50 protein-coding genes, 1 tRNA gene and 1 pseudogene (2 of these 52 cut by a window edge) are annotated in these 56885 nt (G+C 68.8%); 18 read left to right on the top strand and 34 right to left on the bottom strand.

Going from position 1 to position 56885, the window contains the following annotated elements; all coding sequences use genetic code 11:
* The 3 genes from ABIE65_RS07780 to ABIE65_RS07770 form a co-directional block, all read right to left on the bottom strand.
* Positions 1 to 281, bottom strand: partial view of a TRAP transporter small permease subunit gene (locus ABIE65_RS07780; RefSeq protein ID WP_354076864.1) — the 5' portion only. 229 nt of this gene lie to the left of the window's left edge; the window shows 281 of its 510 coding nt (coding positions 1-281); the start codon lies at positions 279 to 281; its stop codon lies off the left edge, out of view.
* Between the two features lie 76 nt (positions 282 to 357).
* Positions 358 to 1398 carry a TRAP transporter substrate-binding protein DctP gene (gene dctP, locus ABIE65_RS07775; protein WP_354076862.1) on the bottom strand — a complete coding sequence of 347 codons (1041 nt, stop codon included), beginning with the start codon at positions 1396 to 1398 and terminating at the stop codon, positions 358 to 360.
* A 183-nt stretch (positions 1399 to 1581) separates the two neighbouring features.
* On the bottom strand, positions 1582 to 2913 hold the full coding sequence (locus tag ABIE65_RS07770) for an aspartate aminotransferase family protein (protein ID WP_354076861.1): 1332 nt from the start codon (positions 2911 to 2913) through the stop codon (positions 1582 to 1584).
* A 113-nt stretch (positions 2914 to 3026) separates the two neighbouring features.
* On the opposite strand from ABIE65_RS07770, the gene ABIE65_RS07765 reads away from it, so the two are divergent.
* The 5 genes from ABIE65_RS07765 (at position 3027) to ABIE65_RS07745 (ending at position 9738) form a co-directional block, all read left to right on the top strand.
* Positions 3027 to 3740: a GntR family transcriptional regulator gene (locus ABIE65_RS07765; protein ID WP_354076860.1), complete on the top strand. Its 714-nt coding sequence runs from the start codon at positions 3027 to 3029 to the stop codon at positions 3738 to 3740.
* Positions 3741 to 3804: 64 nt separating this feature from the next.
* Complete coding sequence (locus ABIE65_RS07760) at positions 3805 to 5880, top strand: hydantoinase/oxoprolinase family protein (RefSeq protein WP_354076859.1); 2076 nt, start codon at positions 3805 to 3807, stop codon at positions 5878 to 5880.
* The gene (locus tag ABIE65_RS07755; RefSeq protein WP_354076857.1) at positions 5877 to 7613 is read left to right on the top strand and encodes a hydantoinase B/oxoprolinase family protein; all 1737 of its coding nucleotides are present in this window, start codon (positions 5877 to 5879) and stop codon (positions 7611 to 7613) included. The genes ABIE65_RS07760 and ABIE65_RS07755 overlap by 4 nt, the downstream gene beginning before the upstream one ends.
* Positions 7610 to 9358 carry a hydantoinase B/oxoprolinase family protein gene (locus ABIE65_RS07750; protein ID WP_354076856.1) on the top strand — a complete coding sequence of 583 codons (1749 nt, stop codon included), beginning with the start codon at positions 7610 to 7612 and terminating at the stop codon, positions 9356 to 9358. Before ABIE65_RS07755 ends, ABIE65_RS07750 begins: the two co-directional genes overlap by 4 nt.
* 140 nt (positions 9359 to 9498) lie before the next feature.
* The gene (locus ABIE65_RS07745; RefSeq protein WP_354076855.1) at positions 9499 to 9738 is read left to right on the top strand and encodes a hypothetical protein; all 240 of its coding nucleotides are present in this window, start codon (positions 9499 to 9501) and stop codon (positions 9736 to 9738) included.
* Between the two features lie 35 nt (positions 9739 to 9773).
* On the opposite strand, the gene ABIE65_RS07740 is transcribed toward ABIE65_RS07745, so the two are convergent.
* From ABIE65_RS07740 to ABIE65_RS07695, 10 genes and pseudogenes are all read right to left on the bottom strand, one after another.
* Positions 9774 to 10490 carry an amino acid ABC transporter ATP-binding protein gene (locus ABIE65_RS07740; protein WP_354077415.1) on the bottom strand — a complete coding sequence of 239 codons (717 nt, stop codon included), beginning with the start codon at positions 10488 to 10490 and terminating at the stop codon, positions 9774 to 9776.
* Positions 10491 to 10522: 32 nt separating this feature from the next.
* On the bottom strand, positions 10523 to 11344 hold the full coding sequence (locus ABIE65_RS07735; RefSeq protein ID WP_354076854.1) for an ABC transporter permease: 822 nt from the start codon (positions 11342 to 11344) through the stop codon (positions 10523 to 10525).
* Complete coding sequence (locus ABIE65_RS07730) at positions 11341 to 12039, bottom strand: ABC transporter permease subunit (protein ID WP_354076852.1); 699 nt, start codon at positions 12037 to 12039, stop codon at positions 11341 to 11343. Before ABIE65_RS07730 ends, ABIE65_RS07735 begins: the two co-directional genes overlap by 4 nt.
* Positions 12040 to 12081: 42 nt before the next feature.
* Positions 12082 to 12933 carry a transporter substrate-binding domain-containing protein gene (locus ABIE65_RS07725; protein ID WP_354076850.1) on the bottom strand — a complete coding sequence of 284 codons (852 nt, stop codon included), beginning with the start codon at positions 12931 to 12933 and terminating at the stop codon, positions 12082 to 12084.
* A gap of 87 nt (positions 12934 to 13020) precedes the next feature.
* Positions 13021 to 13293 carry a hypothetical protein gene (locus ABIE65_RS07720; protein ID WP_354076848.1) on the bottom strand — a complete coding sequence of 91 codons (273 nt, stop codon included), beginning with the start codon at positions 13291 to 13293 and terminating at the stop codon, positions 13021 to 13023.
* A 105-nt stretch (positions 13294 to 13398) separates the two neighbouring features.
* Positions 13399 to 14712, bottom strand: a complete 1314-nt coding sequence (locus tag ABIE65_RS07715) for an NtaA/DmoA family FMN-dependent monooxygenase (RefSeq protein WP_354076847.1) — start codon at positions 14710 to 14712, stop codon at positions 13399 to 13401.
* Positions 14713 to 15002: 290 nt separating this feature from the next.
* Entirely contained in the window at positions 15003 to 15521 is a 519-nt protein-coding gene (locus tag ABIE65_RS07710; RefSeq protein WP_354076845.1) for a flavin reductase family protein, read from the bottom strand.
* A gap of 4 nt (positions 15522 to 15525) precedes the next feature.
* Positions 15526 to 16641 carry an LLM class flavin-dependent oxidoreductase gene (locus ABIE65_RS07705; RefSeq protein WP_354076843.1) on the bottom strand — a complete coding sequence of 372 codons (1116 nt, stop codon included), beginning with the start codon at positions 16639 to 16641 and terminating at the stop codon, positions 15526 to 15528.
* 29 nt (positions 16642 to 16670) lie between these two features.
* Positions 16671 to 17975 (bottom strand): NtaA/DmoA family FMN-dependent monooxygenase, encoded by a 1305-nt coding sequence (locus ABIE65_RS07700; protein WP_354076841.1) that lies wholly within the window; start codon positions 17973 to 17975, stop codon positions 16671 to 16673.
* Between the two features lie 35 nt (positions 17976 to 18010).
* A pseudogene (locus ABIE65_RS07695) lies at positions 18011 to 19164 on the bottom strand (NtaA/DmoA family FMN-dependent monooxygenase).
* Positions 19165 to 19544: 380 nt separating this feature from the next.
* On the opposite strand from ABIE65_RS07695, the gene ABIE65_RS07690 reads away from it, so the two are divergent.
* A complete protein-coding gene (locus ABIE65_RS07690; RefSeq protein ID WP_354076839.1) occupies positions 19545 to 20516 on the top strand; it encodes a LysR family transcriptional regulator in 972 nt (323 codons plus the stop codon).
* Positions 20517 to 20534: 18 nt separating this feature from the next.
* Here ABIE65_RS07690 and glgX read toward each other — a convergent pair whose 3' ends face one another.
* From glgX to ABIE65_RS07665, 5 genes are all read right to left on the bottom strand, one after another.
* Complete coding sequence (gene glgX / locus ABIE65_RS07685) at positions 20535 to 22757, bottom strand: glycogen debranching protein GlgX (RefSeq protein WP_354077414.1); 2223 nt, start codon at positions 22755 to 22757, stop codon at positions 20535 to 20537.
* Positions 22758 to 22952: 195 nt separating this feature from the next.
* The gene (locus ABIE65_RS07680; RefSeq protein WP_354076837.1) at positions 22953 to 23621 is read right to left on the bottom strand and encodes an isochorismatase family protein; all 669 of its coding nucleotides are present in this window, start codon (positions 23619 to 23621) and stop codon (positions 22953 to 22955) included.
* Positions 23622 to 23662: 41 nt separating this feature from the next.
* Positions 23663 to 24361 carry an isochorismatase family protein gene (locus tag ABIE65_RS07675; protein ID WP_354076835.1) on the bottom strand — a complete coding sequence of 233 codons (699 nt, stop codon included), beginning with the start codon at positions 24359 to 24361 and terminating at the stop codon, positions 23663 to 23665.
* 56 nt (positions 24362 to 24417) lie between these two features.
* On the bottom strand, positions 24418 to 25812 hold the full coding sequence (locus tag ABIE65_RS07670; protein ID WP_354076833.1) for an amidase: 1395 nt from the start codon (positions 25810 to 25812) through the stop codon (positions 24418 to 24420).
* Entirely contained in the window at positions 25809 to 26009 is a 201-nt protein-coding gene (locus ABIE65_RS07665; RefSeq protein WP_354076831.1) for a hypothetical protein, read from the bottom strand. The genes ABIE65_RS07670 and ABIE65_RS07665 overlap by 4 nt, the downstream gene beginning before the upstream one ends.
* 303 nt (positions 26010 to 26312) lie before the next feature.
* Between ABIE65_RS07665 and ABIE65_RS07660 the strand changes: the two genes are divergently transcribed.
* The 8 genes from ABIE65_RS07660 to ABIE65_RS07625 all read left to right on the top strand — a co-directional run bounded on the left by ABIE65_RS07660 (position 26313) and on the right by ABIE65_RS07625 (position 35244).
* Entirely contained in the window at positions 26313 to 27923 is a 1611-nt protein-coding gene (locus ABIE65_RS07660; RefSeq protein ID WP_354076829.1) for an ABC transporter substrate-binding protein, read from the top strand.
* Between the two features lie 109 nt (positions 27924 to 28032).
* The gene (locus ABIE65_RS07655) at positions 28033 to 28974 is read left to right on the top strand and encodes an ABC transporter permease (RefSeq protein ID WP_354076827.1); all 942 of its coding nucleotides are present in this window, start codon (positions 28033 to 28035) and stop codon (positions 28972 to 28974) included.
* A 2-nt stretch (positions 28975 to 28976) separates the two neighbouring features.
* Positions 28977 to 29885 (top strand): ABC transporter permease, encoded by a 909-nt coding sequence (locus ABIE65_RS07650; RefSeq protein WP_354076826.1) that lies wholly within the window; start codon positions 28977 to 28979, stop codon positions 29883 to 29885.
* A gap of 17 nt (positions 29886 to 29902) precedes the next feature.
* On the top strand, positions 29903 to 30967 hold the full coding sequence (locus ABIE65_RS07645) for an ABC transporter ATP-binding protein (RefSeq protein ID WP_354076824.1): 1065 nt from the start codon (positions 29903 to 29905) through the stop codon (positions 30965 to 30967).
* A gap of 7 nt (positions 30968 to 30974) precedes the next feature.
* Positions 30975 to 32006: an ABC transporter ATP-binding protein gene (locus tag ABIE65_RS07640; RefSeq protein ID WP_354076823.1), complete on the top strand. Its 1032-nt coding sequence runs from the start codon at positions 30975 to 30977 to the stop codon at positions 32004 to 32006.
* 69 nt (positions 32007 to 32075) lie between these two features.
* Positions 32076 to 33491, top strand: a complete 1416-nt coding sequence (locus ABIE65_RS07635; protein ID WP_354076821.1) for a circularly permuted type 2 ATP-grasp protein — start codon at positions 32076 to 32078, stop codon at positions 33489 to 33491.
* Positions 33491 to 34435, top strand: a complete 945-nt coding sequence (locus tag ABIE65_RS07630) for an alpha-E domain-containing protein (protein ID WP_354076819.1) — start codon at positions 33491 to 33493, stop codon at positions 34433 to 34435. Before ABIE65_RS07635 ends, ABIE65_RS07630 begins: the two co-directional genes overlap by 1 nt.
* A 65-nt stretch (positions 34436 to 34500) precedes the next feature.
* Complete coding sequence (locus ABIE65_RS07625; RefSeq protein ID WP_354076817.1) at positions 34501 to 35244, top strand: proteasome-type protease; 744 nt, start codon at positions 34501 to 34503, stop codon at positions 35242 to 35244.
* Positions 35245 to 35262: 18 nt separating this feature from the next.
* On the opposite strand, the gene ABIE65_RS07620 is transcribed toward ABIE65_RS07625, so the two are convergent.
* From ABIE65_RS07620 to ABIE65_RS07590, 7 genes are all read right to left on the bottom strand, one after another.
* A complete protein-coding gene (locus tag ABIE65_RS07620; protein WP_354076816.1) occupies positions 35263 to 36336 on the bottom strand; it encodes a DUF3618 domain-containing protein in 1074 nt (357 codons plus the stop codon).
* A complete protein-coding gene (locus ABIE65_RS07615; RefSeq protein WP_354076815.1) occupies positions 36333 to 36728 on the bottom strand; it encodes a phage holin family protein in 396 nt (131 codons plus the stop codon). Before ABIE65_RS07615 ends, ABIE65_RS07620 begins: the two co-directional genes overlap by 4 nt.
* Positions 36718 to 37338, bottom strand: a complete 621-nt coding sequence (locus ABIE65_RS07610) for a hypothetical protein (protein ID WP_354076813.1) — start codon at positions 37336 to 37338, stop codon at positions 36718 to 36720. The genes ABIE65_RS07615 and ABIE65_RS07610 overlap by 11 nt, the downstream gene beginning before the upstream one ends.
* A gap of 125 nt (positions 37339 to 37463) precedes the next feature.
* Complete coding sequence (locus tag ABIE65_RS07605) at positions 37464 to 40940, bottom strand: chromosome segregation SMC family protein (protein WP_354076812.1); 3477 nt, start codon at positions 40938 to 40940, stop codon at positions 37464 to 37466.
* Between the two features lie 24 nt (positions 40941 to 40964).
* Complete coding sequence (locus ABIE65_RS07600) at positions 40965 to 41633, bottom strand: DsbA family protein (protein ID WP_354076811.1); 669 nt, start codon at positions 41631 to 41633, stop codon at positions 40965 to 40967.
* Between the two features lie 69 nt (positions 41634 to 41702).
* Positions 41703 to 42380 carry a DsbA family protein gene (locus ABIE65_RS07595; RefSeq protein WP_354076809.1) on the bottom strand — a complete coding sequence of 226 codons (678 nt, stop codon included), beginning with the start codon at positions 42378 to 42380 and terminating at the stop codon, positions 41703 to 41705.
* Positions 42381 to 42390: 10 nt separating this feature from the next.
* The gene (locus ABIE65_RS07590) at positions 42391 to 43056 is read right to left on the bottom strand and encodes a DUF721 domain-containing protein (RefSeq protein WP_354076808.1); all 666 of its coding nucleotides are present in this window, start codon (positions 43054 to 43056) and stop codon (positions 42391 to 42393) included.
* On the opposite strand from ABIE65_RS07590, the gene mutY reads away from it, so the two are divergent.
* Positions 43050 to 44102, top strand: coding sequence for an A/G-specific adenine glycosylase (gene mutY / locus ABIE65_RS07585; RefSeq protein WP_354076806.1), 1053 nt, complete (start codon positions 43050 to 43052; stop codon positions 44100 to 44102). The two genes, ABIE65_RS07590 and mutY, sit on opposite strands and share 7 nt — an antisense overlap.
* Positions 44103 to 44107: 5 nt before the next feature.
* On the opposite strand, the gene ABIE65_RS07580 is transcribed toward mutY, so the two are convergent.
* Positions 44108 to 45724 carry a sensor histidine kinase gene (locus ABIE65_RS07580; RefSeq protein ID WP_354076804.1) on the bottom strand — a complete coding sequence of 539 codons (1617 nt, stop codon included), beginning with the start codon at positions 45722 to 45724 and terminating at the stop codon, positions 44108 to 44110.
* Positions 45725 to 45761: 37 nt separating this feature from the next.
* Positions 45762 to 46460, bottom strand: a complete 699-nt coding sequence (locus ABIE65_RS07575) for a response regulator transcription factor (protein ID WP_354076803.1) — start codon at positions 46458 to 46460, stop codon at positions 45762 to 45764.
* Positions 46461 to 46638: 178 nt separating this feature from the next.
* Between ABIE65_RS07575 and ABIE65_RS07570 the strand changes: the two genes are divergently transcribed.
* Both ABIE65_RS07570 and ABIE65_RS07565 read left to right on the top strand, forming a co-directional pair.
* Positions 46639 to 47376: a HugZ family pyridoxamine 5'-phosphate oxidase gene (locus tag ABIE65_RS07570; protein ID WP_354076802.1), complete on the top strand. Its 738-nt coding sequence runs from the start codon at positions 46639 to 46641 to the stop codon at positions 47374 to 47376.
* 193 nt (positions 47377 to 47569) lie between these two features.
* Positions 47570 to 49159: a phosphoenolpyruvate carboxykinase gene (locus ABIE65_RS07565; RefSeq protein WP_354076800.1), complete on the top strand. Its 1590-nt coding sequence runs from the start codon at positions 47570 to 47572 to the stop codon at positions 49157 to 49159.
* A 102-nt stretch (positions 49160 to 49261) separates the two neighbouring features.
* On the opposite strand, the gene ABIE65_RS07560 is transcribed toward ABIE65_RS07565, so the two are convergent.
* From ABIE65_RS07560 to ABIE65_RS07540, 5 genes are all read right to left on the bottom strand, one after another.
* Positions 49262 to 49450, bottom strand: a complete 189-nt coding sequence (locus ABIE65_RS07560; protein ID WP_354076799.1) for a hypothetical protein — start codon at positions 49448 to 49450, stop codon at positions 49262 to 49264.
* A 34-nt stretch (positions 49451 to 49484) separates the two neighbouring features.
* Positions 49485 to 49769 (bottom strand): hypothetical protein, encoded by a 285-nt coding sequence (locus ABIE65_RS07555; protein WP_354076797.1) that lies wholly within the window; start codon positions 49767 to 49769, stop codon positions 49485 to 49487.
* 92 nt (positions 49770 to 49861) lie between these two features.
* Positions 49862 to 51364, bottom strand: coding sequence for a SpoVR family protein (locus ABIE65_RS07550; protein ID WP_354076795.1), 1503 nt, complete (start codon positions 51362 to 51364; stop codon positions 49862 to 49864).
* A gap of 71 nt (positions 51365 to 51435) precedes the next feature.
* Positions 51436 to 52743, bottom strand: coding sequence for a YeaH/YhbH family protein (locus tag ABIE65_RS07545; protein WP_354076793.1), 1308 nt, complete (start codon positions 52741 to 52743; stop codon positions 51436 to 51438).
* Between the two features lie 28 nt (positions 52744 to 52771).
* Complete coding sequence (locus ABIE65_RS07540; RefSeq protein ID WP_354076791.1) at positions 52772 to 54709, bottom strand: PrkA family serine protein kinase; 1938 nt, start codon at positions 54707 to 54709, stop codon at positions 52772 to 52774.
* A gap of 620 nt (positions 54710 to 55329) precedes the next feature.
* Here ABIE65_RS07540 and ABIE65_RS07535 point away from each other — a divergent pair.
* The gene (locus ABIE65_RS07535; RefSeq protein WP_354076789.1) at positions 55330 to 55800 is read left to right on the top strand and encodes a DUF6294 family protein; all 471 of its coding nucleotides are present in this window, start codon (positions 55330 to 55332) and stop codon (positions 55798 to 55800) included.
* Between the two features lie 99 nt (positions 55801 to 55899).
* Here ABIE65_RS07535 and ABIE65_RS07530 read toward each other — a convergent pair.
* Both ABIE65_RS07530 and ABIE65_RS07525 read right to left on the bottom strand, forming a co-directional pair.
* A tRNA-Pro gene (locus ABIE65_RS07530) sits at positions 55900 to 55976 on the bottom strand.
* A gap of 98 nt (positions 55977 to 56074) precedes the next feature.
* Positions 56075 to 56885 carry the end of a TRAP transporter permease gene (locus ABIE65_RS07525; RefSeq protein ID WP_354076787.1) on the bottom strand. 1187 nt of this gene lie beyond the right edge of the window, so 811 of the gene's 1998 nt are visible here — the last part of the coding sequence; its start codon lies beyond the right edge, outside the window; its stop codon occupies positions 56075 to 56077.

Here is a 56885-nt window from a genome sequence, read left to right as displayed (position 1 = left end):
AGCGTCAGGTCGATCACCGCCTGCGTCTTCGGCGAGAACCGCTCGAAGACCATGTCGACACGGACGAAATAGCCCTTCTGCAGGGCGTAGGCGCCGCCGAGGAAGACGTAGGCCACCTGCAGCCAGCCGCTGACGTCCTGGCCCCAGAAGGTCGGCGCGTTGAAGAAGTAGCGGGCCACGATCTCGTACATGATCACTCCGATCATGCCGAAGACCAGGTAGGACACGGCGCGGCCGAGCCACGCGCCGAGAGCGTCGATCCAGCCGACGAGGGCGAGCATGCAACTGTCTCCGGACGGCGGGAAAAGGGACACCGGGCTCCGCCGCGGGCGGCGGAGCCCGGCCGGTCAGCGACCGTCAGCGACCGAGATCGGCGAGGTAGCCCTTCAGCAGCGCCACCGCCTTGCCGGAGAGCGGGTCCTTGTCGGTGTAGCCGGACCAGATCTCCTGGGCCTTCTTCTCCATCGCCGCCCACTCTTCGGGCGGGATGCGGACGAACTCGACGCCCATCTCGTCCTTCATCTTCGCGCGCGCCGCACCGTCGGCCATGGCGCCGCGTGCCAGATAGTCGAGCGAGGCCATCTTGCAGGCCCAGTCGAGCATCGCCTTCAGGTCGTCGGGCAGGCCGTCCCACGCCCGCTTGTTGATCAGGATGTTGTTGTTGGCGGCCGGCATCGGCGACGGCTCGATGTAGAACTTGCCGACTTCAGGCATGCCGAGGGCGAGATGCACCGACGGGCTGCCCCAGCGCACGGCGTCGACGACGTTGGTCGCGAGCGCGGTATAGATCTCCGCACCGCTGAGATTGACCGGTGCCGCACCCATGGACTGGTACCAGGGCGATTCGATGCCGGTCGCGCGGATCTTCAGGCCTTCGAAATCCTTCATCGACCGGATCGGCTTGCGCGCGATGATGTCCCACTGCGGGGCGAGATTCGGGCCGAGATAGTAGATGCCGTACTTGGCGTAGGCCTCGCGGACGATGTCGATGAAGCCCCTCTCGTAGAAGAAGTTGTAGCGTTCGATCGGCGTCCGCTCGGCGCCGGGCGTGCCCATTTCCAGGGCCGCGATCGGTCCCATCTTGCCGACGAAATATCCGCCCGCGGCCATGCCGATCTCGGTGATGCCGCCGCCGATCGCCTCGAGCGACTGGCCGATCGGGAAGAGCGCGCCCGTCGGGTGCATCTGGATCTTGATGCGGCCGCCGCTGATCACCGAGAGCCGGTCGACGAACATCGCCTTCGCCGCCTCGTAGCCCGGCTCGCCGGCGGACAGGTTGCTCTGCATCCGCCAGTTCAGGGTCTTCTGGGCCAGCGCCGCACCCGAAACCGCCCCGAGGGCGAGATAACCGGCGAGCGCCACGCCCGCCGCGCGACCCAACTTCCGCCACTTGACCATTATCGCTCTCCGCCTGCCCAAGTTTAAACCGATCGCCGCTTCTCAAATTGAAGCAGCGTCCCCGGGCATGTTCAAAGCAATAGCCGTGCCATATGAAGGAATCTGCGAGCAGAGGATTTGCTCACGACAAAAATCGTGCGGCACACTCTTGCCGCACGACTATTATATCCGGATCTACATGCTTCAGAGCGTCGGCAGTATCTGGCCGATGGCCTGAATGAAGGCGTCGATGTCTGCGTCCGTCATCGGCGTGGAGAGCGTGCCGGAGACGTTCGGCGTGACCAGGAAGCCCTGGTCGAGGAGCGTCCGGTGCAGTGTCGCGACGCGGCGCTTGGTCTCGTCCGAGGGGAAGGCGGATCGGTAGCCGGTGATCGGCGCGTCCGTCAGGTGGATGCGGAAGAACGAGCCGAGGCCCGTCACCTGTACCGGTACGCCGCAGGCGGCGGCCTGCGCCGCGATCCCCGCGCGCAGGCGGTCGCCGAGTGCGTTGATCCTGGCGATCGCCGCGCGGTCGAGGAGACGGAGCGCGGTCAGCCCGGCGATCATGGTCAGCGGATTGGCTGTAAACGTTCCGCCCTGCGCCACGTCGGGCTTGCGGCCGCGCGAATCGAAGACCGACATCACGTCGCGCCGGCCGGCGACCGCACCGATCGGCATGCCGCCGCCGATCACCTTGCCCAGGGCGACGAGGTCGGGCTGCAGATCCCAGAGCGGGTGCGCCCCGCCATAGCTGAGGCGGTAGGTCACCACCTCGTCGACGATCAGCAGGATGCCCAGTTCCCGCGTCACGGTGCGCAGCGTGTCGACGAAGGCCTGCGACGCCGGGATCATGCCGACGCGCGACGGCTGCACGTCCAGCAGCACCGCGGCCAGCCGGTCGGCATTCGCCTCGAGGATGCGCCGGCAGGCCTCGGCGTCGTCGAAGGGGACGACCACGGTATCGGCGACAACCGCATCGGGCGTGCCGCGCGCATAGGCGATCCGCGCCGGCGCGCCGGCCGTACCCCAGTTCGCCGGTGCGCCGTCGAGACTGATCTCCACATGGTCGTAGGAGCCGTGATAGGCGCCTTCGATCTTGGCGATGGCCGGCCGGCCGGTGAAGGCACGCGCCGCCTTGATCGCCGCCATGACACCTTCGGTGCCGCTGTTGGCGAAGCGGATCGCCTCCAGGGCCGGCGACCGTCCGCAGATCTCCTCCGCCAGCAGCACCTCGGTCTCGGTCGGCAGCGGAAAGGAGGTGCCGGACTTCACCTGCCCGATAATGGCGGCGACGATTTCAGGGTGGGCATGGCCGTGGATCTGGGAGAAGAAGTTGTTGGAGAAGTCGAGATAGACGTTGCCGTCGACGTCGGTGATCCGTGCCCCCGCGCCGCCCGCGGCGTAGGGAGGATGCGGATCGAAGAAGGACGCGGCGCGGGTGCTGCCGCCCGGCATGACCTTGAGCGCTCGCGCGAAGAGGGCGTCGGAACCTGCGGTCGAATTGCGTCGCAGGGGCTCGGGGGCCGGCATGTCCATCGTCGCTCCGTCTGCTGCGCCGGGCCGCACTACGGCCTGTCGCGATATCTGATATAACACACCGGGCGCGACGGTATCGTCAAGCGGAGCGCCGAAGGGAGGACTACGACATCGTGCTCACCGACACCGCGCCGGCACCCGCAGCGGAAGCCGGGCCGCTCTCGGTCATCGACCGGGCCGACACGCTGGCCGAACAGGTCTACGAACAGCTGCGCCGATCGCTTCTGACGGGTGCCCTGCGCAGCGGCCAGCGGATGACCATACGGGCGCTGGCGGCATCCATGGGCGTCAGTGCCACGCCGGTGCGCGAGGCGCTCGGCCGATTGGTCGCCGAGGGCGCGCTGGCCTTCGGGCCGAACCGCACGGTGCACGTTCCGGTACTGACGCCGGCGCAGGCGAGCGAGATCTACGAGATCCGGATCCTGCTGGAAGGCATGCTGGCCGAGGCGGCATCGCGGCGCATTCCGGCGGAAATGCTGCCCGAACTATCGGTGATCGCCGACCGGCACGATGCGGCCCTGGACGTCGAGGACTATGCCACCAGCACCCGGATGGTGTTCGAGTTCAAGTTCATGATCTATCGGTCGGCCGCCCTGCCGATCGCCCTGAAACTGGTCGAGGGTCTGTGGCTGCGCACGGCGCCGCACATCCATCTCATGTATCCGGTGTCGCGGGAGACCCGCGTCGGCGTGCGCTGTCACCGCGACGCGGTCTCCGCCCTGCGCGCCGGCGACGCGCCCGGCGTGCGCGTCGCGATGCAGCGCGACCTCATCGAGCATCGGCTCGTCCTGCTCGACGCGCTGGCCCGGGTCTCCGGCGGCGAGTGACTTGCACGCTTCTTGCTACGCGGCATGATGGGCAGATATTTGATATAACAGTTCGGAGCGCACGATGCTCACACCGCCTTTCCGGATCGGCGTCGATGTCGGCGGCACCTTCACCGACCTGGTCCTGGTCGACGCCGTCGGAACAGTGCGGGCCTTCAAGGCACCCTCGGTGCCCGGCAACCCGACCGAGGGCGTGCTCGCCGCCGTGGCCCTGGCGGCCCAGGCGGTGGGTCGGGACGCCGCCGGCCTCCTCGCCGACACCAGCCTGTTCGTGCACGGCTCGACCATCGCCACCAACACGCTGCTGGAGAAGAAGGGCGCCTCGGTCGGCCTGCTGACCACCGCGGGCTTCCGCGATTCCCTGGAGATCCGCCGCGGCATCCGCGAGGATGTCTGGGATCATCGCGCGCCCTATCCGGACGTGCTGGTGCCGCGCTATCTGCGCCTGCCGGTCGGCGAGCGGATCGCGGCCGACGGCAGCGTCATGACGCCGCTCGATCCGGCGACGGTCGCCGCGGCCGTCGCCGTCTTCGCCGAGGAAAAGGTCGAGGCGGTGGCGATCGCGCTGCTGCACGCCTATCGCAACCCGGCACACGAACAGGCCGTGAAACGGCTGGTCGAGCAGTCGCTGCCCGGCGTCTGGGTCACCTGTTCGTCCGAGGTGGCGCCGGTCATCGGCGAGTACGAGCGTACCTCGACCGCCGTCGTGAACGCCTATGTGGCGCCGCGCGTCGTGCCGTATCTCAATGCCCTCGACGAGCGCCTGACCGCCCTCGGCCTGCCGAACGGCCTGCTGCTGGTCCAGTCGAACGGCGGCGCGATCTCGGTGAAGGAGATCGGCCATACGCCGGTTCAGCTGATCCTGTCCGGTCCCGCCGCCGGTGTCGGCTCGCTGCGCTTCTTCGGCCGCGACACCGGCTCGGCCAACCTCGTCGCGATCGAGGTGGGCGGCACCAGCTGCGACGTCACCCTGATGCAGGACGATGCGGTCGGCATGGCTGACCAGCTCGTGGTCGACGGCTACCATCTCGCCATTCCGGCGGTGGAGATCCACACCGTCGGCGCCGGCGGCGGCACCATCGCCCGCGTCGACTCCGCCGGGCTGATGCACGCCGGCCCGCAGGGTGCGGGCGCCCGGCCCGGCCCCGCCGCCTACGGCCTCGGCGGCGACAAGCCGACGGTCACCGATGCCCAGCTCGTGCTCGGCCGCCTGAAGCCCGGCCCCTATGCCGGCGGCGCCATCTCGCTCGACCTCGACAAGGCGACGGCAGCGATCCGCACCCACGTCGCTGAACCGCTCGGCATCTCGGTGGCCGACGCCGCGGCCGGCATCATCAAGCTGGTCGAGCAGAACATCCTGCACGCCGTCGAGCGCGTCTCCATCGAGCGCGGCTACAATCCGCGCCTCTTCACCCTGGTCGCCGCGGGCGGCGCCGGACCGCTGCACGGCGCGCCGGCGGCGAAGGCGCTCGGCTGCGCCGGCCTCTACGTGCCGCGGCTGGCCGGTGTCTTCTGCGCCTTCGGCATGTGCAACGCCGACATCAGGCACGACTATCTCCGCTCCTGGCTGCACGACCTCGACGATCCCGAGGCATCCGGCCGCTACGCCATCGACACGGCGTTCGGCGAATTGGAGGCGGGTGCGGCGGCGGTACTCGCCCGCGAGGGCTTCGCCGGTGCGGCCGCCACCTATGTCCGCGGCTACGACCTGCGCTATGTCGGCCAGCAGTGGACGGTCGCCGTCGACTGCGAGTCGAGCGATCCGGCCGCCGTCCGCGCCGCCTTCGAGACGGTCTATCGCCGCCTCTACGGTTACGTGCAGCCGGGCGGCCAGATCGAGATCGTGAACCTGCGCCTCGCCGGCATCGGCCGCCTGCCGGCGCTCACGCTGGAGCCGCCTGCCGGCTCGACCGCGGCGCCGCAGCCAGTCGCCCGTCGCGCCGTGTGGATCGACGAGGCGACCGGCTTCGCCGACGTCGCCATCTACGACGGCACCGTCCTGCGGCCCGGCCAGAGCTTCGTCGGCCCCGCCATCGTCGAGGAAGCGACGACCACCATCCTGGTCGGCACCGGCGATACGCTGACGGTGACCGGCGCCGACAACTATCTGGTCACCCTCGCCCAGGGAGGCGCCGCATGAGCGGGAGCGGCGAACCGGCCTTCGACCCGGTCCTCTTCGCGATCGTCCAGAAGCAGCTCGACCACATCACCCTGCACATGGGCCGGGTGATGACGCGGACGGCGCGCAGCCCGATCTTCAGCCAGAGCCACGACTTCTCCTGTTTCCTCTGTTCGTCGACCGGCCAGCTTCTGGCCCAGGCGGACGGCATCCCGGCGCACACCGGCGGCGGCGCTTTCGCGGCGCGAGCCGTGCTGAAGGATTTCGCCGGCCGGATCTTCGAGGAGGACGTCTTCATCCTCAGCGATCCCTATGTCGCCGGCGGCAACCACCTGCCCGACTGGACGATCATCCGGCCCGTCTTCCTCGACGGCGTGCTGACCGCCTTCGCCTGCAACCGCGCGCACCAGTCCGACATCGGCGGCGGCGCGGCCGGCACCTACAACGCGGCGGCGACGGAAATCTTCCACGAAGGCATACGCCTGCCGGTGATGAAGCTGATCGACCGCGGCCGGATACGCACCGACTATTGGCGCCTGCTACTGCTCAACTCGCGCTGTCCCGACCTGATGGAGGGCGACCTCGGCGCGATGATCGGCTCGACGCGCATCGGTGCCGAGCGGGTCCAGGCGATCCTCGAAGACCTGGGCGGCGCGCGGGCGGCCGCCTATTTCGACGCCGTGCTCGACTATGCCGAGCGGGCGATGCGCGCCGAGATCGCGAAGCTGCCCGACGGCGTCTATTACGGCGAGGACGTCAGCGACACAGACTGTTTCGAGATCGTCGACGTCGTCCACACGGTGAAGCTGACCATCGCCGGCGACACGCTGCACTTCGATTTCACCGGCTCGTCGCCGCAGATCAAGGGGTTCAAGAACTCCTGCATGCCGCAGACGCACTCCGCGGTCTATCTCGCGGTGTCGTCCTTCTTCCGCAGCGACATGCCGCGCAACGAGGGCAGCTATCGTCCCGTGTCGATCGTGGCGCCGCCGGGCACCGTGGTGAACGCCCTGCCGCCGGCGCCGGTGACGATGAACACCGTCTACCCGACCCAGGACATCGCCAACGCCTGCTGGAAGGCGCTCGCCCAGGCGATGCCGGAGCGCGCCTGCGCCGGCTGGGGCAAGGTCTCCTACGGCGTCTCGGCCGGCAACGCGCCCGACGGCCGCGTCTTCGTCATGTATCACTGGCACGCCTCGCCCGGCGGCGGTGCGGTGCTCGGCCGCGACGGTTTCGAATGTTCCGGCCAGTTCACGACGCTGGGCGGCCTGACGCTGCCGAACGTCGAGCTCTACGAGCAGACCTATCCGGTGCGCATCGACAGACAGGAACTGCGCTGCGACGCGGGCGGCCCCGGCCAGTATCGCGGCGGCGCCTCTGTCGACTACGAGGCTGAGATCTTCGTGCCGACCCAGCATTCGATCCGCGCCGAGGGCATCGGCAAACCCACGGGCTTCGGCACCAACGGCGGCATGGAGGGCGCCAAGGGGTCGCTCCGCGTCGCCGAGAACGGCGGCCCGTTCGAAGCGATGCCGCATTACGACGTGCGCTATGTCGGCCCGATGCGCGCCATCGTCGAAGGGACCGCCGGCGGCGGCTATGGCGACCCGAAGCTGCGCGAACCCTCGGCCGTGCTGCGCGACGTGCGCGGCGGCCTCGTCAGTCTCGCCGCCGCGCGGGACATCTACGGTGTGGCGATCGCCGCGGACGGCCGATCCGTCGACATGGCGGCGACCAAGGAGCTGCGCGCATGACCACCGCATCCCCGACAGACCAGACGGCGACCACCTCTTCGCCGGTCGACGATCCGGTCCTGCTGGCCATCGTCCAGCGCCAGCTCGACCATATCAGCCTGCAGATGGGCATGGTCATGACGCGCACCGCGCGCAGCCCGATCTTCAGCCAGAGCCACGACTTCTCCTGCTTCCTCAGCAACGCGCGCGGCGAGACCGTCGCCCAGGCGGACGGCCTGCCGATCCATTCCGGCGGCGGCGGCTTCGCGGTGCGCGCCGTGCTGCGCGACTTCGATCGGGATATCGCGCCCGAGGACGTCTTCATCCTGAGCGATCCCTACGTTGCCGGCGGCAATCACCTCCCCGACTGGACGATCATCCGCCCGGTCTTCGCAGGCGACGTGCTGGCCGGCTTCTGCACGAACCGGGCGCACCAGTCGGACATCGGCGGCGGCGCGGCCGGCACCTACAACGCCGCGGCGACCGAGATCTTCCACGAGGGCATCCGCCTGCCGGTGCTGAAGCTCGTCGACCGCGGCGAACTGCGCGACGACCTCTGGCGCTTCCTGCTGCTGAACTCGCGCTGCCCGGACCTGATGGAGGGCGACCTCGGCGCCATGCTGGGGTCGACCCGCATCGGTGCCGAACGCTTCGCCGCCCTCATCGCGCAGCTCGGCGCCGACCGCGCCGCGGCCTATCTCGACGCCGTGCTGGCCTATGGCGAGCGCAGCATGCGCCAGGCGATCGCCGCCATGCCCGACGGTACCTGGACCGGCAGCGACGTCAGCGACACCGACTGCTTCCGGAGCGTCGACGTCGAGACCCGGGCGACGATCACCATCGCCGGCGACACCCTGACCGTGGATTTCGTGGGCACGTCGCCGCAGATCCGGGGCTTCAAGAACAGCGGCATCGCCAACACCCACTCGGCCGTCTACGTCGCGTTGTCGGCCTTCTTCGACAAGTCGATCCCGCGCAACGAGGGGACCTACCGCGCGGTGAAGGTGCTGGCGCCCGAAGGCACGGTGGTGAACGCCCGGCCCCCGGCGCCGATGACCATGAACACCGTCTATCCGGCCATCGACATCATGAACGCCTGCTGGCGGGCGCTGGCCCAGGTCGATTCCGACCGCGCCTGCGCCGGCTGGGGCAAGATGGCCTACACGATCTCGGCTGGTGCGGCGCGGGCGGGGCGCGTCTTCGTCATGTACCACTGGCACGCCTCGTCCGGCGGCGGTGCCGTCAAGGGCCGCGACGGCTTCCCCAGCACCAGCCACCAGGCCACCCTGGGCGGCATGACCATCCCCAACGTCGAGACCTACGAGCAGTCCTATCCCTGCCGCATCCACCGCCAGGAATTCCGCCGCGACGCCGCCGGCCCCGGCGAATATCGCGGCGGCTGCGGCGTCGACTACGAGGTCGAGGTGGACGCGGTGACCGAGCATTCGGTGCGCGGCGAGGGCGCGCGCAAGCCGACCGGCTACGGCGTGGTCGGCGGCGGCAGCGGCGCGAAGGGCGAACTGCACGTCTACGACCTCGCCTCCGGGGCCGAGATCGAGACGGCGCAGTACTGCATGCAGACGCTCGGCCCGAAGCGCGTCACCGTCCGCGCACCCGGCGGCGGCGGCTGGGGCGACCCGCGGAAACGCAGCCGAGGCGCGGTGCTCCGCGACGTGCGCGACGGCATCGTGTCCCCGGAAGCGGCGCTTGAGGTTTACGGCGTCGAGGTCGCGGGACCGACGGGTTCCGACCTTCGCGGCGGATGAACCCGGAAGCGCTCTCCTTGTTGTCTCGGGGACGACGGCGATCCCGCCCGTCACACCTTCGGCAAGGACGCGTTATGGGACAGACGATCAAAGCCCGGTTCGAGACACGGCGTGCAGCAGATCTCGCGGTCGAGCATCTCGTGCAGGAATACGGCATCGAGCGGACCGATGTCTTTATCGAGGCGGCATCGGACGAGAACACGTCGGGCGCGGCGATCGGCGGCGCGGACGCGGCGGCGGAGCAGCCGGGAACCCCGGCGCGCGGCGACGCGCCTTTGCACGGACAGGTGCAGGTTTCAGCCGATATCGACGAGGCCATCGCCGACAAGGTCCATAGGGCGCTCGGCGAACAGGGCGCCCATAGCGTCGCCCGATCCTGAACCACTCGGACGGCCAGCGCGGGGAGTTGCGCCGCTCAGTGCAGGATCTGGGCGAGGAAGGTCTTGAGGCGGTCGCTGCGGGGGTTCTCGAAGAAGGCCTGGGCGGGCGCCTCCTCGACGATCTCGCCCTTGTCCATGAAGATGCAGCGGTTCGCCACGCGGCGGGCGAAGCCCATTTCGTGGGTGACGACGATCATCGTCCGGCCGTCGCCGGCCAGTTCCTCCATCACCGCGAGCACCTCGTGGATCATCTCCGGGTCGAGCGCCGAGGTCGGTTCGTCGAACAGCATGATCGGCGGCTCCATGCAGAGCGCGCGGGCGATGGCGACGCGCTGCTGCTGGCCGCCGGAGAGCTGACTGGGATATTTGTCGGCCTGCTCGCCAACCTGCACCCGCTCCAGATAGCGCCGCGCCAGGGCCTCGGCCACCGGCTTGGTCACGCCGCGGCTCAACTGCGGCGCCAGCATGCAGTTCTGCAGGATGGTCAGGTGCGGGAACAGGTTGAACTGCTGGAACACCATGCCGCATTCGATGCGGATGTCCTGGGTCGAGCCGGGCGAGCCGTCGGCCTCGATGCCGTTCACGACGATCCGGCCGCGGTCGTGCGGCTCCAGCCGGTTGATGCAGCGGATCAGCGTCGACTTGCCCGACCCCGAGGGTCCGCAGATGACGATCTTCTCGCCGCGCCGCACCTCCAGGTCGATGCCGTTCAGGGCGCGGAAGCTGCCGTAATATTTCTCGATGCCGGTCATCGTGACGGCGATCGCGTGGCCTGCGCTGGCGGTCAAAATGCAGCCTCCTTGCCGCGGCGGCCGATGCCGCGGATCGCCGCGAAGCGCGCCGGGCGCGGGGGAGCGGATGCGGTTGCGGCCTGAGGGCCTGCATCCCGGCTGGCGGCGCGCGTCTCGTGCACGGCGATGTGACGGTTGAGCCTGAGGTCGATCAGGCGGAAGACCTGGCGGATGACGTTGACGAGCAGCCAGTAGAGCAGCGCCGCGGTCAGCATCGGCGTGAACGGGTCGTAGGTGAGTTCGAAGACCTCGTTGGCGACCGCGGTGAGGTCGACGATGGTGACGACGCTGATCACCGCGGTCGCCTTGGTGAACATGATGACCTCGTTCTGATAGGCCTTCATGCCGTAGCGGGCGGCGAGCGGCAGCTGGATCCAGCGGAAGGTGTCACGCCGGGAGATGCCGAGTGCCGCCGACGCCTCGGTCAGACCGGCCGGCACCGCCTGCACCGCGCCGCGGACGATGTCGACCAGGAAGGCGACGTGGTTGAGCGTCAGCGCGATGACCGCGCAGGCGAAGGCGTTGCCGAAGATCACCCAGAGCGGCCCGTCGCGCAGCACCTGGATCTGCCCGAAGCCGTAATAGACGAGATAGAGGAGGATCAGCAGCGGCGTGCCGCGGAAGAAGACGACGAAGACGGCCGCCGGCCAGGCGAGGAGGCGCCGGCGCGACATGCGGGCAAGCGCGATCAGCACCGCGAGGAACAGCCCCGGCACGAGCACCGCGATCGTGATCAGGATCGTCGTCAGCAGGCCGTCCAGCATCGCCGGCAGGTTCTCCCATGCCAGCGCGGGATCGAAGGGGAGCCCGCTCATGCCCGCCCCGGTGCCTGGCCGCGGCCGAAGCGGGTCTCGAGCCGCCGCGACAGCGGCATGGTCAGCGCGCTCACCACGATGAAGAACAGGGCTGCGGCGATGAAGAAGATGAAGGGCTCCTTCGTGGCGCCGGCCGCGATCTTGGCGTTGGCGACGAGGTCGTTGAGCCCCGCCAGCGAGACGAGCGGCGTCTCCTTCAGGACGATCAGCCAGATGTTCACGAGGCCGGGCAGCGCCAGCCGGATCACCTGGGGCAGCAGCACGTACCACCATGCGGCCCATGGCCGGATCGACAGCGCGGCGCAGGCCTCGAACTGGCCGCGCGGCAGGTTGCGCACCGCGCCGTGCACCAGTTCCGCGATATAGGCGGCGTTGACCAGGGTCAGCGCCGCCAGGCCGGCACCGAATGGCGTCACGTCGATCGAGCGCGACATGCCAAAGATGCCGGCGAGGATCGCGCTGCCGCCGTAATAGAGCAGGAAGATCACCAGCAGCGCCGGCACGCCGAACACGAAGGAGGAATAGACGCGCCACACCAGCTGGATCAGCGGATTGCGCGACAGGGTCACGACCCCGACCACAACACCGCACAGCAGCGACAGGGCGAAGGCCGACAGGAACAGCTGGACGGTCACCAGCGTGCCCTGGCCGAGCTGGGCCATGTAGCCCCAGAAGTCTGCGTAGCTGATGCTCATGCGTCGGCGCTCCGGCTTGTCGGCGAGGCGGCGGCGGGCGGCTCAGTTCGTCTTGGCGGCGCAGGCTTCCTCACGCACGAGGATCGCGACGTTGAGGTATTTCTTGCGCAGTTCCGTGAAGGTGCAGTCGTCGATCAGCGCGTTGAGCGCGGTGTCGACGCGGCCGAGCAGTGCCGTCTCGCCCTTGCGCATCACCCAGCTCGACCCGCGCTTCTCGGGCGGAATGGCCGGGTCGCCGATCCAGTGGTCGCCACCGACCAGTTCGTAGTCCTTGCCCTGCGGCGTATCCATCAGCTCGCGCGTCCAGTTGATCTTCGCGCCGAAGACGCCTTCGAGCCGGCCGGCGAGCATGTCGAGCCGCATCTGGTCGGGATTGTCGTAGTAGACGTGCTTGAAGACGCCGTCGAAATGCTTGTTGATGTAGGGGATGCCGGCACCGCCGCGCTGCATGGCGAGCCGGATGCCCTTGCCGGCCAGCGCCTCCTTGCTGAAGGTCGTGACGACGCCCTTGCGCATGACGAAGGCCTGCGGGTTGTAGACGACGGGCATGCTGAACTCGAGCTTGGCGATGCGCTCCGGCGTCGGCGACACCTGCGAGACCAGCACGTCGAACTTGCCCTGGAGCATCGACGGGATCAGCGCCTTGAAGTCCATGACGGTGAACTCGCACTCCACCTTCATGCGCGCGCACATCGCCCGCGCCAGATCGACCTCGAACCCGGTCAGCTCGCCCTTGGCATCGACCATGCTGAACGGCGGGTAGGTGCCCTCGTTGCCGAGCTTCAGCGTCTCCGCCGCGGCCTGCCCCGGCAGCGATCCGCCCAGAGTGACGGCCAAGGCGAGGGCGGCGGCGCCTGTCGCTCGGCGCAGGAACAGGTGTTGGAGATGCGTCATCGTCTCGTGGCTCCCTGGAAAGGTCGGGCTGGAACGGTCAGGCGGGGATGGAATGCGGGCGGCGCGCGTGGGGCGCGGCGGCGGTGGTCAGCCGGACTTCTCGGCGCAGGCCTGATCGGCCGCGAGGATCGGAACGCTGAGATACTTCTTGCGCAGGGTCGTGAAGGTGCATCTCGCGGGCGAGATCGGTTCGAAGCCGGTCAGTTCGCCCTTGGCATCGACCATGCTGAACGGCGGATAGACGCCCTCGTTACCCAGCTTCAGCGTCTCGGCCGCGGCACTGGCGCCGAGGAGAGCCGAGCCGGCGCCGATGATGACCACCGCCGCGGCGACCGCGCCAAAACGTCCGGCTTTACCCATCGTCTTGCGTCTCCAGAGATTGCAGGGTTGGATGATCTCCGGGGCGCTCCCCAACTCGACTTTTCTTATTGCGGCGGTCTCTCGGTCGCGGCCCGTTCGCCCGTCTCAGAACTCCAGCAGGTTGTCGCGCAGCAGGGCGTGCGAGTAGGCGCGGCGCGTCAGCCCGCGCTGCTGCAGTTCCGGCACGAGGCCGTCGACGATGGTGGCGACCGAACGGCGGCTGACGTCCGGCAGGACGATCAGGAAGCCGTCGCCGCCGACCTCCTCCATCGCCTCCGCCATCTGGCTCGCGACGGCGTCCGGGGTGCCGACCGCATCGATGCAGTAGCCCTGGCTGCTGTAGGCGATGGCCGCCTCGCGCAGGGTCTTGCCGCCCGACTTGGCGACGAACATGGCGAGGCTCGACTGATGGCCGTTCGTGGTGAGTTCGCCGACCGGCGCGTCCAGGTCGTGGCCGGAGAAATCGATGTTCGTACTCCAGCCGATCTGGGCGAGCCGCATGTCGACGTTCGCCGCGGCGGCGGTCGCCCGCCCCGCGGCACGCGTCTCGGCCTCCGCCATGGTCTCCGCGACGATCGGCGAGCAGAGGAACAGGATCTTGCAGTCGTCCGGGTTGCGGCCAGCGGCGACCGCCTCGGCCCGTACGTCGTCGCGATAGGCCTTCATCGCGGCGATGCCGCGCGGTGCGGCCACGACCGTATCGGCATACTTCGCGGCGAAGCGCTTGCCGCTGACCGAGCCGCCCGCCTGGGCGATCACCGGCTGGCCGCTGGGCAGCGGTCCGGAGTTCAGCGGGCCGCGCGAACTGTAGTATTTGCCCTCGAAGTCGATCGTGTGGACCTTGGTGTGGTCGATCAGGGTGCGGCTCTTGCGGTCGGCGACGATGGCGCCCGGCTCCCACGACCCCCACAGCCCCTTGCAGATCTGCATATACTCCTCGGCCATGACGTAGCGGTCGTCATGGTCGGGCAGGCGCGGCATCCCGAAATTCTGCGCCGACAGATCGGAACTGCCCGTCACCATGTTCCAGCCGCCGCGGCCCAGGGACACCTGGTCGAGCGTGCCGACGATCCGCGCCGTCAGGTAGGGATGGTAGGCGAAGGTCGAGAGGGTCGGCACGATGCCGAGCCGCGTGGTCGCCGCCGCCATCAGCGCCGCCACGATCGACGGCTCCTGGCGCGGCACGGACATGCCGTTCTTCAGGAAGATCTCGCGCGAATCCTGCCAGTTCTGGCCGATATAGATCGAGTCTTCGATCAGGATGTAGTCGAAGCAGGCGCGTTCCATGTTCCGGACGAGGTCCAGAAACAGGCTCGGGTGCATCCACTCTTCGCTGATGTTCCCGGTCCAGGGGCTGCCCCAGGCCTGGATGCTGGATCCCTGGAGGAACCAGGCGAGGTGAAACGGACGCGCCGCCATCGATACAGGACCTCTCCGCCATACTCGGGGAGGTGGCTCATCGATCCGCCCCCGCCGTCGTCGCACCGCAGCACGACCGTGATGACGAAGGTTAGACGGACGATGGCCGTGAAAAACATCGAAAAGAGGCAAAGCATCGTCCGCTCCGGCCCAAATCTATCCTGCCTTTCGCTTCACCCGATCGCCGTTTTTTTCACCGCTGCATCGCACCATCGCTTGCGGTGAAACGACGACGGCGGCCGCAATGCACTGCGGCCGCCGTATGGAAACGTCGGAACGTGGGGCGTGGATCAGCCGCCGAGGCCGCTCAGCACCTTGCCGCGGAAGAAGACCAGCGGGTCGCCGTCCGGCCGCGCGGTGGCCGCCACGACCGTGCCGATGACGATGGAAATGTCGCCGTGCGCCACGATCTGGTCGACGCGGCAGTCGAAGACGCCGAGTGCCGCCTTGTTGACCGGCGCCCCGGTCTCCAGCGTCGTCCACTCGCCGGCGACGAAACGGTCCGCGCCGGAGACGCCGGCCTTGCCGCCGAACGCCTCGGCGACATGGGCGGCACTGGCGTCGAGAAAATTCACGGCGAAATGCCGCCGCGCCAGCACGCCGGCCAGGGCGGAGGTCTTCCTGTCGATCGAGACCAGCATGGTCGGCGGCGACGCCGTCACGTGCGCCGCCGAAAGGCCGAGGAAGCCGACCGGCCCCTCGTCGCTGTCGGCCGTCACCACCGTCATGCCCGTGACGCGCGATCCCAGGGTGCGCCAGAAGGTACCGGGATCGACGGGTGCTGGGGCTGCGGCTGTCGCTTCTGTCATCAACTCAACTCCGTAGGGCGTCTGCGGTCGGGCGTTCCGGCAGCTTGCCGCCGGGTGCCGCCGCGATGCAATCCGGGGGCCGCCCCGGCGCGCCGGCCGCCGGCCAACCCAGTCCGGCGGCCTCGGCGATGAGAGCATAGGACCGCCGGCGCAGCGACGCATCATGGGTGGTGGTCAGGACCACCATCTCCTGCGCCGCGAAACGCGCCTGCAAAGCCTCCAGCGCCGCGACGACCTGGTCGGGCGCGCCGAACATTGCCTTGGCGCGGATGGCCGCGATCGCCTGCGCATCGCCGGTGCCGGCCCGCGCGGGCGTCTGCCCGTCCGGGAAGGGCATGGCGCGGCCGCGGTCCCGCCCCAGCCGCCACTGCGCATAGGGTTCGAACAGGGCCTCGGCTTCCGTCTCCGTCGGTGCCGCCAGTGCCCACACGCAGAGCGCCAGATGCGGCGCTTCCAACCGGGCGCCGGGCACGAAGGCGCTGCGATAGGCGCCGACCGCCTCCGCCGCACCGGCGCCGTCGTCGAAGAAGTGCGCGACGCAGTAGGGCAGGCCCAGTTCGCCGGCCAGCCGGCCCGTGTAGACGGTGCTGCCGACGATCCAAGGCTCCGGTGCCGTGATCCCGCGCGGCTGTGCCGCGACCCCGGCGAAGGGGCTGCCGTCGTCCGGCCCCTCGCCGGTCGCCCACGCCACGGTATCGGCGACGTCGGACGGGAAGGTGTCCATGGCGAACATCGCCATGGGATTGTCGAGCGCCGCGGGCTTCAGCGCATAGGCGGTCTGCCGGTCGGCGCCCGGCCCGCGGCCGAGACCGAGGTCGACCCGCCCCGGCGCCAGCGCGTCGAGCACCCGGAACTGTTCCGCCACCTTCAGCGGCGCGTAGTGCGGCAACATCACGCCGGCGCTGCCGATGCGGATGCACCGCGTCGCCACGGCCAGCGCGCCCAGCAGCACCTCTGGCGCCGACCCGGCTATGCCGGGACTGCCGTGATGCTCCGACACCCAGAAGCGGCGGTAGCCCATCGCCTCGCAGGTCCGGGCCAGTGCGACGGTCTCGCGGATCGCCTCGGCCGGGCTGCGCCCCGCGACGATCATCGACTGGTCGAGCACCGAAAGATCCATGATCGCCCTCCGCTTCCAGGCCGTCCCGCTCAGAACTCCCGCAGCGTCTCGCGCAGGGTGGACTTCGTGTACTGGGTGCGCGTCAGGCTGCGCCGCTGCAGTGCCGGCACCAGCCCTTCGCAGATCTCCAGGATGTAGCGGCGGTTGATGTTGGTCGTGTAGGGCCGTGTGATCAGGAAGCCGTCGCCGCCGACCTCCTCCATGATCTCGCCCATCCGGTCCGCCACTTGGTCGGGCGTGCCGACCAGTCCCTCCAGGCCGCGGTTGACCTGCTCCATGCAGCGCTCGCGCAGCGTCTGGCCGTTGCCGAAGCGCGCGAAGGCGTCGAGCGACCCCTGCTCGCCGTTGGTCGTGAGGTGCGGCAGTTCCTTGTCCAGGTCGAACGCCGAGAAGTCGATGTCGGTGATCGAGCTGATCCCGGCCAGTACCCTGTCGATGTAGCTGGGGTGGGCGGCGATCGCCGCGAGCTTGGCGTGCGCCTCCGCCTCGGTCACGCCGAGCACGGGCGCGCAGACGAACAGCACCTTGATCTCGTCCGGGTCGCGTCCCGCCGCCACGGCGCGTGCCCGCACGTCGTCGCGATAGGCCTTGATGCCGGCGACGCCCGAGGAGGGGGCGATGATGCTGTCGGCCGTCTCGGCCGCGAACTGCCGGCCGCGCGGCGACCCGCCGGCCTGCACGAAGGCGGGGCGGCCCTGGATCGGCGGCACGCAGTTCAGCGGCCCGCGACACTTGTAGTATTTGCCGACGAAGTTGATCGGCCGGACCTTGCGGTAGTCGGCATAGGTGTCGGTCTCGCGGTCGAGCACCACCGCGTCCTGGTCCCAGCTGCCCCAGAGCTGCCGGCAGAGTTCCACATACTCGTCGGCCATGTCGTAGCGGTTCTGCCGCGGCGGCAGTTCGTCGAGGCCGAAATTCTGTGCCGCCAGATTCTCGCCGCTTGTGACGATGTTCCAGCCGAAGCGGCCGCCACACATGTTGTCCAGGGTGGCGCAGAGGCGCGCCAGCATGAACGGCGGATAGGCCATGGTGGAGAATGTCGCCACCACCCCGAGATTCTTCGTCTGGCTGCCGATCAGCGCCGCCATCGGCGACGGATCGCCCTTCGGCCCCATGATGTTGTACTTCAGATAGGCCTCGGCGGTGCCCTTGTAGGTCTCCGAGATCATCAGCGTGTCTTCGAGCATGATGTAGTCGAAGCAGGCGCGCTCCATCGCCTTCGCCATGTCGATGTAGAAGCCGCCGTCCCACGGCTTTCCCCCGGCGGCGAACGGCCGGTTCCACTCGTCGACGGCGAAGTTCATGAACCAGCCGAGATGGAAGCGCTTGGGCATGCTGGAGACCTCCGGAAGGAAAGGGGTGGTTCGGCTCAGAACTCGCGCAGGACCTCGCGCAGCTGGGTGCCCTGGTAGGCGGTGCGGGTCAGGCCGCGCCGCTGCAGCGCCGGCACCAGGCCCTCGCACACCTGCAGGACGTATTCGCGGCTGACCTTCTGGAACGGCGAGGAGATCAGGAAGCCGTCGCCGCCGACCTCCTCCATCACCTCGCCCAGCCGGTCGGCGACGCTGTCCGGGGTGCCCACCACGCCGCCCAGGCCGCGGGTCGCCCGGTCGATCACGAGCTGGCGCAGGGTCTTGCCCCTGCCCCACTGGGCGAAGGCGTCCAGCGACCCCTGCTCGCCGTTGGTCGTGAGGTGCGGCAGCTCCCTGTCGAGGTCGAAGGGCTGGAAGTCGATGTCGGTGACCGAACTGATCGAGGCCAGCATCTTGGCGTAGTAGGCGGGCGTGGCGATGAAGCGGTCGAGCCGCGCCTGGGCTGCGGCCTCGGTCTCGGCCAGCACCGGTGTCACGATGAACAGCACCTTGACGTCGTCGGGGTTGCGTCCGGCGGCGGCGGCCCTGGCGCGCACGTCGTCGCGATGTTCCTTCATCGCGGCGGTGCCGGTGGCGGCGGCGATGATGCAGTCGGCCGTTTCCGCGGCGAACTGCCGACCGCGCGGCGAGCCGCCGGCCTGCACGAAGGTCGGCCGCCCTGCGGTCCCGGGACGCAGTTCAGCGGCCCGCGGCAGCTGTAGAAGCGGCCCTTGAAGTTGATCGGCCGGACCTTGCGGTAGTCGGCATAAGTGTCGGTCTCGCGGTCGAGAACGACCGCGTCAGGGTCCCAGCTGGCCCAGAGCTGCTTGCAGAGCTCGACATATTCGTCGGCCATGTCGTAGCGCTGCTGGCGCGGCGGCAGTTCGTCCATGCCGAAATTCTGCGCCGCCAGGTCCTCGCCGCTGGTCACGATGTTCCAGCCGAAACGGCCGCCCGACATGGTGTCGAGCGTCGCGCACAGCCGGGCGAGCATGAAGGGCGGGTAGGCCATCGTCGACAGCGTCGCGACCACGCCCATGCGGGACGTCCGGCTGCCGATCAGCGCCGCCAGCGGTGCCGGATCGCATTTCGGGCCCATCAGGGCGTATTTCAGATACGCCTCCATGGTCCCGCCATAGGCGTCGGAGATCATCAGCGTGTCTTCGAGCATGATGTAGTCGAAGCAGGCCCGCTCCATCGCCCGCGCCATGTCGACGTAGAACGCGCCCGACCACGGGTTGCCGCCGGCCGAGAAGGTGCCGTTCCACTCGTCGACCGAGAAGTTCATGAACCAGGCGAGGTGGAAGGGCTTGGCCATCGGGATCGCTCCGCCTGCGTGCGCCACCGAAGCTAGACGGCCCGGGTCCGCCCGAACCATCGGCAATGCAAGAAGCGTCGATCAGGAACGGGCGGACCCGATGGTGGGCAGCTGTCCAAAAAATCAGCCGCCAACGGCCCGTGCAGTTCGGAAAACTGCCCTGCGACAAATTGGTACGGAGGTTGCTAACCGGTCATTCGTTCGTCGGCCCGCGGAACGGGAGACAACGATCCGTGTCGAATCTCACCCAGATCTACGACATCGATCTGAAACTGCTGCGCTGCTTCTGCGCCATCGTGGAGGAAGGCAGCTTCACGGCCGCCCAGGCGAGCCTCAATCTCTCGCAGTCGATGCTGAGCGAATATCTGAAGTCGCTCGAGGTCCGGCTCGGCACCAAGCTGTGCCAGCGCGGGCCCAAGGGCTTCAAGCTCTTCCACGAAGGCGAGATCGTCTACCAGGCCGCGAAGGAGCTGTTCGCCTCGGTCGAGCAGTTCAGGCAGCAGGCCTCGACCCTGAACGAGGGCGCCGGCCACGAACTCACGGTCGGGATCCAGGACCAGATCGTCGACAATCCCAGTTCACGCATCGCCGAGGCGGTCAGCCGCTTCTCGGACTACTATCCGAGCGTGCGGTTCCGGGTGGAGATCATGCCCGGCTTCCAGATGACCGGCCGCGTGGCGGACGGGCTGATGCATGTGGGCATCGGCCTCGTCAACGACCGCTTCCCGCAGCTGAACGTCGAGCATCTGTTCGACGAGGCGGCGGCGATCTACTGCGGTCGCGGTCACCAGCTGTTCGATATCCCCGACGCTGACCTGACCGCCGAGCAGATCGAGAGCGCCGCCTACTGCAACCGCGGCCACTTCGAGTATTTCCACCCGGAGCGCACGCGCAACGCCGCCACCCGCGGCGACATCGGCCTCGGCGCCCACGCGCAGCTGACGCTGATCATGTCCGGCCGCAACATCGGCTACCTGCCGGATCACGTGGCACAGAAGACCGTCGCCGCCGGCCGCCTCCGTGCGCTGCGCCCGGACCTGACCGCCCGCGTCCACTCCATCACCGCGATGACCGGGCCACGCTCCAGCGGCTTCAAGCTCGCCCGCTGCTTCGTCGACTGCCTGGTCGATACGCACATGGAATCGGCGCCCGTCAGCTTCGAGGCGCCGCTGGCGCGCAGGGTCGTGCCGATGAAGCGGCACTGACCCCGTCCGCCGCAGACCTCATTCCGGCTCGTCGCGGGGGTCGGGCGCGCCGACGAAATGGATGCGGTCGTCGGACGCCTCCATGAACGCCTCGCGGACATGCAGGAAGGACCGCTGTGCGGCGGCGGCCGTCGCGTCCTTCGCGTCGGGCTCCAGCAGGAAGGCCAGGAATGAACGGCCGGTCACCATATAGTCCGCGCCGAAGTCGAACGGCGCCAAGTCCTCGTCGGCCGGCAGGTTGGTATCGACCACGCGATGCCAGCGCGCCCCGCCCGGTGCCGACGGCAGCGTGAAGTTGACCACGTCGTCGTGCGCGTTCAGTACGAGCAGCATCGTCGCATCGGTGCCAACGATGCGGATGCCGTGCGAGGGCGCGCGCCCGTCGAGCAGCACGCCGAAGCAGCGCGCGCTCTCGCTGGACCAGTCGCCGTCGGACATCTCCGTCCCGGAAGGCGACAGCCATGTCACGTCCTTGGCCCCCAGAGCCTCGTCATAGGCGCCGCGCAGGAACCGGCCGCGGCGCAGCATCGGCAGCGCCTGGCGCAGCTTTATCAGCTTCTGCACGAAATGCGCGAGTTCGCGCCCTTCGCCGGTCACGTTCCAGTCGATCCAGCCGATCTCGTTGTCCTGGGCATAGGCGTTGTTGTTGCCGCCCTGGGTGCGTGCGAACTCGTCACCCGCCAGGATCATCGGCGTGCCGCGCGAGAACATCAGCGTGGCGAAGAAATTCCGCAGCTGCCGGAAGCGCAGCGCATTCAGGTCCGGGTCGTCGGACGGTCCCTCGACGCCGTAATTGTACGACAGGTTGTGCGAGTGGCCGTCGCGATTGTCCTCGCCGTTGGCCTCGTTGTGCTTATCGTTGAAGCAGACGAGATCGTGCAGGGTGAAGCCGTCGTGCGCGGTCAGGAAGTTGACCGAGGCCCAGGGCTTGCGACCGCGCGTGTCGAACAGGTCGGCCGAGGCGCTGATCTTGCTGGCGACCGCCGGGATCTGGCCTTCGTCACCGCGCCAGAAGGCGCGGATGGTGTCGCGATATCCGTCGTTCCATTCGGCCCAGCCCGGCGGGAACCGACCGACCTGATAGCCCCCCGGACCGCAGTCCCACGGTTCGGCGACCAGCTTCACCTGGCTGAGCAGCGGGTCCTGCTGGCAGGCGTGCAGGAAGCTCGATTCCTCCGAGAAGCCGGCCGGCTCGCGCGCCAGGATGGTCGCGAGGTCGAAGCGGAAGCCGTCGACGCGCATGGTTCCGGCCCAGTAGCGCAGGCTGTCCATGACCATCTGCATGACGCGCGGATGGCTGGTGTTCACCGTGTTGCCGGTGCCGGTGTCGTTGATGTAGTAGCGCTTCTGGTCGGGCAGCAGGCGGTAGTAGGTCGCGTTGTCGATGCCCTTGAACGAGAGGGTCGGGCCGTTCTCGTTGCCTTCGGCGGTGTGGTTGTAGACGACGTCGAGGATCACCTCCAGGCCGGCATGGTGGAAGGCGGCGACCATCTCCTTGAACTCGTTGACGAAGGGGCTGGCGAGATAGCGCGGGTCGGGTGCGAAGAAGCCCAGCGTATTGTAGCCCCAGTAATTCCGAAGGCCCTTCTCGACGAGATAGCTGTCGTCGACGAAGGAATGCACCGGCAGGAACTCGACGGATGTGACGCCAAGGCTGCGCAGGTAGGCGAGCACGTCCGGGTTCATCAGCCCCGCGAACTTGCCGCGCTCGAACTCGCCGACCGAGGGGTGACGTTGGGTGAAGCCCTTGACGTGCGTCTCGTAGAAGATCGTCCGCTCCCACGGCACCGCCGGCCGGCGCTCGTCGCCCCAGGTGAAGGCCTCGTCGACGACGCGCGCCTTCGGCATGAAGGCCGCACTGTCGCGCTCGTCGAAGGACAGGTCGCCGTCCGGCGAGCCGATCGTGTAGCCGAACAGCGCCGGGTCCCACTTCACCGCGCCAACATGCTGCTTGGCGTAGGGGTCGAGCAGCAGCTTGTTCGGGTTGAACCGATGGCCGGCCTCGGGCTCGTACGGCCCGTGCACGCGATAGCCGTAGACCTGCCCGGGCCGTGCCTCGGGCCGATAGCCGTGATAGATCTCGTTCGTGTATTCCGGCAGTTCGATCCGCTCGATTTCGCGCTCGCCGAGCAGGTCGAACAGGCAGAGTTCGACCTTCGTCGCGTTGGCGGAGAACAGCGCGAAGTTCACCCCGCGCCCGTCCCAGGTCGCGCCTAGGGGAAATGGCCTCCCGCTCTCGATCCGCGCCCGCCGCGGCGCCCTCGATACACGGTCGGCAGAAGGCGTGACTGAAGGATGAGCGCTCACGGAAAGCCTCGCGGATGAAGATGAAGCGCGTGGCCAACGGGAACCAGCGCAGTTGGTTCCAGTGCGTCAGGCGGCAACCGCGGAGTGAGCGCTACTGTAGCGCCCCGGCCGCAGCCGCCGATCCGCAGCTCAAAGCAGCGCACACAGTTCGTCCGTCGTCTGCACGTCGCCGAAAAAGAGGTAGAAGTTGTCCAGGGTGGCGGCGTGCTGAGCGTCGCTGAAGCCGGCGCAGCCGTCGGAGACCATGGCGACGCGGAAGCCCAGCATCATCGCGTCGCGGGCGGTCGACTCGCAGCAGACGTTGGTGGCGACGCCCGTGACCAGCAGCGTGTCGATGCCGGCCTGCCGCAACCGCCCATCGAGATCCGAAGCGCCCTCGGTGAAGGCGCTGAAGCGTTTCTTCACGACGCGCATGTCGTCCGCGCGGATGTCGAGGTCGGGCCAGAGGGCGTAGCCGACGTCGCCGGGAGTCAGGGACCGCGTGCGGTTCTCCCACCTCTCGGGCGTGCCGCGCTCGGCGTAGGAGGGCCAGACGTCGTCGCCGAGGGGTCCGAGATTCTCGATCCAGAAGACCGTCCCGCCGGCCTCGCGCAGAGCCGCGGCCAGGCGGTTGATGTTGGGCACGATCGCGCGCGCCTCCGGCGTCTCCGACTGTTGGCCCGGCGCCATGTAGTAGTTCTGCATGTCCACGACGACGAGGGCGGTCCGCGCCGGGTCCAGCCGGTCGATCGTGTGCGGCCGTCCCTGACGGGCCGCGACGCGCGCCTTCAGGTCGTCGGCGAGGCGGTAGGGGTGCATGGGCGCGGATCCTGCTGGCGGTTCACGAAGGACGTCGACGGTCAGGCCGCGCCGCGCCGGACCTGTGCCAGCAAGGCGCAGTACGCCGCCGTCGTCTGGACGTCGCCGAAGGTGAGGTAGAAGTTCGTCAGGGCGTTCGCGTGCAGGTCGTCGCCCGGCGCGGCGCACCCGTCGGAGACCATGCCGACGGTGAAGTCCAGCATCATGCCGTCGCGCGCGGTCGTCTCGCAGCAGATGTTGGTGGCGACGCCCGTCACCAGGAGCGTGTCGATCGACGCGGCCCGCAGCCGCGCCGCGAGGTCCGACGCGCCGGGCGAGAAGGCGCTGAAGCGGTTCTTCCGCACGCGCATGTCGCCGGGCCGCACGTCGAGCTCCGGCCAGAGCTCGAAGCCGAAATTCCCCGGGGTCAGCGAGTCGCGACGGCGCGCCCACTGCTCCGGCACGTAGCGTTCGGCGTAGGAGGGCCAGACGTCGCCGTCGCGGTCGGTGGTCGCGACGTTCTCGATCCACACGACGCTGCCCCCGGCATCGCGCAGCGCCCGCGCGAGGCGGTTGACGTTCGGCACGATCGCCCGCGCCGTCGGCGTCTCGAACTGCTGTCCCGGCGCCATGAAATAGTTCTGCATGTCGACGACGATCAGCGCCGTCCGCGCCGGCACGACATGCTCGATCGTGTGGGCGCGGCCCTGTTTCGCCACCATGCGGGCGACGGTCTGCTCGGACAGGCTGAACGGATGCATGGGCGCCTCTTCCGGTGGTGTGCGGCCGGCCCCAGCACGCGGAACCGGCCGGGTTTTCAGATCTGCGGGCGGCGCGACCGCCACGCGGTCGCGCGCTCGTAGGCGTCGCCGACCCGCAGCACCGTGGCGTCGGCGAAGGCCGCGCCGACGATCTGCATGCCGACGGGCAGGCCGGCGGGCGAGAAGCCGTTGCAGACGGTCATCGCCGGATGTCCGCTGACGTCGAACGGCATGGTCAGCAGTGCTCTCTCGAACAGGTAGAATTTCGGCACGTGGCCGAGTTCCGGCGCCGGGGTCCAGCCGCTGGCGGTGACGAGCACGTCGTAGCGCGCCAGCATCGCGTCGACCTCCGCCGTCAGCTGGCGGCGCATGCGCAGGGCCTGCACATAGTCGGCGCTGGTCAGCAGGCCGCTGATCATCATGCGGTCGCGGAAGATCTCGCCGTACTTCTCCGGCGTCGTCTTCAGGACGGGCTCGTGGATGGCGAAGGCCTCGGACAGCATGATGGTCATGCCGCAGGCGTGGAAGTCCTGCAGCGGCGACAGGCGGACATCCTCGACCGTGGCCCCCATGCCCGCGAAAGCCGCGAGAGCGCCGTCCATGGCACCCTTCACGTCGGCATCGGCGTGGTCATCGCCGTCGTAGAAGTGCCGGACCACGCCGATCCTCATACCCTTCAGGTCGCCGTCGAGTGCAGCCGCATAGTCCGGAACGGGGCGGTCGGCGGAGCCGGGGTCGGCCGGGTCGAAGCCGGCGACCGCCTGCATGACCAGCGCGCAGTCGTGCGCCGTCCAGGCGAGCGGGCCGCAATGGTCGAGCGAATAGGCGAGCGGCGCCACGCCGCGGCGCGACACGCGGCCATAGGTCGGCTTGATGCCGGCGACGCCGCAGAAATGCGCCGGCATGCGGATCGAGCCCGCCGTGTCGCTGCCCATCGCCGCCATCGCGAGGCCGCCGGCGGTGGCGGCACCCGAGCCGCTCGACGAGCCGCCGGTGAAGCGGGTCGGATCCCACGGGTTGCGCGCCGGCGGGAACGGCAGGTCCCAGGACGGCCCGCCGAATGCGAACTCGTGCGTCGCCAGCTTGCCCAGCATGACGGCACCCGCGTCGCGCAGCATCTCGACGCTGCGCGCGTCGCGCTCGGGCACGCGGTCGGCATGGACGTGGGAATGGCAGGTCGTAAGGATGCCGGCCGTGTCGTAGATGTCCTTGATGCCGACAGGGATGCCGTGCAGCGGTCCGCGATAGTTGCCGGCGGCGATCTCGTCGGCGGCGCGGCGGGCATCGGCCCGCGCACGGTCCGGCGTCACGCAGACGAAAGCGTCGAGCTTCGGATTGACCGCCTCGATCCGTGCGAGGAACGCCTCGGTCAAGTCGACGGGCGACAGTTCCCGGCGCTCGATCAGCGGTGCGGCTTCCGCGATCGTGAGTTGATGAAGGGGGGCGCTCATCGATCGCCCCCCTCGGGCCGGAAGACGTGCGCGGGTTCGTCGGCATAGGTGTAGGGACGCCGCAGACGCGCCCGCATGGCCTCGAGGTGCGGCATCGCCGCGAACATTTCCTCCAGGTTGGCGGGCGGCGGATCGAAGCCAAGCGCCCGGATGCGTGCGGCGAAGGCGTCGAAGCTCGTTCTGTCGGACTGCGTCACTCTATCCTCCTCGGCCGAGGTCCCTTGCGCGTCGGGACGGTTTCGACCGCCAATCAAGAAGCAAGACGGATGCCATGGGAAGTTCGGTCGTGCGCGCTTTCCGGCTGACGGGTGCGCAAAAATACAGCACCCTGCCCAGTATCGGTCAGAGCGGCCCTCTGAAGGCCTCGCATCTGCCCGATGCATCGGCATGGCCCCGGCCTTGCATCGATTTCGGGCATAGGGGCTCAGGAAGACGAGCCGTCAAGAACGGGCCGGGCGATCTCTCCTGAGCCCGTCGGGCATCACGAACGGGAGCATGGAATGAAGACGAGGTTCAGGATCGCGCGCGGCGTCGCACTCGGTGCGATGATGATGGCTTTCGGAGCAGGTGCTGCCCAAGCCGCAGGCACCCTGCGCATCGCGATGACGGCGGCCGACGTGCCGACCACGACGGGCATGCCGAACAACGGCTACGAGGGCATGCGCTTCCTCGGCTATCCGGTGTTCGAGGCGCTCGTGATGTGGGACCTGTCGAGCGCCGACAAGGTCGCCGACATCAAGCCCGGCCTCGCCGAAAGCTGGTCGCAGAGCAAGGACGACCCGACGAAGTGGACCTTCAATCTCCGCAAGGGGGTCAAGTTCCACGACGGTTCCGCCTTCGACGCCGACGCGGTGATCTGGAACCTCGAACGGTTCTACGATCCCAAGTCGCCGCAGGCGGAGACGCAGGGCGGCGCCATCGTGCGCGGCCGCGTGCCCAACGTGAAGAGCTGGAAGAAGGTCGACGCCCACACGCTGGAGATCACCACCGACAAACCGCTCAGCTATTTCCCCTACCTCGCCCCCTACATCCTGTTCGCCAGCCCGACGCAGTTCGACAAGGTCGGCAAGGACTGGGCGAAGTTCGCGGCGGCGCCCGCCGGCACCGGCGCCTTCAAGATCGTCGACTTTCAGCCCCGCGTCAGCGTCACGATGGAGCGGAACGACGACTACTGGGACGCGGCGCACAAGGCGAAGCTGGACAAGCTGATCCTCTATCCGATGCCCGAGGCGACGACCCGTCTCGCCGCCCTCCGCTCCGGGCAGGTCGACTGGATCGAGGTGCCGCCGCCGGACGCGATCCCCAGCCTGAAGGGCGCCGGCTTCGACATCGTCACCAACAGCTATCCGCACGTCTGGCCGTGGGTGCTGAACATCGGCAAGGCCGATTCGCCCTTCAAGGATCTGAAGGTGCGGCAGGCGGCGAACTACTGCGTCGACCGTGACGGCATGTCGGAACTCCTCAACGGCACGGCGGAGCCGTCGGTGGGCTTCTACAAGAAGGTCGACCCCAACTTCGGCAAGCCGAAGAACGCCTACGGCTTCGAGCCCGACAAGGCGAAGGCCCTGATGAAGGAGGCGGGCTACAGCGCGGACAAGCCGGCCAAGGTCAAGGTCATGATCTCGACCAGCGGTTCCGGGCAGATGCAGCCGCTGCCGATGAACGAGTTCCTGCAGCAGACCCTGGCGGAATGCTGGTTCGACGTCAGCTTCGAGGTCGTCGAATGGGGCACGGTGCTGGTCGCGTTCCGCAACGATCCGACCGGCAGCCAGGCGCTCGGTTCAGACGCGCTCAACATCAGCCTCGTCTCGTCCGACATCGCGCAGATGGCGCGCTGGTTCTGGTCGGCCAACTTCGCCCCGAACGGCTCGAACTGGGGGCACTGGAAGAACGACGAGTTCGACACGCTGCTGAGCGAGATCCAGACGTCGACGGACCAGTCGGTGATGCTGAAGAACCTGCCGCGCCTGAACGAGATCCTGGTCGACGACGCGCCCTGGCTTTGGGTCGTCCATGACCTCAACCCGCGCGCCATGACCAAGGACGTACAGGGCTTCGTCTCGGCCCAGAGCTGGTTCCAGGACCTGACCACGGTCTCGATGAAGAAGTAGCGGCCGCGCCGGGAGGGCGGTTCCGACCGCCCTCCCGCCGACTGCTTCCCCGACGTTCCGCCCTGCCATCCGGGCCGCAAGGCCGACCGGAACCGCCGAGCCGACGCCAATGCTGACCTTCGCCATCCGGCGCATTCTCTACGCCATCCCCATCCTGCTCGGCGTGTCCATCGTCGTGTTCGGCCTCATGCAGCTCGCGCCGGGCGACGTCGCCGACATCCTGATCCCACCCGAGGCGCCGAAGGAGGTCGCGGACATCCTGCGCGCCAAGTTCGGCCTCGATAAGCCGGTGCACGTCCAGTACCTGCTCTGGGTCGGCAACATCCTGCAGGGCGACCTCGGCGTTTCCGCCTTCACCAACCGCGCGGTCGGGCCGGAACTGTTCGGCGCGCTGGGGAACACGCTGAAGCTGGCCGTCCCCGCGGCGATCCTCGGCTGCAGCCTTGGCGTGATCCTCGGCGGACTGGCGGCCTTCAACCACGGCACCTGGCTCGACCGCTTCTTCTCCGCGCTCGCCATCACCGGGGTCAGCCTGCCGCACTACTGGGTCGGCATCGTCCTGGTCGCAATCTTCGCGGTGATCTGGAACATGCTTCCGGCGCAGGGCATGGGGCCGCCCGGCTTCCCGGCGAGCTGGGAGCAGGTGAAGCACCTGATCCTGCCGGTCGTCACCCTCTCGCTGATCCCGATGGGCGTCATCAGCCGGCTGGTCCGCGCCACCGTGCTGGAGATCATCAACCAGGAGTTCGTCTCGACGCTGCACGCCAAGGGCCTGCGCAGCCGCCGCGTCCTCTTCCACGTCATGAAGAACGCAGCGCCTCCGGCGCTGGCGCTGATGGGCCTCCAGTTCGGCTACCTCCTCGGCGGCTCCATCCTGGTCGAGACCGTCTTCAACTGGCCTGGGTCCGGCAACCTGATGAACCTCGCGATCTTCCGGCGGGACGTCGCCGTCCTGTCGGCGACGATCCTCGTCCTGGCGACAATCTTCGTCGTCATCAACATTGCCGTCGACATCCTGCAGGCGGTGATCGATCCGCGGATGCGGCGCTGACCATGAGCATCAAGGCAAATGCGGCCGCCACCGCGATCGACCCGAGCGTCGCGCTGAAGCGGGCGAAGCAGGGCAAGGGCTACTGGCAGCGCGTGTGGGAGCGCCTGCGCGAGGACAAGATCACCCTGCTGGTGACCGCCGTCCTGCTGTCGATCGTCCTCGTCGCGATCTTCGCGCCGTGGGTCGCCACGCACGACCCGCTGAAGGGCTCGATCATCGGCCGGCTCAAGGACTTCGGCTACAAGGGGCACATCCTCGGCACCGACGAGACCGGCCGCGACATCCTCAGCCGCCTCGTCTACGGCGCCCGGCTGACGCTGCTCTCCGGCGTGCTGCCCGTGCTGTTCGCCCTGCTGATCGGCGGCTTTCTCGGCATCGTCGCCGGCTATTTCCGCGGCTGGGTCAACACGCTGATCATGCGCAGCATGGACGTGCTCTACGCCTTTCCGTCGATCCTGCTGGCGATCGCCATCACCGGCATTCTGGGTGCGGGGCTGTTCAACACCATCCTCGCGCTCACGATCACGTTCATTCCGCCGATCGTGCGCATCTCCGAGACGATGACCACCCAGGTCCGCTCGCTGGACTTCGTCGATGCGGCGCGGACGAGCGGCGCCGGTCCGCTGACGATCATGCGCTACCACGTCCTCAACAACGTGCTGGGCTCGATCCTCGTCTACGCCACCAGCCTGATCTCGATCTCGATCATCCTGGCGGCCGGCCTCAGTTTCCTCGGCCTCGGCGTGACGCCGCCCGATGCCGAATGGGGGCTGATGCTCAACAATCTCCGCCAGGCGCTCTGGGTGAACCCGATCATCGCCGCCCTGCCGGGTGTCGCGATCTTCATCACCTCGATGTGCTTCAACCTGATGAGCGACGGCCTGCGACAGGCCATGGACGTCCGCCTCTAGGTCCCGGGAACAACCTCATGGAAGCCAGCGCCACCAAGACTGCCGCAGCGGCCCGGCGAGACCGTGCCGACAAGCCCCTGCTGGTCGTCAACGACCTCCGCAAGCATTTCCCCCTCAAGAAGGGCCTGCTCGACCGCCGCCGCCAGGTGGTGCAGGCCGTGGACGACATCAGCTTCGAGGTCATCAAGGGCGAGACCCTGGGCATCGTCGGCGAGTCCGGCTGCGGCAAGTCGACGACGGCGCGCCTGCTGATGCACCTGCTTGAACCCGACCAGGGCGAGGTGATCTACGACGGCCGCACGGTGGCGCGCGCCGACGGGATCCCGGTGCGTGAGCTCTACAAGCACATGCAGATGGTCTTCCAGGATTCCTACGCGTCGCTGAACCCGCGGCTGCCGATCGCCCTCTCGATCGCCTTCGGCCCGATGGTGCAGGGCGTGTCAAAGACCGAGGCGATGCTGCGGGCGACGAAGCTGCTGGGTCAGGTCGGCCTCGACCCGGACATGTTCGCCGGCCGCTACAGCCACGAACTGTCCGGCGGTCAGCGCCAGCGGGTGAACATCGCCCGGGCGATGGCGCTGGAACCGCGCATCGTCGTGCTCGACGAGGCGGTGTCGGCGCTCGACAAGTCGGTCGAGGCGCAGGTCCTGAACCTGCTGCTCGATCTGAAGGAGGAGTTCGATCTCACCTACGTCTTCATCAGCCACGACCTGAACGTCGTGCAGTACATCAGCGACCGGGTGATGGTCATGTATCTCGGCAAGATCGTCGAGATCGGTCCGGCCGAGGCGATCTACAAGGCGCCGAAACACCCGTACACCAAGGCGCTGCTGTCGGCGATGCCGTCGATGAACCCGCGGAACAAGACCATGGAGGCGCCGCTCACCGGCGACCCACCGAACCCGGTCGAGCCGCCGTCCGGCTGCCGCTTCCGCACCCGCTGCGCCTTCGCCGAGGCCGTCTGCGCATCGACGCCGCCGCGCCTGGCGAGCCATCCGGCGCTCGGCATCCCGCAGCGGGTCGCCTGCCACATGTGCGAGCCCGGCTCCGGCCACAGCCGCGCCATCGCGGCGGCGGCGTGAGGCGGCCATGACCCAGACCGTGAACCAGCCCCCCCCGCTCCTCTCCGTCGACGGCCTGACCGTCCGCTTCCGCACCCGCGAGGGCACGGTCGCCGCCGTCAGCGACGTCGGCTTCGACCTTGCCGAAGGCCAGGTGCTGGGCATCCTCGGCGAGTCCGGCTCGGGCAAGAGCGTCACCCTGCGGGCCCTGATCGGGCTGCTGCCGGAGGGCCGGACCGACATCTCCGGCCGCGTCGACTTCGAAGGCAAGGACCTCGTCCGGCTGTCGCGCTCGGAGATGGAGAAGGTCCGCGGCGCCCGCGCCGCGATGATCTTCCAGGAGCCGATGATCGCGCTCGACCCCGTCTTCACCATCGGCGAGCAGATCGCCGAGACGGTGATGCGCCACCAGGGGACCTCGCGCGCGGACGGGATGAAGCGTGCCAGGGAACTGCTCGAACTGGTGCAGATCCCGTCGGCGGCCCGCCGGCTGCAGGCCTACCCGCACGAGATGTCCGGCGGCATGCGCCAGCGTGCGATGATCGCGCTCGCCCTCTGCTGCAGTCCGAAGCTGCTGCTCGCGGACGAGCCGACGACGGCGCTCGACGTGACGGTGCAGATCCAGATCATCCTGCTGCTGCGCGAGCTGCAGCGCGAGATGGGCATGGCGGTGATCTTCGTGACGCACGACGTCGGCGTCGCGGCCGAGATCTCCGACCGCATCGCCGTCATGTATGGCGGCCGCTTCATCGAGACCGGCCCCGTCGTCGACGTCATCGAGCGGCCGCGCCACCCCTACACCGAGGGCCTGCTCTCTTCGACGGTCCACGGCTCGATGCGCGGCCGCCGGCTCGACGCGATCCCCGGCATGCCGCCCGATCTGCGCGCCCTTCCGGACGCCTGCGCCTTCGCCCCGCGCTGCCGTTACGCCGAACCGCGCTGCTCCGCGGGCGTTCCTCCATTGGCGACCGTGGAGCCGCACCATTCGACCCGGTGCATCCGGGTCGCGGAAGAAGGGTTGCGGCTGGATCCTCCCGTGGCACTGACGGCCGATGCCTGAGCGCCGGTGCCGTTGCGGGTGGCCCCGCTTGCTGTAACCTGACACCGATCCGCAGCCGGATGACCTGGAATGACGACGACGCCATTCGACGAGATGACGGGCCCAGAGGGGCTCAGGCCGCAATACAGGCTCGTGCGGGAATGGCTCGACGGCTCGGCGCCGGAGCTGTTGAATCTGAAACGGCGTGAGGCGGAACTGCTGTTCCGCCGGGTCGGCATCACCTTCGCCGTGTATACCGAAGGCGGCGATCCGGAGCGGCTGATCCCTTTCGACATCATCCCGCGCATGCTCGACCAGGCGGAGTGGAGTTTCCTGTCCCGCGGTCTCGAGCAGCGCGTCCGGGCGCTCAACCTGTTCCTGCGCGACGTCTATCACGACCGCGACATCTTCCGGGCCGGAAAGGTGCCGGAGAAACTGATCCTGCGCAACGAGAGCTACCGGCCCGAGATGCAGGGCTTCGCCCCCGCCGCGGACGTCTATACCCACATCGCCGGTATCGACATCGTGCGCGTCGGACCGGAGGAGTTCTTCGTCCTGGAAGACAATTGCCGCACGCCCTCCGGGGTCTCCTATATGCTGGAGAACCGCGAGGCGATGATGCAGCTCTTCCCCGAACTGTTCGCCCGCCACCGCATCGCGCCCGTCGCTCACTATCCCGAGGAGCTGCTGGAGACGCTGAAGTCGGTGGCGCCGCGCAACTGTCCGGGCGAGCCGACGGTCGTTGTGATGACCCCCGGCTCCTACAACAGCGCCTACTACGAGCACTCCTTCCTCGCCGACGAGATGGGCGTCGAACTGGTCGAGGGACGCGACCTGTTCATCCAGAACGGCGTCGTGCACATGCGCACGACCGAGGGCCCGCGTCGGGTGGACGTCATCTACCGCCGTGTCGACGACGACTTCCTCGACCCGGAGGCCTTTCGGGCCGATTCCGCGCTCGGCACGCCGGGCCTGTTCCAGGCCTACCGGAACGGCAACGTGACGCTGGCGAACGCGATCGGCACGGGCATCGCCGACGACAAGTCGGTCTATCCTTACGTGCCCGACATGATCCGCTTCTATCTGGGCGAGGAACCGCTGCTGAAGAACGTGCCGACGCATGTCTGCAACGACCCCTCCGAGCTCTCCTACGTCCTGGACAATCTCGACAAGCTGGTGGTGAAGGAGACACGCGGCAGCGGCGGCTACGGCATGCTCGTCGGGCCGGCGTCGACGGCCGAGCAGCGCGCGGAGTTCGCAGCCAAGCTGAAGGCCAATCCGGACGACTACATCGCCCAGCCCACGCTCGCGCTCTCGACCTGCCCGACCTATGTCGACAGCGGCGTGGCGCCGCGGCACGTCGATCTCCGGCCCTTCGTCCTCTACGGCAAGGACGTGCGGATCGTGCCGGGCGGCCTCACGCGGGTGGCCCTCCGCGAGGGCTCCCTGGTGGTCAACTCCAGCCAGGGCGGCGGCACCAAGGACACGTGGGTGCTGGAGGCATGATGCTCAGCCGTACCGCAGACAGCCTGTTCTGGATCGCACGCTATATCGAACGTGCCGAAAACATCGCCCGCATCGTCCAGGTCGGGCACCGCATGTCGAGCATGGCGCTGTCGCTCGGCAACCCGGGCAACGAGTGGCACTCCACCCTGATCGCGGCGGGCTGCGAGCCGGGCTTCTTCGCCAAGCACCAGGAGGCGACGGCCGAGAACGTCGTCGACTATCTGGTGCGCGACCGGGACAACCCGTCGAGCATCCTGGCCTGCATCGAGACCGCCCGGCGCAATGGCCGCGCCGTGCGCACGGCGCTGACGGTCGACATGTGGAACGCGCTCAACGAGACGTGGCTGCAGGCACGCGACATCGCGCCGGAGAAGCTGTCGCCGGCCCAGGTCGGCTCGTTCCTGGAGTGGATCAAGGAGCGCTCGCAGGTCTTCGCCGGTGCCTATACGAACACCATGCTTCGCAACGATGCGCACGCCTTCGTGCAGCTCGGCACCCATACCGAGCGGGCCGACAACACCGCCAGGATCCTCGACGTGAAGTATCACGTGCTGCTGCCGCAGCACGAGAATGTCGGCGGTGCGCTCGACTACGCGCACTGGCAGGCGATCCTGCGCTCGGTCTCCGCCCTGCGCGCCTATCACTGGGTGTTCAACGACCGGCTCAAGCCCTGGCTGATCGCCGAGCTGCTGATCCTGCGCCAGGAGATGCCGCGCTCCCTGGTGAGCTGCACCGGCCAGATCACGCGCAGCCTGGATTTCCTGTCGGAGAGCTATGGCGGCCGCCGCGGCGAATGCCATCGCATGGCGGGCGACATGCACGCCCGGCTGCGCTACGGCAGGGTGCAGGACGTGTTCCAGACCGGCCTCCACGAGTTCCTCACGGACTTCGTGGAGCGCATGGCGGCGCTCGGCGAGGAGATCGACGCCTTCTATCTCCGATAGACGGCCCGGCCGCGGGGGGCCTAGACAGGCGCTCCCGTTAGACCGTCCGAGGCACCAGACCGATCATGACCTACTGTGTCGCGCTGACACTGAGCGAGGGCTTGGTGATGCTGTCCGACACCCGCACCAATGCGGGCGTCGACCACATCTCGACCTTCGGCAAGATGCACCAGTTCGAGGTGCCGGGCGAGCGGTCGATCTGCCTGATGACGGCGGGCAACCTGGCGATCACGCAGTCGGTCGCCACGCTCCTCCGCGAAGGGCTCGACGGCGCAGGCGGTACCGACACCCTCTACACCGTGCCGACCATGTTCAAGGCCGCCCAGCTGGTCGGGGCCGCCGTGCGGCAGGTCTATCACACGGACGGTGCCGCCCTGCGCGAGCAGGGCGTCGGCTTCGACGTCTCCTTCCTGCTCGGCGGCCAGATCGCCACGCGCAATCTTCGCCTGTTCGAGATCTACGCCGCCGGCAACTTCATCGAGGCGACGACCGACACGCCGTTCCTGCAGATCGGCGAGCACAAATACGGCAAGCCGATCCTTGACCGGGCGGTGACCTTCGACACGCCGCTCTATGGCGGCGTGAAGCTGGCGCTGATATCGATGGACTCGACCCTGCGCAGCAACCTGACGGTGGGCCTGCCCATCGACCTGATGGTCCTGCGCCGCGGCGCCATCCACGCCGAACTCCGCCGCCGAATCGGCGAGGACGACCCGTATTTTCGCATGATCCGCGAAAGCTGGTCCGAGGCACTCCGCGAAGCCTACCGGGTCATCCCCCTGCCGGACTGGCGGACCGATCCCGTCTGAACGGCCCGCCGGGAGGCTTCAGCGCCCGCCTTCCTTGCCGGCTTCCTCCCTGCCGGCAGCGGCGGCGGTCGACGCCACGCCACTCACCTTCTGCGCCAGCGTCTCCCCCTGCTCGCCATCGCCGCCAGGCTTGAGACCCTTCCTGTCGGCTTCGGCACTGCCGGCCTCGTAGGCGCGTTCGGCGACCCGCTCGCCTTGCGAGACCGCGTCCCGGCCGTAGTCATAGGCTTGGTCGCGCAGACGATCGCGGGCCGGGCCCATCAGCGCGTCTTCCCGGCGTGTGGCGGGGAAGGATGCGCCGATGGCCGCACCGATGGCCAGGGCGACACCGCCGAGAATCAACGGTTCTTCCTGGATCGAGGAGACGAGCGAACGGCGCGCGTACCGACCGGCACCATAGGCGCTGCGCCCGGCGCTGCGCGCCCCCCGCATGGCGCCGCTCCCGGCCCGCTCCGCAGCGTCCGTAGCGTCGTGCCCGTAGCGGCGCACCGCGTCTCCGGCCGAACTCACCGCGCCGGAAGCGGAGCGACCGACGCGCTCCGCCGCGTCGGCGGTGGAGGATGCCGCGCCGGACAAAGCCGAGCCGGCGCGCGATGCCGCGGACTTGGCTTTGTCGCTGATGCCCTCTCCGGTCGAGCCGCCAGTGGCGGAGGCGGAAGCCGACCCGGCCATGCGCGCGCCATGGATGCCGGGAGAACCGTGAGGCCTCGCGTCGGGATCGTCGAGCGGGAACGTTCCGTCCGTGACCGTCCCGGGGGCGAAGTCGTCCTCCACCCAATCATGTCCCCGCAGGTCGTCGTCCGGCAGATCGTCGTCCCGGTGGGTCAGGCGCCGGGCCTCGGCGCGAACGCCCTCGCCGGCGAGCAGCCACGCCACCCCCGCGCCGATCAGGCCGAGTGCAAGGGGATTGTCGCGAACCTGCCGGCCGACGTTGCGGACCATGTCGCCGCCCTGCCCCTCCCGGAGGTAGCGCGACGCCTCGTCTACTATCTGGCCGACCGACATGCGGGCGCGCAGTTCGTCCAGCGTAGAGTCCACCCGGGTTCGGTGGGTATCCGCCTCGTGTTCCAGGCGCTCGGTATCGGTGCTCATCGCGTCTGCTCCTTGACCAGCTTGCCGTCCTGCCGCAGCTGGTGGGACGTGCGGTCGGGGGTGAGGTTGTCGGGACTCAGGTCGCGGCGGCCCTTCATGAGCAGAGCAGCGCCGATAACGGCGATGACGACACCGACCAGCAGTGCCGCCCATGCGTCACCGATCAGTTCACCCACGGCCACGACGAGGGCTTGCGACAGGACGAACAGGGCGACGAGCAGGCACATGGCACCCGCCGCGATGGAGCCGCCGCCGATCTGCACCTGGGTGATCTTGTCGGAGATCTCCGCGCGTATCAGGCGGCCTTCCGTCCGGAACAGCTCGGTCGTCTCGCGCATGAGGTCCGCGAGCAGCTCCGGGACGGACCGGCTTTCACGGGGTTCAGTCGCCATTGATGCCTCCCGCCACGGTGGTCTGGCTGGTGCTCGGCACCGCGCCGGGAACGGTGCCGTGAACCTCGTGAGCCTCACGGGTCGTCGGTGACGCAGATGACGGTGTGGCGCGGGTTGGCCCCTGCCCTTCATGGTGATGGTCGCCGGAGGACCGGACGAAGCGGCCGAGCGCGACGCCGGCGAGCGTGGCGCCGAGGAGGAATGCCGTCGGCTGGCGTCGGGCGAAGCTCGCGACGGACCTGGTCAGGTCCTGGACGTTCTGGCCGTGAATCGACCGCGACGCCTGTTCGAGACCATGGGCGACCTCCCGCACCATGCTGGCCGCCATCGACTGGTCGCGGCCGCCCAGTTCATCGGAGGCTTTCCTGATGGCGGCGGCGAAGTCGCCCATGCTGTCCGCCATCGTCTCCTTCTGGTTCTCGACGGCTTCGCCGGCCCGCTGCTTTGCCGTTTCGGTAAGGCGGGAAGCCTCCTCACCGGCAGTTCGGGCGGCGCGCCGGCCTTCCTCCCGGGCGGATTCCGCTTCCCGGGAAAGCGTGCTTTTCGCGCGCGCCGCATCAGCGTGCGCCGCGTCGGCTGCGTGGGGCTTGTCGGTCCCGGGTGTCGTCATGGAGCGGCTCCTTGTGAATCGGACGGATCTCGCATCGGAACCATGCAGACCGACTTTCGTTCCGGGCGCCGCGATTCGCGCGCCGTCCGTACGGTCGACCGGCCGTGCGATCGCCGGCTGTCGGTCTACTCGGCCGCCTGGAGCGCAGGGGCCTGCCCAAGGTCGACGGAGACGAGCTGCGAGACGCCGCGCTCGGCCATGGTGACGCCGAACAGGCGATGCATCCGCGCCATGGTCAGGCGGTGGTGGGTGATCAGCAGGAAGCGCGTCGCCGTGGCCCCGGCGATCTCCTCGATCACCGTGCAGAAGCGGTCGACGTTGGCGTCGTCGAGCGGTGCGTCGACCTCGTCGAGAACGCAGACCGGTGCCGGGTTGGTCAGGAACACCGCGAACAGCAAGGACAGGGCCGTCAGCGCGCGCTCGCCACCGGACAGGAGCGACAGGGACTGCAGCTTCTTACCGGGCGGGCTCGCCATGATCTCCAGCCCGGCCTCCAGCGGATCCTCCGAGCCGGTGAGGGCCAGATGGGCCCGGCCGCCGCCGAACATGCGCACGAACAGTTCCTGGAAGTGGGCATTGACCTGTTCGAAAGCGGCGACCAGGCGGGCGCGGCCCTCGCGGTTCAGGTCGCCGATGCCGCGGCGCAGCTTGGCGATCGCGGCGAGCACGTCTTCGCGTTCGGTACGGATGGTCGAGAGCTGTTCGGTCAGTTCCTCCGTTTCGACCTCGGCCCGCAGGTTGACCGGTCCCATCGTCTCGCGCTCGCGCACCAGCTTCTCGAGGCGCGATTCCAGCCCTTCGTCCTCGGCGGGCAGTTCGCCGGCGACGATGTCGGCATCGGGCGCGCCGGAGAGTTCGGTCAGCGCCTCCGGATCGACGTCCAGCCGTTCGCGGATCCGCTCGACCACCGCTTCGAGGCCGCCGCGAGCCTGCTCCAGTGCGGCTTCGGCACGAATGCGATCCTCGCGGCCCGAGGCCAGCGCGGTCTCGGCCTCGCGCTGGCGCGTCTCCGCCGCGGCGAGCGCGGCCTCGGCGGCCTTCAGTTCCTCGGCCGCGGTGCGCTTCAGCGAATCTGCCCAGAGGATCTTCTCGGACAGGGCCTCGCGCTCCGCTGCGAGCGCCTCCGGACGGCCGAGCAGGGCGGCGTGCGCCTCGGCCTCGGCGGTGCGCCGCGCCTGCAGGGCTTCCGTCTGGGCGCCGGCGTCGCTGCCACGGTCGTGCCAGGCGCGCTCCTCCTCGGCGATCGCCTGCAGGCGGCGGCGGCGCGTATCGGCTTCGCGCGCGATCCGGTCGAGGTCGCCGCGGGCGCGGACCAGTCGGTCCCGCGCGGTGGCGAGCGCCGTCCGTGCGCGGTCGGCCTGCTCGCGCAGCGGGCCCGGGTCCGGTATCGCCTCGGCGGCGGCGGCCGCGGCGGTCGCAGCCTGCTCGGCCTCGGCCAGTTCCGCGGCGACGCGGGCGAGGCTCGCCTCCAGCCCGGCGACGCGGGCGGCGTGTGCGCCGGCGCGCTTCTGCAGTTCGGCGAGTTCGCGCCGCGTGCGGTCGAGCGACGCCTGGGCGGCACGCGCCGCCTCCCGCGCCGTGCGCTCGGCCTGGGCTGCCGCCTGGGCGGCGTCCTGGACCGACTTGAGTCCGGCCCGTGCCTCGTCGACCGCCGCGCGGAGCGGCGGCAGGCCGGCGCGGATCCCGGCCAGCTGGTTGCGCTGCTCCAGCCGGCGGGCGGCGGCGGTGGGTGCGCCGGGGCGCAGCGTCAGGCCGTCCCAGCGCCACATGCCGCCGTCGCGGGTGACGAGGCGCTGCCCGGGCCGCAGTCCGGCCTGCAGTGCCGCGGCGGTCTCGGCGTCGCCGACGATGCCCACCTGGCCGAGGCGCCGCACGAGCGGTCCGGCATCGCGGACATGCGCCGCCAGCGGCTCGGCGCCTGCCGGCAGGGAGGGGCCGTCGTCCAGAGGATCCAGCCCGCGCCAATGGGTCGGCCGCTGGGGATCCGTGCCGACGGTCAGGTCGTCGCCGAGTGCGGCGCCGAGTGCCGCCTCCCATCCCTGTTCGACGTCGAGATCGTCGACCACCGGGCGGACGCCCTTGCCGGCATCGGCAGCGAGCACGCTGGCCAGCGCCTTCTCCTCGGCGGCCTTGCGGGCGAGGGCGGTTTCGGCGCGCTGCAGGGCGTCGCGCGCCTTCTGGTCGTCGCCGCGCTGCGCCGCGACCGCCTGCGTCGCCGCATCGGCGTCGGCGGATGCCGCGGCGACGGCGGCTTCCGCCTCGGTCACCGTCGCCTCGAGGCGGGCGATCACCGCCGGATCGGGTGCGTCGGCTGCGGCCGCGGCATGGTCGCGGGCCGCCTGCTCGTGCTGCCGGCGGACGCGGGCCAGGCGATCCTCGGCGTCGCGCCGCGTCCGGGCGGCGGCGGCGCGGTCGGCATCGGCGCGGGCGAGGGCGGTCGTCGCCTCGGCCGCCTGGCCCTCGAGTTCGGCCACGCCGGCCTCGGCGGAGCGGACGGCGGTCGCGGCGAGGTCGCGGTCGCCGGAATGGGCTGCCTCCGCCGCCGTCAGCGCGTCGCGCTCCGCGGCGAGGCGCGACAGTGCGGCCGCACCGTCGGCGGCACGGGCCTGTTCGCGGCCCAGGTCGCGCTCGATCTCGGCGAGACGGGCAGCGGAGGCGCGCAGGTCGGCCGCGGCGCGCCGCTCCTCCGCCGCAAGGCTGTCGCGCTGCGCCGTCAGCTTCTGCAGCGCCGACGCCTTTTCATGTTCGGCGGTGCGCAGCGGTGGGACGCGGGCGGTTGCCTCGCGGTGCCCGTTCGCGGCGGCCGCCTGCTCGCGCAGCCTCTCGGCCACGGCCGCCTCGGCGTCGCGCAGGCCGGACGATGCGCGCACCAGGACGGCGCGGGCGCGCAGCCAGCGGGCCTGCAGCAGTGCGGCCTCGGCCTTACGGATAAGGTCGCTGAGGCGGCGGTAGCGGCTGGCCTGCCTGACCTGCTTCTTCAGGCCTTCGAGCTGGCGCTCCAGGGTCGCGACCACGTCGTCCAGCCGGTCGAGGTTGGACTCGGCGCTGCGCAGCCGCAGCTCCGCCTCGTGCCGGCGGGAATAGAGGCCGCCGATGCCGGCCGCCTCTTCCAGCACGCTGCGCCGCTGCTCGGGCTTGGCGGCGATAAAGGCGCCGATCTGACCCTGGCTGACCATCGCGGTCGAGCGCGCGCCGGTGGAGGCATCGGCGAACAGCAGCTGGACGTCGCGGGCGCGGACCTCCTTGCCGTTGACGCGATAGGTCGAGCCGTCGCCGCGGGCGATGCGGCGGCTGACTTCCAGTTCGTCGGCGTCGTTGAAGGCGGCCGGGGCGAGGCGCTCGTGGTTGCCCATGTGCAGCACGACCTCGGCGAAGCTGCGCGCCTGGCGCTGGGACGTGCCGCCGAAGATGACGTCGTCCATTTCGTTGCCGCGCATCTGCTTGGCGGAGCTTTCGCCCATCACCCAGCGCAGCGCCTCGACGAGGTTGGACTTGCCGCAGCCGTTCGGGCCGACGATGCCGGTCAGCCCCGGCTCGATGAGGAGTTCGGTGGGTTCGACGAAGGACTTGAAACCCGTGAGGCGCAGCTTCTGGAAGCGCACTGTCTCACCGTCGACGGTTGCTGATCATGGCACGAGCGGTTTCAGGATCTCCCGGAGTTCGTCGATCGTCAGGGCGCCGCCATAGGTCTTGCCGCCGATGACGAAGCTGGGCGTCGAGCGGATCTGGTAGCGCTTCTCGCCTTCCAGGCGCTGGGCGACCACCGTGTCGAGGTGGGCATCGGCCGAGGTGCAGCGGGCGACCTCCTCTTCGGACAGGCCGCCGGTCTTGCCGATGCGGGCGAGGGCCGCGATCGGATCGGCCGCCGTCGCCCAGCTCGCCTGGGCGCCGAACAGGACCGACAGGAAGGGGAAGTAGCGCTCCGCCGGCATGCAGCGCGCGAGGCCGGCAGCGGAGAGCGCCATCTTGTCGAGCGGGAAGTCGCGGAAGACCATCTTGACCTTGCCGGTGTCGATGAACTCCGACTTCAGCTGCGGCAGGGTTTCCTTGTGGAAGGACGCGCAGTGCGGGCAGGTGAGCGACGCGTATTCGATGATCGTGACCGGCGCGTCCGGCTGGCCGAGGATGCGGTCGTCGGGCGCGATCTCTGGATCTACCGCCGCCGCACGCTGCGCTCCCGCCGGGCCGGCGGCCGTGGTGGCCGGCGGCGCGCGGTCGAAGACGCCGAGGAATGCGGCCGCCCCGACGCCGACGGCAACCAGCAAAACGCCCAGTGCGATCCAGATCTTCGACACGTCACTTCCTGCTTACTAGATATGGTAGGTTAGCGATTGACAGCCGCTAGAGCAAGCCTCGGTGCCCGCTCATTTCAGGGCGGCGTCGATCTTCTCGGCGAAGGCTTCCGGCGACTGGCTACCGACCAGGACCTCACCGTTCAGGAGGAAGCTCGGCGTCGAGCGGATCTGGAATTTCTCCTGCCCGTAGATCGCCTGTTCCAACACGGGTCTGGCCACGTCCTCGTTCTCCACACAGGCCTCGACCGCTTCCTTGTCCAGGCCGAACGGTGCGACGACCTCGGCGATGGCGGAGATCGGATCCTCGGACGCGGCCCAGGTCGGCTGCGTCTGGAACAGGCGGGAGGTCACCTCCATCGACTTTTCCTCCGGCGCGCAGCGCGCGACCATCGAGGCGGCGAGCGCGAGCCGGTCGAGCGGATAGTCGCGAAACACCAGCCGGACCTTGCCGCTGTCGATATAGCTGCTGCGCAGCTTGGGCAGCACCTCGACGTGGAAGTGCGCGCAGTGCGGACAGGTCATCGAGGCGTACTCGATGATCGTCACCGGCGCGTCGGGCCTGCCGATCGTGCGCCACGGCGGATCGGCGGGCGCGGGCATTTCCGTCGTGGTCGACGGCTCGACGCTCGGCCCGGCGGTGCCGGCCTGCGGCTGCGCTTCGGGCTGCGCCGATGGCGCGGCTGCGAACGCGGAGCCGGAGGCGAAGAGCGCCGCGGCGAGCAGCAGGCTGGAAAGTGTGCGGCGCATGGCGAAGTCCTCAACGGGAGGGAGGGGTGGTGGCGTCGCGGCGGGTCGTGGTGCGGTTCTCCTCACGCGCGAGGACGGCCTCGCCCAGAGCCCGCAGCGCCGCCGCCAGATCGGGATCGTCGACCCCGCGAAGGGCGGCTTCGAGATCGGCGCGTTCGTCCGCCGCCAACGGCCGGCGCGGTGGCGGGCCGCGACGGCGGGCCGGCGCGACGATGCCCTGCCGCATGGCGATACGGTCGATCGCGGCATAGCCGAGATACCTGTTGATACGCTCGACGATCACGGGGCCCATATGCTGTACGCTCGGTGCCCAGCCGCTCTGCACCCTCAGGTGCAGGACGCCGCCGCCGTCCTTCGCGCCGCGGCTGCGCGCGATCCGCTCCGGCAGGGTGCAGCCCGCCAGTTCCTCGCCGACGACGGCCGCCCACTCCGTGAGGATCCGTGCCTCGCCGAAGCCGCGGCGATGGCCTGCCTTCCCGACGAGGCGGTCCAGCATGGTGCCGATCGCGCGGGGCCCGGCCGCGGTCCGCCGCTCCGCCCCGGCCTCGATGCCACGCGGCTCTTGTACGGTTCCGGCGCGCGTGGTCCCTTCGGCGGCGCCGCCTTCCGTCTTTTTCGAGCCGCGTCCTGTCGAAACCCGCTTCATCACCCGGCCCACCGCCTGAGAGCGTGGCACCGCGCCTGCTCGCCTGGTACGACCGGCATCGGCGCACCCTGCCCTGGCGTGCGCTGCCGGGCCAGCGGGCCGATCCGTACCATGTCTGGCTGAGCGAGATCATGCTGCAGCAGACGACCGTCGCGGCGGTCGATGCCTATTACCGGCGGTTCCTGGCACGCTGGCCGACGGTGGGCGACCTCGCCGCCGCGCCGCTCGACGACGTGCTGCACGCCTGGGCGGGCCTCGGCTACTACGCGCGGGCGCGCAACCTGCACAAATGCGCCCAGGCGGTCGTGGAGCGGCACGACGGGCGGTTCCCCGACAGCGAGGCGGCGCTGCTGGCCTTGCCGGGAATCGGCACCTATACCGCCGCAGCGATCGCGGCGATCGCCTTCGACCGCAAGGCGACGCCCGTCGACGGCAATGTCGAGCGCGTCGTGGCGCGGCTGTTCGCGATCGACACGCCGCTGCCCGCAGCCAAGCAGGAACTGCGGATCGCGGCGGCGCGGCTGACGCCCGAGGGCCGACCCGGCGACTTCGCCCAGGCGAGCATGGATCTGGGCGCCACCGTCTGCACGCCGCGCAGCCCGCTCTGCATGGTCTGCCCGCTGGCCGAGGGCTGCGCGGCCCGCGCCGCCGGCATCGCAGCGGCCCTGCCCCGCCGGACCGCCAAGGCGGCGCGGCCGCGGCGCCTGGGCGTCGCCTTCTGGATCGTGCGGGCGGACGGAGCGGTCCTGCTGCGCCGCCGGGTGGAGAAGGGCCTGCTCGGCGGGATGACCGAGGTTCCGTCTTCTCCCTGGCAGGAGGACGGCGGGGCGCTGCCGGAGGCCGCCGCGCATGCGCCGCTCGATCCGGGCGGCTGGCGGTCGCTTCCCGGCCTGGTGCGCCACGTGTTCACGCATTTCGAACTGGAGCTGACGGTGCTCGCCGCGGAGGTGCCGGCAGGGACGCCGGCGCCCGGCGGGACGTTCTGGGTGCCGATCGACCGGCTGGTCGAGCATGCTTTGCCCAGCGTCATGAAGAAGGTCGTGCGGCATGCTCTGGCCGGCCGCGACGGCGCCTGACCGGATCATCGTGCGGACGGCATGGCCGGCAGGCGCACGATGAAGCGGGCGCCGACGATATCCCCGTCGGGACCGCGGCGGTTCTCGGCGGAAAGGGTGCCGCCGTGTGCCTCGACGATCTGGCGCGAGATGCTGAGGCCGAGGCCGGAATGGGTCCCGAACTTCTCGCCCGCTGGCCGCTCGCTGTAGAAGCGCTCGAAGATCGCCTCCTCCTTGCCGGGCGGAATGCCGGGCCCCTGGTCCTCGATCGCCACCGACACGATACCCTCCGAGCGTCGGCCGCGCAGCGTGATGCGGCCGCCCGGCGGGCTGAAGGAGATGGCGTTGCCGAGCAGGTTGCGGAAGACCTGGACGAGGCGATCTTCCATGCCCGCCACCCGCAGGTTGCCGTCGCTGTTCTCCAGCCCCAGGCTCGGCTTGCCGTCGCGGCCGTCGCCGGTGGTGCTGTAGATGTCGACCAGGGTCTCCAGCATGCGCGCGAGATCGACGGTCTCGCTTTCGGCGCGGGACAGCTCGGCGTCGAGACGCGAGGCATCGGAAATGTCGGAGATCAGCCGGTCGAGGCGGCGGACGTCGTCGACGATGATCGCCATCAGGTGCTGCTGCTGCGACGGCTCCTTGATCCGCGCGGCGGTCTCGACGGCGCTGCGCAGCGAGGTGAGCGGGTTCTTGATCTCGTGCGCCACGTCCGCGGCGAAGCGCTCGATGGCGTCCATGCGCAGCCACAGCGCCTCGGTCATGGCGCGCAGGGCGGCGGACAGTTCGCCGATCTCGTCGCCGCGCGCAGTCATGTCGGGGATCATCACCTTGCGGCCCTGGCCGCGGCGCACGCGCTCCGCGGCGACGGCGAGGCGCAGGATCGGCCGGGCGATGGCGCCCGACAGGTAGATCGACAGCAGGACCGTGACCGCCAGCGCCACGCCGAACAGCGCCAGGATGTTGAGGCGGACCGAGCGGACCGCGGTCTCGATCGCGTCGCCGCGCGCCGACAGCAGCAGCGCGCCGACGACGCGCTTATAGTGCTGCACGGGCTCGGCGACGGTCAGCATGATGCCGCCGTCCTCGGTCGCGCGGGCGGTGCGTCCGACGTCGCCGCCGAGGGCGACGCGCAGTTCGGGGAAGTCGTCGGTCGGCTGGCCGAACGATTCGGAATAGAGCTCCTTCGCCGTGATCGGCGTCAGGAGATGCAGGATGCCGTCATAGACGTAGTTGATGACGCGGTGCAGCGGGTTGGCCGGCGCCAGCGGCGGCAGCTCCTCCATCTCGACCAGACCACCGGGGCCGATCATCCGGCGGCTGTCGGCCATCATGCGACCGTCGGCGGCGTAGAGCCGCACCCGCGCCGACGCCGGCTCGGACAGGCGGCGCACCAGGCGGTTGGCCACTTCGGGGACCAGCACCGGGTCGCGGTCGGGATCGGCGAGGACCGCCCCCTCGCCCAGCGCCATCGCGATCAGCCGGCCCTGGGCCCGCAGCACCTCGAGTTCGCTCTGGATCAGGCCGCGCTTGTACTGGCCGAGCCACAGCAGGCCGGCGGCGAGGATGCCGATGGCGATGAGGTTGACCGCCAGGATGCGCAGGGTGATGGGCGAGAGGAAACGGCGGCGCCGCCGCGCCGCCACCACAACCCTGCCCTGCTGTGCTTCCCGGGCCGAGGGCTCAGACCGGGCGATAGCGGTAGCCGACGCCGTAGAGGGTCTCGATTTCGGCGAACTCCTGGTCCACCGCCTTGAACTTGCGGCGAACCCGCTTGATGTGGCTGTCGATCGTCCGGTCGTCGACATAGACATGCTCGCCGTAGGCCGCATCCATCAGCAGGTCCCGGCTCTTCACATAGCCCGGCCGCGATGCGAGGGACTTGAGCAGCAGGAACTCGGTGACGGTGAGGGTCACCTGCAATCCCTTCCAGGTACACATGTGGCGCGCGCTGTCCAGTACGAGATCGCCCCGCACCATGAGATCGTCGGGTGTGCCGTCCGTGCCCGGCTCCTCCAACTCGGTGCGCCGCAGCAGCGCCCGGATCCGCTCGATCAGCAGGCGCTGCGAGAAGGGCTTGCGGATATAGTCGTCGGCACCCATCCGCAGGCCGAGGACCTCGTCGACCTCGTCGTCCTTCGACGTCAGGAAGATGACCGGCAGCTTGCTCTGCTGGCGCAGGCGCTGCAGCAGTTCCATGCCGTCCATGCGAGGCATCTTGATGTCGAGCACCGCTAGGTCGACCGGCTGCGCACGCATGCCGCGCAACGCCTGCTCGCCGTCGCCGTAGGTGTGGACCGCGAAGCCTTCGGCTTCGAGCGCCATCGTCACGGAGGTGAGGATGTTTCGGTCGTCGTCGACCAGGGCGACGGTTGAGGTCATGTCTCGCATCCTCATGGCTGTGTCCGGCGCGAGCGTGGGGTGCATTTGTGGCCGATTTGCGGTATCCCGGCGCCGCGCCGGACGCTCCGCAATGCTCCGCCGCGCCGTCGATGGACGAACCGAAAGTCCCTGGTAACGTTGTAGCCCGTCATACGATCGTCAACCGCACGGACCGGGAATGAGCGCCGCCCCAACCGCCGCAGACGCGCCGCCCGAGGATATCGTGAGGACGGCGCGGGACCTCGTCCGAAGCGCCGGGCGGGCCGCCCTGTCGACGGCGGCCGTCGGCGACGGTTGGCCGTTCGGCTCCCTGGTGGCCACGGCCTGCACCCAGGAGGGCGAGCCGCTTCTGCTCCTGTCCGACCTGGCGGAGCACAGCCGCAATATCGCGGCCGATCCGCGCGCGTCCCTGCTGTTCGCGGCGTCGCCGGGCGAGGATGCCCTCGCCGAGGCGCGCGTGGCCGTCCTCGGCCGGATCGCGCCCGACGCATCGGCTGCGTCGCTTCGGCGCTACCTGGCGCGCCAGCCCTCGGCTAGCGGCTACGTGGACTTCAAGGATTTCCGCCTCTACCGCATGGCGGTGGAGCGGGCGCACCTGGTGGCCGGCTTCGGCCGGATACGCTGGCTGGACCGGGACGCGGTCCTCGTGCCGCCGGCCCCGGCGCTCGCCGAGAGCGAGGCCGGCATCGTGGATCACATGAACGAAGACCATGCGGACGCGATAGAACTCTACGCGACGCGGCTGCTGGGGTTGCCGCCGGGGCCCTGGCGGATGACCGGGATCGACCCCGAGGGCATCGACCTAGCCACGGACGCGCGGGCGGCCCGGCTGCGTTTCGACGCCCGTATCGAGGACGCCGGCGCGGCGCGGGCCGAGCTGGTCAGACTCGTCCGCGAAGCCCGGCGCGCGCCGTGAGATCCGCGTCGAGGCACCCGATCGCGCCGGATGAGCGTGACGATCCGCCGCGGCGGTTTTCTTGTATCGATCTCGCGGGGCACTTATCCTGCATGCAAAAGGGATGGCGGGGGCGTGATGGCAACGGGACACCGTTCCCGCGGCAACGCCCCCAATCGTTCTGTTTCCGAAACGCCTGGAGCGGGTGACGGTAGTGTCGAAGATCAGCGAGCTGGAGAAACACGGGCTCACGAATCCCGGAGCCGTGCACTGGAATCTGGGAGTGGCGGCGCTCACGCAGGCGGCCGTGACGCGGGGCGAGGGCCAGCTTGCCGAAGGTGGAGCGCTGGTGTGCACCACGGGGCAGCACACGGGCCGGTCGCCCAACGACAAGTTCGTCGTCGAGGACGAGAACACCGCCAAGACCGTCTGGTGGGGCACGGTCAACAAGCCGATGAAGCCCGAGACGTTCGGCCGCCTGCGCCAGCGGATGCTGGCCTATCTGCAGGGCCGCGAACTCTTCGTACAGGACCTGTTCGCCGGCGCCGACCCCGACCACCGCCTGTCGGTGCGGGTCGTCACGGAGCACGCGTGGCACAACCTGTTCGCGCGCAACATGTTCATCCGGCCCGACGCGCGCAGTCTCGCGCGGTTCGAGCCCGACTTTACGGTCATCCAGGCGCCCGGCTTTCGGGCCGTGCCCGAACTCGACGGTACCCGCTCCGAAACCGTCATCGCCGTCGACTTCACGCACCGCATCGTCCTGATCGCCGGGTCGAGCTATGCCGGCGAGATCAAGAAGTCCATCTTCACCGTCCTGAACTACATCCTGCCGGCGCGCGGCGTGATGCCGATGCACTGTTCGGCGAACATCGGGCCCGACGGCGATACCGCGCTGTTCTTCGGCTTGTCCGGCACCGGCAAGACGACGCTGTCCGCCGACAGCACCCGCACCCTGATCGGCGACGACGAGCACGGCTGGACGCCGGACGGCGTCTTCAACTTCGAAGGCGGCTGCTACGCCAAGGTCATCCGTCTTTCGGAAGAGGCGGAGCCCGAGATCTACGCCGCGTCGAACCGCTTCGGCACGGTGCTGGAGAACGTCGTGATGGACCCGGTGACGCACCGGCTCGATCTCGACGACAACAGCATGACCGAGAACACGCGCAGCTCGTACCCGCTGGACTTCATTCCGAACGCCAGCGCGACCGGCATCGGCCCCTACGCCAAGAACGTGATCATGCTGACGGCGGACGCCTTTGGCGTTCTGCCGCCGATCGCCAAGCTGACGACCGAGCAGGCGATGTACCATTTCCTCTCCGGCTACACGGCGCGCGTCGCCGGCACGGAGAAGGGGCTGGGGAACGAGCCGCAGGCGACCTTCTCGACTTGCTTCGGGGCTCCCTTCATGCCGCGACACCCGACCGTCTACGCCAAGATGCTGGGCGAGCGCCTGGCGCGCGGCGGCGTGGACTGCTGGCTGGTCAATACCGGCTGGAGCGGCGGCGCATACGGCGTGGGCGAGCGGATGAAGATCGCGCACACGCGCGCGATGATCCGCGCCGCGCTCGACGGCCGTCTCGCGACCATCGAGACCAAGGCGGATCCCTTCTTCGGTCTCCATCTGCCGGTCGAGTGCCCGGGCGTGCCGCCCGAGGTGCTGAATCCGCGCAACACCTGGGCGGACAAGAGCGCCTACGACAGCACCGCCCGCGCGCTGGCGGCGCGGTTCGAGAAGAACTTCGCACAGTTCGCCGAAGCGGTGACGCCCGAGGTCATGGCCTCCGCCATCCGGGCCGCCTGATCCGCCTGTTCCGACCCTCCGGCGCCGGCGCGCGCCGGAGCATGGCTGCATGACAGACCGCCGGCCTCCGCGAGGGGGCCGGCGGCCAGCATTCCGGCGCCGCTATTCGCTGAGGTGGCCGAGCGCGATCATCGCGATCAGGCCGAAGACCGCCCCGCTGATGCCGCCGACGAAGACGCCCTGCATCATGTTCTCGCGGTCGCCGATCGCGCCGCCCACCGCGCCGACCAGCATGGGCAGCAGGATGTAGAGCGCGAATGTACCCATGTCGGGAGCGGCGGCAGGCTGCATGGTCTCTCGACGATGAAGGGGCGGCAATCATGCATCAGCCGTTTCCGGCGGGGGTCGCGCTGACGATCTCCGTCGGACCGGAAGCCGCCGCGTCGACCTGGATAACCCAATACAGCTTCTCGTCATCGAACGCACTGCTGAAGCCGACTGTCTCGTTGCCCACGCCGACCTCGGGCTCGGGCGGACGGTCCAGCCCCGATGCGGCGACACGCGCCATCGCCGCCGACTCCGCCCGGACCACGACCTCCCGCCACGGTCGGCGATCGAGCCAACGCGGGTCGTCGAGATCGGCGGCCGGCACGATCTTCCAGAGCGGCATTCGTCCTCTCCTCGTGGTTCCGAAGGGAGAACACGCACCCACCCGACGATGTTCCGCGCCGTACTACGACGGTGTCACGCGCGGAATCAGCCTCAGGCTTCGACCGACACCAGGCTGACGTCGTAGCCCCAGAGGAGGCGGACGTGCTGCAGCACCTGGTCGCGCGCCGGCTGGGCCAGGGGAACGCCCTCCCGCATCGTGTGCCGCAGTTCCAGCTTCCGGTCGCCGCGGAGGTCGACGTCGACCACCTGGATGTCGGGCTCGTGCGTGGCGAGGTCGTAGGACTTGGCCAGGGCGTCGCGGACATAGCGGTAGCCGCGCTCGTCATGGATGCCGCTCACGGTGTAGTAGGGCGACTCGCCGTCGTCGGTCAGTGCGAACAGCTTCATCTTCCGGATCAGCGCTGGGCTGAGATACTGGCGGATGAAGGACTCGTCCCGATAGTTCGCCCAGGCGTAGCGCAGCGTGCCCCGCCAGTCGCCCGAACCGGCGAGATCCGGGAACCACTCGCGATCCTCGGGCGTCGGCTGCGTGCAGATCCGCCTGATGTCCTCCATCATGGCGTAACCGAGGGCATAGGGGTTTATCCCGCTGTAGCGCGGATCGTCGAAGCCCGGCTGGAACACGACGTTGGCGTGGTTGTGCAGGATCTCCAGCATCGCGCCTTCGGTCAGCAGACCCTGCTCGTAGAGCGCGTTGGTGATGTAGTGATGGACGAAGGTGGCACAGCCCTCGTTCATCACCTTGGTCTGCTTCTGCGGGTAGAAATACTGGGCGATGTCGCGGACGATGTGCAGCAGGTCGCGCTGCCAGGGTTCCAGGATCGGGCTGTTGCGCTCGATGAAGTAGAGGAGGTTCTCCTCGGGCAGTTTCAGCCGCCGGCGCCGTTCGCTCATGCGGGTCTCGGTCTCCGACGGTTCGTGATCGGCGCTCCCCTGGGGCACCGTCCGCCACAGATCGTTGAAGGTGCGCTCCTCGTAATCGCGCCGATCCTGCTCGCGTTGGTTGCGCATGCGGGCCGTCGGCTCCGGCGGCCGGTGATAACGGAACACCGCCTGATCCATCAGCGCATGGGCGGCGTCGAGGATGCGTTCCACCGCCTCCAGCCCGTGCTGCTCCTCGCAGTGCGCGACGTAGCCCTTGATCCAGGAAAGATATTCCAGGATACCCTCGGCGTCGGTCCACTGCCGGAACATGTAGTTGTTCTTGAAGAAGTGGTTGTGGCCGAAGGCGGCGTGCGCCATGACCAGCGCCTGCATCGCCATGGAATTCTCTTCCATGTTGTAGCTGATGCAGGGGCTCGAATTGATGACGATCTCGTAGGCCAGACCCGAGTAGCCTTTCCGGTACATCTTCTCCTGCTGGACGAAATGCTTGCCGAAGGACCAGTGCCGGTACATCAGCGGCAGGCCGATCGACGCGTAGGCGTCCAGCATCTGTTCGGACGAGATGATCTCGACCTGGTTGGGATAGACGTCGAGGCCGAGATCATGGAGCGCCACCTGCTCGATGGCGTCGTAGGTGCGCCGCAGGGTATCGAAGTTCCAGTCGGAACTCTCGAACAGCGGCCTGACTGCGGTCATCGTGCTGCTCATGGGCTCTTCCCCGGCGCCGCGCTCGACCGTGGAGGCGGCTCTGCGTGCTGCGGTCTCGACGGCCTACGAACTCAGTGTTTTTCCTTGGCGAAGAGCTCCCGGAAGACCGGGTAGATGTCGCCGGGCCGGGCGATCCGCTTCATGTCGAAATTGGCGAAGCGCTCTTCGACGGTGGCATAGGCGTTCCACAGGGCGGCGCCGTGCGCCGCGTTGCGGAAGACGTCGATCTCGCGCTCGTCGAGAATCTCGACATAGGCGTAGTACTGGCACATCGGCATCAGGAACTGTTCGAGGAGCGCCACGCAGGCCGCGCCGTCGCCCGGATAGTTGTCGCCGTCCGACGCCTGGGCGGCATAGATGTTCCATTGGTCCGCGGGATACCGGTCGCGCACGACCTTGAGCATCTCGGTCAGCGCCGAGCTGACGACGGTGCCGCCCGTCTCCCGGCTGTAGAAGAAGGTTTCCTCGTCGACTTCCTGCGCCTCGTGGGTGTGCCGGATGAAGACGACCTCGATCCGATCGTAGCGGCGCTGCAGGAACAGGTGCAGGAGCATGAAGAAGCGCTTCGCGAGATCCTTCTCGCGCTCGCCCATCGAGCCGGAAACGTCCATCAGGCAGAACATCACCGCCCGCGTGTTCGGCTCCGGGTGCTTGTGGTAGTCGCGGTAGCGGATGTCGAGCGGGTCGATATAGGGCACCCAGCGCCGCCGCCGTTCCAAGGCCGCCAGTTCCTCGTGCAGCAGCTTCAGGCGCGCCGCGTTGTCGGAGCCCGGCTGGTTGCCTCGCTCGAGATCGACGATCTGGCGGCGGAGGCCTTCCAACTGGTCCTCCTCCGGTCGCTTCAGCGAAATGCGGCGGGCGAAGCTGTTCCGCATCGTGCGGAGCACGTCGAGATTGGCCGGGTTTCCGGCGTTCGTGTAGCCGGCGCGCCGGCGCGTGAAGGCGGTGATCTCGCGCAGGTTGGTCTTCACCAGGTCCGGCAGTTCCAGGTCCTCGAAGAAGATGTCGAGGAACTCCTCGCCGGTCAGGGTGAACTGGAAGTCGTCCTGGCCGCCGCCCTGGTTCGCGGGATCGCCGCCGGCCCCGCCGCCACCGCCCTGGGGCGGCTTCTTGATCCGGTCGCCGGTCTCGAACTCCCGGTTGCCGCCGAGCACCCTGGTGCGCTGACCTCCGGCATCGGCATGCCGCAGGCGCGGCTCGCCGATGCCCTTGGTCGGGATCGAGATGGTTTCGCCGCTCGCCGCATCGGTGATCTTGCGCTCGCGGACGGAGCGGCTGACGACCTCCTTGATCTGTCCCCGGGCGCGCCGCATGAAGCGCTGGCGATTGCCCAGGTTCTTATCCTTCGGGTTCGGCCGTCGGTCGATGAAATGGGCCATGTCCCGTGCCTCGTCCCGTGTGCTTCGATCAGCCGGCCTTGTTGACCCGCATGTACCATTCGACCAGGCGCCGGACCTGGCGTTCGGTGTAGCCGCGCTTCACCAGGCGGCTGACGAACTCGTGGTGCTTGCGGTCCGTCTCGCCGTCCTTCTTGCTGCCGAAGCTGATCACCGGCAGCAGATCCTCGATCTGCGAGAACATGCGCCGCTCGATCACCTCGCGCAGCTTCTCGTAGCTGGTCCACGAGGGGTTGCGGCCGTCGTTCTGGGCGCGGGCGCGCAGGGCGAACTTCACCACCTCGTTGCGGAAGTCCTTCGGGTTCGCCACGCCGGCCGGCTTCTCGATCTTCGACAGCTCCTGGTCGAGGATCTCGCGGTCGAAGATCTGACCGGTGTCCGGATCCTTGAAGTCCTGTTCCTCGATCCAGGCGTCGGCGTAGGAGATGTAGCGGTCGAAGAGGTTCTGGCCGTAGTCGTTGTAGGATTCGAGATAGGCCTTCTGGATCTCGTTGCCGATGAACTCGGCGTAGCGCGGTGCCAGTTCCGACTTGATGAAGTCGAGGTACTTCTTTTCCTGCTCCTTCGGGAACTGCTCCCGCTTGATCGCATGCTCCAGCACGTACATCAGGTGGACCGGGTCGGCCGCCACCTCGTCGCTGTCGAAGTTGAAGGTCTCCGACAGGATCTTGAAGGCGAAGCGGGTCGAGGTGCCGGTCATGCCCTCGTCGACGCCCGCCGCGTCGCGATACTCCTGCATGGACTTGGCCTTGGGGCCGGTGTCCTTCAGGTTCTCGCCGTCATAGACCCGCATCTTGGTGACGAGGTTGGAGTTCTCGTGCTCGTGCAGGCGGGTCAGGACGGAGAACTTCGCCAGCATCTCCAGCGTCTCGGGGGCGCAGGAGGCGCCGTCGAGTTCACTGGTGCGGACGAGCTTGCGGTAGATCATCGTCTCTTCCGTCGGCCGCAGGCAGTAGGGCACCTTCACGACGCAGATGCGGTCGAGGAAGGCCTCGTTGTTCTTGTTGCTCTTGAACTGCTGCCACTCGGCCTCGTTCGAGTGCGCCAGGATGATGCCCTGGAAGGGGAAGGCGCCGAAGGATTCGGTGCCGATATAGTTGCCCTCCTGGGTAGCGGTGAGCAGCGGGTGCAGCACCTTGATCGGCGCCTTGAACATCTCGACGAACTCGAGCAGCCCCTGGGTGGTGCGGTTCAGGCCGCCGGAGAAGCTGTATGCGTCGGGGTCGCTCTGGCTGTAGTGCTCCAGCTTGCGGATGTCGACCTTGCCGACGAGCGCGGAGATGTCCTGGTTGTTCTCGTCGCCCGGCTCGGTCTTCGCCACGCACACCTGGCGCAGCTTCGACGGGTAGAGCTTGACGACGCTGAACTTCGAGATGTCGCCGCCGAACTCGTCGAGGCGCTTCACCGCCCAGGGCGACATCAGTCCGGTCAGGCGGCGCCGGGCGATGCCGTACTTGTCCTCGAGCAGGTCGCCGAAGCGTACCGGGTCGAACAGGCCGAGCGGCGATTCGAACACGGGGCTGACTTCGTCGCCGGCCTTCAGGACGTAGATCGGCTCCTTCTCCATGAGGATCTTCAGCCGCTCGGCCAGGGTCGACTTGCCGCCGCCGACCGGGCCGAGGAGGTAGAGGATCTGCTTTCGTTCCTCCAACCCCTGGGCGGCATGCCGGAAGTAGCTGACGATCCGTTCGATCGTCTGCTCCATGCCGTAGAATTCCGCGAATGCCGGGTACCGCTTGATCGTGCGGTTCATGAAGATGCGGCCGAGCCGGGAGTCGCTGCTCGTGTCGAAGATCTCGGGCTCGCCGATCGCCTTCATCATGCGTTCGGGAGCGCTCGCGTACAGTCCCGGATCGTCCCTGCAAGCCATCAGATAGGCTTGCAGGCTCGTCTCCTCGTGCCGCTCGCGTGCATAGGCCGAAGAGAATGCGTCGAACACATCCAGCATGGCGCTACCCCGTAACCTCTGTTGCTCCGGTCCTCGATCCTTGGCCGGCGCCAGACGCGGCACCGTGCCCTTCCGTCCCCCTCAGGTCTTTCGCTCCGGCCGCGTGTTGATCACCCGGCCGGCATTTCCAGTTGATGGCGTATCTTGCACCTAACGTGCCGCTACGCCCATCGAGCGCGTGTTGCCGCTCATTTCAGCCGTACTGCATCCCCACGTAGCGTTAACGCAGCAGGAACGCAAAACTGCTCAAAGAATCAACATGTGACTGATCAAATATTCGCGCTGTGCCCTGGGGCCCATCGTCAGCGCTGTCGCAACCGGTTCGGTCTCTGGCGGAGGCTTCGCTCCGCTCCCCCGCGGCGCCGGTCGCTGACCGATCAATGCGGCCTCGACACCGTCAATGGAGATGATTCTATCAGTCCGAACATGCTTAGGAATGGTGAACGTGGAAAAAAGTGCCGCGTGTGAGGCCGGTCGCACGCGAGGTGCCGCGGAATTGTCACGTTTCCCAGGCTGCCGTGGCGTGCCGGCTATGGCGGCGGCGACCGTCCGTGCTACCCAAAGCCGCGGCTTCGCCGCGCATGGCCGGCGACTCGGCCGAGATCGATGGGGGGAAAGAAATGCGTCAGTCTGTCGCGGCCGCCGTGGCCGGTCTCGCTCTCGCGCTGCTGGCCGGCGGATGCCAGAGCCGCGGTGAATTGGACAACGTCGCCGTCCGAATCCATCCCAATGATCCGGTCGCACTGGCGCGCGGCGAAAAGACCTTCGTCTTTCCCGAACTGCGTTCCGGCCGCTGCACGATGCGTCCCGGCGCAACGCTCGTGCTGACGGAGGTCGGCACCAGCCGGTGGGATGCCAAGGCCTGGACGACCGGCGAGAGCGACAGGTGGGACATGTGGGTCGAGGTGGCCGCCTCCAACGGTTGGCCGCTCTTCACCCTGCCGCCGGACCGAAGCGGCGAGAAGCCGGAGGTCTACACGCTGCGCATGCCGGCGCCGCGCACCGACTACGACTGGCAGGAGCGGAACTGGCGCTTCGACCCGACGAAATACCGGCACATCGACGAAGTGCGGATCTTCTACCGCTGCTGACGCGGGCTGCCCCGACGGCCTCTGTCCGAAACGACGCGAGGCCCCGGATTTCTCCGGGGCCTCGCGTTCGCCGGCGGCTCGGGAAGCCTGCCGGACCTTTGGTCGGAGTGAGAGGATTCGAACCTCCGGCCCCTGCCTCCCGAAGGCAGTGCTCTACCAGGCTGAGCTACACTCCGTCAGGGCCGCGGACATATAGCGCGGTGGCTCAGGGGCCGCAACCGCCGTGACGGCTGCCGGGGCAGGCAAATCGCATTGCCCCGACAGCCGCGTCCCGTCAGGTGGGATTGAGGCCGATCGGGCCGGTGCCGCGGAAGCGCCGCGTCAGCAAGACGAGAAGCAGGCCGGGCAGGATCGCCGCCGCCGACAGTGCCAGAAGCTCGAGGTGACCGAGCCCGAAGGTGCCGCCAGGGGCTGCGAGGAACAGGCCGCCGGCGAAGATCAGCAGGCGGGCGAACAGAGAGACCGGGCCGCTGCCCAGGTCGCCGACCTGCAGCAGATAGCCCTGCAGGGCACCGGATATCACGATGACGCCCAGGATCGCCGTGCCGACGACGATGGCGATCTCGGTCGCCTCCCCCTGGAACAGCAGGGCTGGATTGAACACGAAGAAGAACGGGACGATGTAGATGACGATGCCGAGCCGCATCGCCTCCATGCCCGTCTGCATCGGCGGCGCCTTGGCGAGGCCCGCCGCGACGAACGCGCCGATGGCCACGGGCGGCGTGATGAACGAGATCATGCCCCAGTACATCAGGAACAGGTGGACGCCCATGGGGTTGAGGCCCGCCTTGATCAGGGCCGGCGCCAGGATGACCGCCAGGAAGATGTAGCAGGCGGTGACCGTCATCCCCATGCCGAGGATGAAGCTGGTGAGGGCGCCCATGACCAGCAGCATCAGCACGTTGCCACCGGCGATGAAGACCAGGTCGTTGGTCAGCGTGCCGGCCATGCCGGTGAGCGACAGCGACCCGACGATCAGCCCGATCGCCGCCAGGATGCCGCACAGTTCGGCGAACAGGATGCCGGTGCCGAAGAAGAAGGCCTTGAACTTCGCCCAGTTCATCCGGTGCTTCGCGGAGATCTGG

The organism is Constrictibacter sp. MBR-5, from assembly GCF_040549485.1.
Lineage (GTDB): Bacteria > Pseudomonadota > Alphaproteobacteria > JAJUGE01 > JAJUGE01 > Constrictibacter.
This window is presented reverse-complemented; position numbering and strand designations above follow the sequence as displayed.

Excerpts from the sequence above, each read along its gene's own strand:
- dctP (WP_354076862.1), bottom strand. The coding sequence starts at position 1,398 with ATGGTCAAGTGGCGGAAGTTGGGTCGCGCGGCGGGCGTGGCGCTCGCC.
- ABIE65_RS07770 (WP_354076861.1), bottom strand. The coding sequence starts at position 2,913 with ATGGACATGCCGGCCCCCGAGCCCCTGCGACGCAATTCGACCGCAGGT.
- ABIE65_RS07760 (WP_354076859.1), top strand. The coding sequence starts at position 3,805 with ATGCTCACACCGCCTTTCCGGATCGGCGTCGATGTCGGCGGCACCTTC.
- ABIE65_RS07755 (WP_354076857.1), top strand. The coding sequence starts at position 5,877 with ATGAGCGGGAGCGGCGAACCGGCCTTCGACCCGGTCCTCTTCGCGATC.
- ABIE65_RS07750 (WP_354076856.1), top strand. The coding sequence starts at position 7,610 with ATGACCACCGCATCCCCGACAGACCAGACGGCGACCACCTCTTCGCCG.
- ABIE65_RS07740 (WP_354077415.1), bottom strand. The coding sequence starts at position 10,490 with ATGACCGGCATCGAGAAATATTACGGCAGCTTCCGCGCCCTGAACGGC.
- ABIE65_RS07735 (WP_354076854.1), bottom strand. The coding sequence starts at position 11,344 with ATGAGCGGGCTCCCCTTCGATCCCGCGCTGGCATGGGAGAACCTGCCG.
- ABIE65_RS07730 (WP_354076852.1), bottom strand. The coding sequence starts at position 12,039 with ATGAGCATCAGCTACGCAGACTTCTGGGGCTACATGGCCCAGCTCGGC.
- ABIE65_RS07725 (WP_354076850.1), bottom strand. The coding sequence starts at position 12,933 with ATGACGCATCTCCAACACCTGTTCCTGCGCCGAGCGACAGGCGCCGCC.
- ABIE65_RS07720 (WP_354076848.1), bottom strand. The coding sequence starts at position 13,293 with ATGGGTAAAGCCGGACGTTTTGGCGCGGTCGCCGCGGCGGTGGTCATC.
- ABIE65_RS07715 (WP_354076847.1), bottom strand. The coding sequence starts at position 14,712 with ATGGCGGCGCGTCCGTTTCACCTCGCCTGGTTCCTCCAGGGATCCAGC.
- ABIE65_RS07710 (WP_354076845.1), bottom strand. The coding sequence starts at position 15,521 with ATGACAGAAGCGACAGCCGCAGCCCCAGCACCCGTCGATCCCGGTACC.
- ABIE65_RS07705 (WP_354076843.1), bottom strand. The coding sequence starts at position 16,641 with ATGGATCTTTCGGTGCTCGACCAGTCGATGATCGTCGCGGGGCGCAGC.
- ABIE65_RS07700 (WP_354076841.1), bottom strand. The coding sequence starts at position 17,975 with ATGCCCAAGCGCTTCCATCTCGGCTGGTTCATGAACTTCGCCGTCGAC.
- ABIE65_RS07680 (WP_354076837.1), bottom strand. The coding sequence starts at position 23,621 with ATGCACCCCTACCGCCTCGCCGACGACCTGAAGGCGCGCGTCGCGGCC.
- ABIE65_RS07675 (WP_354076835.1), bottom strand. The coding sequence starts at position 24,361 with ATGCATCCGTTCAGCCTGTCCGAGCAGACCGTCGCCCGCATGGTGGCG.
- ABIE65_RS07670 (WP_354076833.1), bottom strand. The coding sequence starts at position 25,812 with ATGAGCGCCCCCCTTCATCAACTCACGATCGCGGAAGCCGCACCGCTG.
- ABIE65_RS07660 (WP_354076829.1), top strand. The coding sequence starts at position 26,313 with ATGAAGACGAGGTTCAGGATCGCGCGCGGCGTCGCACTCGGTGCGATG.
- ABIE65_RS07655 (WP_354076827.1), top strand. The coding sequence starts at position 28,033 with ATGCTGACCTTCGCCATCCGGCGCATTCTCTACGCCATCCCCATCCTG.
- ABIE65_RS07650 (WP_354076826.1), top strand. The coding sequence starts at position 28,977 with ATGAGCATCAAGGCAAATGCGGCCGCCACCGCGATCGACCCGAGCGTC.
- ABIE65_RS07645 (WP_354076824.1), top strand. The coding sequence starts at position 29,903 with ATGGAAGCCAGCGCCACCAAGACTGCCGCAGCGGCCCGGCGAGACCGT.
- ABIE65_RS07640 (WP_354076823.1), top strand. The coding sequence starts at position 30,975 with ATGACCCAGACCGTGAACCAGCCCCCCCCGCTCCTCTCCGTCGACGGC.
- ABIE65_RS07635 (WP_354076821.1), top strand. The coding sequence starts at position 32,076 with ATGACGACGACGCCATTCGACGAGATGACGGGCCCAGAGGGGCTCAGG.
- ABIE65_RS07630 (WP_354076819.1), top strand. The coding sequence starts at position 33,491 with ATGCTCAGCCGTACCGCAGACAGCCTGTTCTGGATCGCACGCTATATC.
- ABIE65_RS07625 (WP_354076817.1), top strand. The coding sequence starts at position 34,501 with ATGACCTACTGTGTCGCGCTGACACTGAGCGAGGGCTTGGTGATGCTG.
- ABIE65_RS07620 (WP_354076816.1), bottom strand. The coding sequence starts at position 36,336 with ATGAGCACCGATACCGAGCGCCTGGAACACGAGGCGGATACCCACCGA.
- ABIE65_RS07615 (WP_354076815.1), bottom strand. The coding sequence starts at position 36,728 with ATGGCGACTGAACCCCGTGAAAGCCGGTCCGTCCCGGAGCTGCTCGCG.
- ABIE65_RS07610 (WP_354076813.1), bottom strand. The coding sequence starts at position 37,338 with ATGACGACACCCGGGACCGACAAGCCCCACGCAGCCGACGCGGCGCAC.
- ABIE65_RS07595 (WP_354076809.1), bottom strand. The coding sequence starts at position 42,380 with ATGCGCCGCACACTTTCCAGCCTGCTGCTCGCCGCGGCGCTCTTCGCC.
- ABIE65_RS07575 (WP_354076803.1), bottom strand. The coding sequence starts at position 46,460 with ATGACCTCAACCGTCGCCCTGGTCGACGACGACCGAAACATCCTCACC.
- ABIE65_RS07570 (WP_354076802.1), top strand. The coding sequence starts at position 46,639 with ATGAGCGCCGCCCCAACCGCCGCAGACGCGCCGCCCGAGGATATCGTG.
- ABIE65_RS07560 (WP_354076799.1), bottom strand. The coding sequence starts at position 49,450 with ATGCAGCCTGCCGCCGCTCCCGACATGGGTACATTCGCGCTCTACATC.
- ABIE65_RS07555 (WP_354076797.1), bottom strand. The coding sequence starts at position 49,769 with ATGCCGCTCTGGAAGATCGTGCCGGCCGCCGATCTCGACGACCCGCGT.
- ABIE65_RS07550 (WP_354076795.1), bottom strand. The coding sequence starts at position 51,364 with ATGAGCAGCACGATGACCGCAGTCAGGCCGCTGTTCGAGAGTTCCGAC.
- ABIE65_RS07545 (WP_354076793.1), bottom strand. The coding sequence starts at position 52,743 with ATGGCCCATTTCATCGACCGACGGCCGAACCCGAAGGATAAGAACCTG.
- ABIE65_RS07540 (WP_354076791.1), bottom strand. The coding sequence starts at position 54,709 with ATGCTGGATGTGTTCGACGCATTCTCTTCGGCCTATGCACGCGAGCGG.
- ABIE65_RS07535 (WP_354076789.1), top strand. The coding sequence starts at position 55,330 with ATGCGTCAGTCTGTCGCGGCCGCCGTGGCCGGTCTCGCTCTCGCGCTG.